A 57,671-nucleotide genomic window follows, 5' to 3' on the forward strand; every position below is an offset into this window, starting at 1 on the left:
TTTATTAAGCGTCAAAAAAGTCGAACATTTATAGAAAAATTAATTCAGTCTGATGAAAATGAATTTCAGGAATAGCTCAGTGGTAGAGTCCCGAACCGTGGGACCAACGAGAACGGACTATTTTTGATTTAAGTTGACAGTTTTAATTGTCATTTAGGCTTAATATAAATGCCAAACGCTTTCTTAAATCCATCATAAGGCTCATAATGCGTATCTTCAGATACCATAAATCCAAACAACTCCACATCATCCAACTCTAAATACGAATTGCAGTAAATTTGTCCTACCTCATTTTTTCCTCCGCCTGTAGCTTTGGGATTGGGGTGGATACGTTCAAAAGGTTCTAAAGGAATAACCGAAAGTTTCTTTTCTATGCGTAGATTATCCAGTCTTTGATTATCAGCTTTAAGAAATACAGGATAGATCGGGCCGGTGTTACGCCCATTCTTATAATCCACAAAACGTTCTCTTTCTTTCCAGAATATATTTGAAATAAGTTTCATTGAGCCATCTTTCTGAGGAATACCAAAAATATCATATATGTCATAAATAGAGTTACCTGAGTAATCAAATAGATCCATTGGATCAATAGTTTGCTCAAAATCAAAATCAGGTTCTATAGTATCTTCGCTCCACACATTTATACCACGCCTGTCAACACCATCAAAACTTCTATTTCGGCTATAGATATAATAGTGTTCTGTTTCTTCATGATAACTAATGTTTGTCATTCCATCTACTTCACCGTGAAAAGCCTGATCATGAAATTTAAAATTAATACCATCATCAGTTTTCAGAATCGCTATTCCACCCGACATCGCTTGCCACCCCCAAATTTCACCATTGAGCTTGCGAATTACGGGAGCATTACCATGCTTTAAGTCTTTGCCATCATAGTCCTCAACATTCACCTTTCCTTTCAGTTCCCATTTGTGAAGGTTGTCTTTTTCGGCTTCATAATAAAGCGTTTCATATCCCTCAATATTTCTTTGGCTTCGATCTTCAATGTAAAACCGAACACGATCATCCAGTTCAATCAAACCCTTTGTATAGCCTGGGTTAACTCTTTCGTATAGATCAATCATAACAATTTCCAGATCTTCATCTGCAGTCGTTCTAGCCGAAGGAAATTCTATTCCCGAAAACACCACTAAGGTTCCAGTTTTCCCTGCAATTTGGGTGTCAGTTGTGGCATGATTCTTAAGGGTCGATTTTCTATCTAAATAGTACCCGGTAAATAGAACACACCCCAGTAGAATCCCCAATAAATGTTGTACTTTCACGCAGTCTTTGATTTGCTTAATCTCCTCATATCAATTTAGTGGAGCCGACCCATTTTCCAAAAACTATAAACTTCATTAAAAGTGTAATGGTGCAATTCTAAATAACTTTTTCAACTTGTGTTATAATTATTAAAGCAAATGTTCTCGATGACAATTTCATCACCTGACCTAACACATCAGAAAGACCTATACAGTACTCACCCGGACAAAGGTTTGAAAAGTTGAAAAAATCATATCAATTATCATTCAGTCTTACTTTAAAACTGCAGGTTGATCACCGAGAGAATCAAATCGATCTCTGCCTGGCGCAGATTTTAGTAGCATTTCAAGAGAATGTCGGATTTATCTATTTCGATTAATGTTAAATAATCGATCTTAAAATGTTTCCAAATGGGAAAACTCCGATAAACCTACCCGTGGGTTCCCTTTCGCATTGATAATAATCAGTGAGTCTTCCGAAATGTCTCCTCTTGAATCAAAAATCCAGGTACGATTCCCGTCAGTATCCGTGAAAGTGCAGTTATCAAATACAAATTTATCCACAAACTGATCTCCATCCTCCTCTGACCATACGAACGCCTCTCCCGTCTCATGAACCATAAACCCTGTGTTTTCAGCCCAGAACACTCTCCAGGCATGTCCGCCCCTGTACCACTCATTTTTTACACACTCCAACTCGGAATCAAAGAAATAGATTGAGGTTACTCTATCGTTTTTTTGATAAGCTGCGAGATCTTCCCTGTTATCAAATTCATTGCAAACAATGGGAAATGTCTTACCGGCCAAAGAAGAATTATATGGATATTGCCCGTCATTGTAATCAATACATCTAAATTTTGAACGAAAGCTAAGAATCGATGTTCCAACTTGGCGGACTGTGTTCTCCTTAGTTTGTGCAAAATAGATTTTTGATGGTGCCCCTTGATCCCAACCCAATCCATAATTTGTCAGATCGCAATGATCAAAAATCATCCATTTCAATTGGGCACTTTTAATCAGGTAATATTGAACCCACTCCTTGATATTACAGTTTTTCATGATCACTGTATGCAGCATTGCAGTGATTTGATGCCCTTCAGAGATATTGGAGTCCGTTTCCCACAGAAACAGAGAATCCGCCCGGATCTCTTCGTAAGGAGCCGGGTATCCACCGCAATCATCTACAATAATCCAACCGTTCGTTCCGCCGGTACCAAAACCTTTCTCCTCATAATTGTTTGAGCGGCATTTGTAAAAGTAAACTCCTTTAAATTCTGAAATAGTCCCATCGTTGTCTTCCTTATACATAGTGTTTGACGGCTGTACATTAAACCCTCGAACGGCACGCTCTGAAACGCAATTTTCAAGATATGCTTGGTCTTCTATCCTAAAACCCGACCACCGAAATCTTCTGTGATCTGTTCGTCTTATGGAATTTAACCCCGTTACATTTTTGATAATACACTGGGCTTTCACCTGAATTGAATAGTGTCGCCCCGTAAACCCATGACTCATCCAGCTTTCACGGTTTCCATCCATAATACCGCCATCCCAAACACACGGTGCCTCCAATTTTATGATTTGGGTTGAAGTTGTTTGTCCGTTTTCACCGAAATTCATTCGTTTAAGTGTTCCCCTGCAGTCAACAATAAGCGACTTGCTGATGGTATAATCATTCAAATAGTATGTTCCATCTGGAATGATTAGCCTGCCGCCGGGAGGCAGTGAATCAATAGCTGAATCAAAAGCATCTTTAGCGATCTCTCCATCCCTTGCTCCGTGATCCGCAATATTCTCAACGACTGAGGATGTTGGAATCAAGGCGAGAATATCTTCCTGTATTCTCTTTCTGAATCCATCCTCATAAATCGGGATCGGGAGTTCATCTTTCCATTTTTTAACAACGGGATGGTTAAACTGATTTCTTGATAACCCTTGATTATGAAGCTTTGATGCTTGTCCTGATTTCAAAGAAGAAGGCTTTGTTTTTATAGCATAGGAGGCACCATTGGTAAGCCCGTCGAGGATGGGAGAGCCTGTGGGTGAGGGATCCCCGGATACGATCCACTTTTTGTTTGATTGGGTATTTTTTTGTGTCAAATTCAACTCCAACTACATTGGCGTCTGCTTATTCGATGACAAGATAATGGAATGGAGAATTAAATTGATATTCTTTCAATACCAGTAAATACTCGTCCTAAATACAGCTAAGTAATCCTTATTGAGGAGAATCAATCAACCAACCACTGAAAAGTTGGATATCCTGTTGATGTAGTTACCCAGATTTCTTCCCAATCAAAATTGGTCATATTTGTTTCTGCCGAAGGTCCAGTCATTTGAGCTGTAGTAAGCCCTGTCATACCGGTTGTACTTCCTGAACCGGAACCGCTCGCTTGTCCTGAGTTTAGAGTGTCCCAGTAACTTGTATTGGTAGAGCCAGAATTTACCCCAATGAGTCCACCAACCACAGAAGTAATTGACGATCCTGTCACTTCCCCGGCGGCATATGTTTCAAAAACCGTACCTTCTTCGTCTACATTCAGACCTACAAGTCCACCAACTCTGTCGTTACCGTCGACATTACCCAATGCATAGGCACTCAGGATCGTATCTGAGTTGTTCCCAACTAATCCACCAACATTGTTTGAACCGCTGGTCGCCGCTAAAGAAAATGATTGCTGTATCAGGCCATTGTTTCGTCCAACGAGCCCACCCACATCATCAGTGCCATTTACTGTACCGGTTGTGTAAGAATTCAATATATCTCCATCGTTCGAGCCTGCAAGAATGCCCACTTCATTTCCACCAATGATATCAGCAGATTCTACATATACGTTTTGAATGGTAGCTCCATCTCCAATCACACCGAAGAGCCCTACATACTGCTCATCCGGACGATTTATGGTAAGATTGGTGATCTCAAATCCATCTCCATCTAAACTTCCGGTAAATGGTATTGCATTCACTCCAACAGGATTAAAGCCTTCCCCTGTTCCTGTTTCACTTGCATCAATATTATCCACTAATATGTAATGAGCTTCGGGGTCTTGCACCATCGCCTGCAGTTGATCTATCCTGGATATCTGGTAGGGATTCTCCACGGTTCCATCACCACCATCGAAAAATCTGAATACCGCCGTGATCGATTTATTTCCATCAATCGTAATGGTATTGGGATTGGCAGTACCACTTAAATCCCCCTGCCATTCAGCAAACTCCCAGCCTTCAGCGGCAACGGCAGTAACTTCTACAACAGAGTCAAATTCGTAACCGGTTTCGGTCTCTTGACCGTCCAGTACATCAAGCAAGATTTCACCCATTCCAACAGTCGTTGTATCAAGGGTAAAATCAGCGCGATCAAAATGGGCTTCGAGTGTTTTATTTCCGTTCATTGTAAGATTAAACGGATTCGTTGTACCACTAAAATCTCCTCTCCACTCTACAAATCTCCATCCTTCATTGGCTATCGCTTCTACTTCAAACGAGGTATCGCGAATAAATTCACCTTCCGACGGCTCGATAGTTCCACCATCTTCCGGAATGGCAACAGTTGTCAATCCGAAGGTTCGATCAAAAACGACTGTAACTGTTTTTGGTTCATCAATCGTTATTTCAACTGTACTCTCTGTGCTTTCAATATCATCCTCCCACTCAACAAATGCCCAGGCTGAGTCGGGAATGGCAGTCAGTTCAACAGTAGTTCCAAATGGATAATCCGTTGATTTTGCCTGAATCACATTTTCTTCAACCGTACCCTCACCATCAATATTTATCGTCAAAGGATAAGAAACAGGTTCAAATACAGCCGTAACCTCCACCTCCTCCTCAATGGTGATATTTTCTGGATTTTCTGATCCCTGGAGATCTCCCTGCCACTCTACAAATTGCCAGTTATTAGCAGGTTCAGCCGTCAATTCCACAACAGTTCCACTCGGGTAATCGGTTGATTTTTGCTGAACAACACGTTCAGATACGGTTCCTTCCCCTTCCGTATTTACGGTAAGCGTATAATTCCGTTCTGTAAAAATCGCAGCTATGTCTTTGTCGGAATCCATCTCAATCACAACGGGGTTCTGGGTTCCCGTATGATCTCCCTCCCATCGATCAAAAACCCAATCCTCATTCGGAATAGCTGAAATCTCAAGCTCCCGGTTGACGGCAAACTCCCCGTCTTCCGGAGTCACACTTCCAGCTTCAGAAGGCACGACGGATGTTGTTAACCGGTGGGTATCCGGATCTGAAGAACACGAGCTGATTAAAAGCGCAGTCAACAGGAAAAGAGTGAGGTATACTCTCATTTATATCGGTTTAGATGATATTTTAAAATACTCTTTAATTCGATTAAATAGCAACGGGGTTAATGTTTGGTTTGCTACAAATAAATCATTTAAAAATACTAAGAATGTATCTCTCGCGCTAAATCAATTAATTCTTAAGTAAAATTAATTTGCAGCAATAGCCGGGCAAAGTTATAATAGTTGCATTCTTACAAATCTCTCCGGTTATGAATTCACAGCAGTGGGACGACATACAAGATCTTTTTCATCAATGCATCGAGCTATCCCTGGATGAACAAAAAATCTTTCTTGATAATCTTAAAGAAAAAAAACCTCAAATTTCTGCTGAGCTAAAGAAACTCCTGGATGCTCACCATATGTCGGGTACATTTCTTGAAGATGAAATATTGGAAGAGGAGTTTATTTCTGAAGGTGATCGGGTCGGCCCCTGGCGTATCATTCGCGAAATAGGCCGCGGTGGGATGAGTTCTGTCTTTCTTGCTACAAGAGCAGACGGGCAGTTCGAGAGAGAGGTGGCTATCAAATTTTTGCATGGATTAATTCCGGGACAATCGATGCACAAACGGCTTCAGCAGGAGCAGAAGATATTAGCCAGACTTCAGCACAAGAACATTGCACAGCTATTTGATGCAGGTTTAACTGATGAGGGGCGTCCATATTTCATCCTGGAGTATATACAGGGCAAACCTATAACAGAATGGTGCAACGAAAAGCATCTTTCATTTGAAGAGCGCCTGCAGCTGTTTGTACAGGTTTGTAGAGCGGTTCAATTTGCTCATCAGCTATTGATTGTCCATCGTGACCTGAAACCAAATAATATTCTTGTTGACAATCACGGAACTGTAAAGCTTCTTGATTTTGGTATTGCCAAGATTCTTGAAGATGAACCGCAGGAAGGTGCCCCGGTTACAAAAACAGGCCTCTTTCTTATGACTCCTGAATATGCAAGTCCGGAACAAGTGCATGGAGGTGCCATCACAACCGCCACCGATGTGCATGCACTCGGTTTAATCTTGTATGAACTCCTGACAGGCCGTCTTCCCTATGACATCAGCGACAAAACACCGATTGAAATTGGTAGTATCATTTCTGAGACGACTCCTGCAAAACCCAGCTCCGTTGTTATTAAAATCTCATCTGAAACCATAAAGCTCGGAAGTATCAATAAAGCTCAGCATAAGAGGCAATTGCGGGGAGATTTGGATACCATTGTTTTAAAATCTATTCGAAAAGAACCGGAACGACGGTATGGATCGGCTGACCAGTTACTTCAGGATATTCGGTGCTATCAAAAAAATGAACCTATTTCTGCACGGCCCGAAAGCGCAGGTTATCTCACTAAAAAGTTTATTCAACGAAATCGCACGGTTGTCTTTGCACTCTCGGTGATAGGAATCATCTTAGTTGGAACAGCAATTTTTTCGCTTAACCAAGCAAGAATCACAGAAATTGAGCGGCAGAAAACTGAGCAGGTCAACGCTTTCCTGCAAGAGATGCTCGCTTCACCAAATCCTTACCAGGATGGCCTGGAGGTGAAAGTTATTGATATACTGGACCGCACTGCCGACAGGATTGATATTGAACTAAGCAACCAGCCGGCAGTTGAGGCTTCCGTTCGCCATACACTCGGAGTTACATACCGGGAGCTGGGTGATATTGATAAGGCAGATTTTCAGCTCAGTCAATCACTGGCTCTGATGAATACACTTTTTAGTCCGCCCAATGCCGAGATGTCTGAGGTACAAGTGGAGATGGCAAAAACAGAACAGATGCAGGGCAATTATCAAACGGCCGATTCTTTATTAAACCTTGCATTAACAGCTGACCTTGAACTATTTGGCAGAGAGAGCACCACCATTGCTGCACGATTGGGGGAACTGGGAAGCCTGCAATGGGAGATGGGAAATTTTGATGAGGCTGAAGCGCTGTTGCGTGAGTCTCTTGAACTTGAACAAAAACTGCGATCACCAGACCATGAACAGATCGCCTCATCAATGGGAAATTTAGCAACACTGCTATCTGACCAGGGTTATGATGAAGAAGCACTTGAGTTATACCGGGAAGAGCTAAAGATTTACCGAGCGAATTATGAGGATGATCGACATCCCGCAATTCCACAAGTAATCAGCCATATCGGGATCATTTTGGATGACCAGGAAAAGTATGAAGAGGCATTGGCAGATCATCAAAAAGCACTTGAACTTTTCCGTGAATTGAAGGGAGAAGATCATCCCGATGTGGTATATGCCATGAATAACCTTGCTTCGGTTATGACAAAAATGGGCAATGTGGAAGAAGCTCTTGCTATGCAGGTAGATGCGGCTGCACTATACCGAGATATCTTTGGTCCCGATCATCCCAATTTGGGGATACAATACAACAACATTGCATTTACAAAGCGAAATATGGGCGATCTTGAAGGCGCAAAAGAGAGCTACAGCCAGGCTATAGAAACCTGGCAAGCCGGACTCCCACCCGGGCATCCCTTTTTAGCCTACGGTTATCATAATCTTGCATCTGTTCTCCAGTCACAAAACCGGCCCGGAGAGGCTCTTCCTTATTTCCGGGATGCTTACGAAATAAGAACAGAGCATCTTTCACCTGAGAATCCAGAACGGGCTATGACCACAAGTATGCTGGGGGAATGCCTTGCTTCTTTGGGTAAAATAGCCGAGGCTGAGCCTTTGCTTATAGAAGGATATCAATCGTTGTTGGTATCCAGAGGTGAAGATCATTCAACTACTATGGAAGCCGCCAATCGATTAAAAGATTTTCTGCAAAACCAGGATCGTGTAGAAGAATTTGCACAGATCAAACAGGAAACAGAATAGAAAAAGCCCTTGGTTTATCCGACCTCAGGCTTATTTTTTCTATTCGCTTTGAGTTAATCAATTGTTTCCAAAAAAATATCGGAATCCCATGGCTCCTGAGAAATAAAAATAGAATTCAGGATCTACGTCTATGGTTGGAACGACTTCCATAAATACTTCCACGGGAGCGTCGATGGCATTTACGTCAATTCCTACAGGTGCGCGAAGTGCAATATAATCCTGGAAGTCTCCTGAGACAATACGAACACCGCCGCCATAATGTGTTTGAAGTAAGGCTTCCTCCCAAGTAACTACAGTATTTTGCTTCAAAAAGTCAGCATGGACAGATAACCATGAATAGTTTTCTCCCAAATCCACGGAAATGGCCCCTGCAATGGCTGTTGATTCCGAAATCCAGGCTTTTACCGAAATCCCATCCGGATCTCCAATAATTCCTCCAATACCAAAGGTTCTTTCCTGGGCTTGAGCACTGTTTAGCAAAATAAGACTGTAAATTATTGCAATTGATAGTATTACTATTTTTTTCATTGATGTCCTTTTAGTTTTATTGTTTCATTAATGTCCTAATTCATTCTTTAGCGATGAATGCAATATTTATTTGGAACAAAGCTCATTTTAAAACTTTTTTATCAAAAATATATAGAAATCTCAAAGGTAATCGATTATAAGATTATGCCTGATTCAATGCACCAAGTTCCATTTTGTCTCAAACTCAGCGCAGAATGGTTTGAAGTAGGACTGCCTCAATATGTAATTTTTGATAAACCATGCATTGAAATTATCGATAAGAAAAGAAACACAGAGTATCAGTCTGTATTCTTTGCAGAAGGATATTCGATAATCAAAAAATCGATGAAAATATACTATTTTTAGTATTTCAGAATTCAACCACGAAAGAGTTGGACTCTTCAGCCAATTAAAAAATTGTCTGCAATCTTCATTTATAATCGAGTCCTTCTCATCAATTATTGTATTTTAGGAACAGTTGTACTCACATAATTCTGAATATTATCCATGGATACAAAATCCAAACAAATGATTGAGGAAGGATCTGAACTTCGTCTCCAATTCGAAAAACGTGATGGCTTACTTCCGGTTGTTGTTCAGGAATCATCTTCAGGTGATATCTTGATGATTGCATCCGTTAATGGTGAGGCGTTGAATCAAACTATTAAGTCAGGTAAAGCAACTTTTTGGAGCACAAGCAGACAAAAAATTTGGGTGAAGGGTGAAACCTCAGAAAATGCACTTTTAATCGAAGAAATTTTAGTTGATTGCGACCAAGATGCCCTTATCTATAAAGTTACATTGGATGGCAAAGGAGCGTGCCATACAACTAATAAAAAGGGCTCACCCCGAAAATCTTGTTTTTACAGGAAATTAAATACAGACTCACTGAAATTAGAATTCTTGGAAAAATGAAATTTAAATCCAGAAATGTTTTCGGCGAACCACTTGTAAATTGCAGTTCAAATCCATTAACAGGTTTCTATAGAAACGGCTGTTGTGAATCTGGTGATGAGGATTATGGCGATCACATGGTTTGTGCCGTAATGACAGCAGATTTTCTTAATTTTTCTAAATCCAAAGGTAATGATCTGTCTACGCCCCTCCCTCAATATAATTTCCCCGGGTTAAATCCCGGTGATCGGTGGTGCCTTTGCGCTCCCAGGTGGAAAGAAGCATACGAGGCCGGCATGGCACCTAAAGTAGTTCTTGAAGCCACAAATGAATTGACTCTGAATATAGTTTCAATGGAGATGCTTTTAGAGCATGCTTATAAGGAAAAACAAAAAAACGGGTGAAAATAGATTTTTGATGAGAGATGTTTGATCATTGTTTTAGTAAGGCTCCCCTTACGTTGTAGCAAATGGATGCGGAAAATAGATATTGAACTGCAAATCCTTTAATGATCGTTTGAGAACTGTCTTTAAATCTTTAGACCCCTTAAAGTAGGTGTTCAATTCTTCTCAGCAGTGTTCTTTTCTCTTGCCCAATGGCGGAATATGGATATTGAAAATCCGGCCATAAGCATAAAGGTTCCCAGCCAAACCACAGAAACAAATGGTTTTTGCTCCGCCACAACCAGAACCCAATCTTCTTCGAAATTTTCATCAAGACCGTATACTGTAAGCTCGATGGAATCCGATTCCGGCCGAACTTTACTAAAAAGTACGTTCATATCCCACTCCTTTATTTCGATAGGTGGAGAGTAGGTATAACTTCTGTCATCTTCAGTGTAAACGGCAAAAAGAGGTTCAGCTTCAAAAGCACGGCCTGACGACTCATGTTCGATGTGGATTAAAGATCGAATTCCTATCTGGGTATTCTCGGGCAAAGCTTCCTCACTTGCCGGAACAAAGTTTCTGAAAGTAAATGCAAAAGGACCGACAGATTTAGTCTCGCCCCGGCTTAACTCTATTATTTGTGAGTCTTCCTGCTCTTCTGTTTGCTCCTCATCTTGATTACCAACCGGCATCATCGATTCATTCTGCGCATTCCTTTCGAACTCTTCATTACGCTGCTCGACATACTTACTTCCTGCCACATAGAGGTAGATGTCTTTAACCATTCCTGTACGAACATGCGGATCTACAGACCAGTCAACTCCGTTTGGTCCTGAAGAGGTCAGCATCGGATAGACTTCCGGAGACATATAAAATACTTCTCCACCATCAATCGGTTCAAATCTGAGACGATAATTTTGTTGTCCCGGACGAGGGGAATTTGTGAGTTCATACCCTTCGTAGGTCACCATATATTTTTCGTTGACCAATTTTGGCTGATTAACTTTCAGCTCAAACATCTCCACTTTTTGCGTAATTGGAAATCCTTCGTCATCAAAAACTTCCCCCTGTTCAATCCGTGTGTTGTAATTCGTTGTTTGGGGGTCAAGCATTGGCACTGTGTACACAGACGAAGCGATAATTCCCAGCAGGAGTAATCCAAACCCAATATGGGTAATCGTACCGCCAACCAGCTTTGGATTTTTTCTCAAGAGTCTCACCAAAACCGTTCCATTTCCAATGACCGTAAACCAACCGGCGAAAATGTAAATCATGTAATAAATTGAGGTTACATTTCCTAATACAATAGAAACCACAGATACAGTTGAGGTAATCAGCAGGGGTGTTATTAGCTCACCCGCAAGACTCTCCCAACTATGTCTCTCCCAAAAAAGATATTGCCCAACCACCGTAGCTAAAGCCATAATAATGGCAATCGGCATGCTCCAGTTATTGTAAAACTGAATCTCCGGTGGTGTGGGATTATCAACAAAAAGTTTTCCTAAAATTGGGGAACTCGTACCAAGAATAATCACTAATCCAAGAATAAACAGAAGCATTGCACCGGTGAACGTCATGAATTCACGGCTCAAAAATTTGGACTCTTTATCAGGTGTTGGCAACTCTTTATAACGATAAAGGTAGAAACCGATTCCCATAATAGTAACAGCCAGAATAAATGCCAACAATTGGTTATACAGCCCTAAATCCACAAAACTGTGAACCGATTGATCGGCAAGTACACCTGACCTGGTCAAAAATGTTTGGTAGATGATAGATACATAAGCCAGTATTGCAAAAAAGAGTGAAGCTTTGTGTGCGCGACGGCTTTTACGCTGAATGATCATCGCGTGTATTCCGGCTGTTCCGATTAGCCAGGGAACAAGTGATGCATTTTCAACCGGGTCCCACGCCCAGTATCCACCGAATGAGAGAGTTTCATACGCCCAGTATCCTCCCAGGAAAATTGCTGTTAAAAGTGAGAGATTTGCTGCAAGTGTCCATGGCAGAGCCGGCCTGATCCATTCATGATATGTTTTTGTCCACAGGGATGCGATTGCGAAGGCAAATGGCACTGTCATCATTGAAAATCCAACAAAGATGATCGGGGGATGAATCATCATCCATGGGCTTTTCAGCAAATCATTCAGCCCGGTTCCGTCTTGGGGTACAAAATCGGGATTGGCCTGCAGAAATGGGGCATTTGGCATCTCTTGTGCGATAGTTCGGAACGGTGATGCTCCAATTTTGGTGAATCCAAAATCCCATCCGATAATCATCGAAAGGAGAAAAAATTGGGTCATTGCCATTACAAACATCACGGGAGCACGATAGGGCTTTCGAGTCCACACTATCAACCCAAGACCTACAAAAAAAGCAAAGAAGATCCAGAGCATGAAGCTTCCCTCCTGCCCACCATAGAAAGCTGAAAACAGGTATTTGGTTTCTAGGTCAAGGCTGGTATAGTTCCAAACATAATAGTATTGGAATTGATGAGTCATTATCAAATAGATGAGCGCAATAGATGCTCCTAAGACAAAAACTCCCTTAAATCCCCAAAACCAATTCGAAATTCGTTCAACTTTTTTGTTGTTCCGCACGGAGGCAAATGCATATAACCCCATCGAACAGACTGAAAAGAGAAAAGCGAAGTTTAAAAACCAACGTCCAGCTTCGGCAATCATAAATTAACTCTCTATAGTGCTTGCCTTTTCAAAATCGGGCGAATCATTGTATTTAGAGGGGCATTTCATGAGCATTTCATTTGCATAAAAGACATTATTTCTCATTTCTCCTATTACTACCAGCTGAGTCGCCTGCTCAAAGTTATTGGGCTTTGGTCGTGGATAGATCACTTTTCTCACATTTCCTGCCCGGTCTTTCATGTGAAAACTAAATTGCATGGTATCTCTTGAGAATCCATACTCCCCAGTTGAATCCCACGTACCCACAACATGTGATGAAGTCCGCGCTTCAGCTTCTTCAAAATTTACATAAGTGCTTATGCTGTTTCCAAAATTGTACATCAGGAGTGATGTAAAAACAATAATTGAAACAATTCCGATGATTAATTTAGGTTTCATCTGAGGATTCTTCTTTAAGTGATTCTTCAAGTTTACTCACGTTTCTGTCTACCCGAATCAGGTAAAAGAGTAAAACAAACCAGATAATTAGGCTGACTCCTAAAACAACAAAAATAAGGTCATTCGAAGCCATTAGTTGTATAAATGCGGATGTTTGTTCAATGCCCTCTACCCCTTCCCACTTTCCGGAATAGCTGCTGCTCAGGGTATCAACGGCGGTGTTGCCAGAATCTTGTATGTTTAATTTCATGATCCGCTCAAGGTTGTCCTTTCTTTGAGAACTTTATACCGGTTCACAACATTCATAATCCAAAACGAAAGACCAATAAATCCAATTACAGCGGGATAAAAGATATACCGAAGTTCAGGTGCGGTAATCTCACTAAATGCCGGATTTCCTTCAGCTCCCGGGTGCAAACTCGGAAGTTGCCGAGGAATGATATACAACAAAAATGGGATCGTTGTGACTCCAAAAATATTATAAATCGCTGATATTTTCGCGCTCTTCTCACGATCATTAAATGCCGACCTTAAAATAAAATATGCTACAAAAATCAGCATTGCGAGGGCTGCCAAATTCATCCGGGGTTCAGCAAAAGTCCACCAGGTACCCCAGGTAAACCGTGCCCACAATGATCCGGTTAACAAACCGCATATTCCAAAAAGCAAACCAACAGATGTTGCTGTTTCGGCCTTTCGATCCCACTTCAAATGTTCGTCATTTAAATATCGAACACTAAAGTAGAAAGCCATTGAAAAAGCTATCATCATGGTAAACCACATTGGTACATGTAGAAATAAATTGCGAGCAGATTGCTCCAAAATTGCTATTTCCGGGATTTGTATCAAAAATCCCGCAGATATGACAATCGTCATCCAAACTGCCACTAAAATTTTCCAAACCTTCAAAATGATGATGCTTTTTTGGCTCTAATACAGTTAACAAAGATACGAAAAGGAACCATTTTTTTATAAATTGATTATGAAGATGTTGATGAATTTTTGTGATATGAATTGAACGATTCCTCTCTTACAAAACTATCATTCTCGGCTCATTTGAGCCTCCTGCCCCTACTCATTGACAAAGTAAAACAAATATTTCTCATCGTATTGAATCTCAAATTTTCTCAACAAAGAGATCTACTCCTGTTTAAATGTTCTATTTTTATGATGATCTTCCTGATTCAAAACATATTTACAAACCCGGTCTCTATGAGAATGTGAATATGAAAAACCACCATATCCCTGTTGCCATTTGAATTTGTCCCTTAACCATTTTTAATGATTGATGAATTCATTGCTTTCAACTTTGATCTCTTTGACAAAATCAGAAATCAACATGCTTCCGGATTTAAATCCAACAAATAGATGTGAATGATCAGGCATTCAATGAACGGCCAGCATCTTTGCTTCCCGATTCCGAACTAAGCCTGTCATATATCTGTGCACTTCTTCTTTGTATCTTTCGGGATGAGACTTCTCCGGTTTCGAACAGAAAATACGAATTGCAGGTATATTTGTGAAAATGTGTTGGGTATTTCCTTGTCTTCTTTTTAGGAGGCTCCTAAGGAGCTATCAAGAAAATTTCATTTCTATAAACAGGAAGCTCCATCGGAGCTTTTTAATATTTAAAACATGTCTATATATGTTGGAGCCAAAAAATTCAAAATCCTTACAAAAGATTCGAACTTATGCTATTTTGAGTGCCTCCAAGCCTATAATTATTTAGTTGAAAAGCAATAATCAAACAGACTTCGTAGGAGTTGCCTATTTATAAAAACTCTGTTAGGCAGAAACCCGAACGGCTCCATAGGAGCCTCCTGCGATTCTTCTATCGTTGAAACCTAAAAGTGAACCTCTATTGAATGAGAGTTCCAAATCATTTGTTATTTTGTTTCTATGAAAGAGAAAAAGATCGAATTACAACCCCAAAAGAGCCACAATTTTTGGTGGTATGTTGTTGGGGTTCTTCTGATCCCCCTCCTTGCCGGAATCTATCTACTATACAAAAAGGTCAAAGAACTTTCGGAAATACACTATAAAATAACTGATAAAACTATTACATCAGTCTCCTCTTCTTTCACTGAATCCGTTGATATTGCAAATATTAACGATGTGAAAATAGATCAAAGATGGATTGACAAACAGTTTGGCATCGGGAACTTACAGCTCATCACAAATACACGAAAGGTAGATCTGATTGGGCTGGAAAACCCCAAAAACATGGCCGATTTGATCATGAAAGCGGCTGAGGCTGAACGTTATAAAATAGAGCAACAACAGAAAAAAGAGAGAGTTGAAACAAAATCATCACCCGGCAGCCTTGATAAATTGGACTACCTCACCGGTCTTTGGCAACAAGGTTTGATTTCTAATGATGATTATTTGCGGGAAAAGAAGCATTTTGAGGAGTAGCTGAAGTCTCATCAGTGTAATCCTAAAATAACCTTCAATTTCCATGAATTTCGTACACCTCACCAGTTGTGCATTATTATTCGTCATCTTTTCTTTATTCATTTTTGATTCATCTCTTGCTCAAACCGACGCGAATCAACCCGTAAAAAGCACACAAATTCTTCAAACCCAATCCACCTGGAACGGAGCAGATCTATCTTATTCGGTTTCAGGAGAAGAAGAAATAACGGCTTTGAAAATTGAATTTGCTCCCGGAGCTGAAACAGCGTGGCATCGTCACCCGGTTGCATCATTGGCCTACATCATAAGTGGAGAGTTGGAAGTCATTTTAAAGGATAGTAAGGAATCAAAAATTTTCAGAAAGGGAGATGCATTTTCCGAGGTGATCAATACCTGGCACTATGGGAAAAATATTGGAGATGAGCCGGTCGAGCTTATTGTTTTTTATGTTGGTGAGAAAGGCATCCAGTTAACAGAACTCCTCTCAGAGCCTGAAATAAAATAAAAGAGAAAAGGGTGAGTTCGTTGAATCTCACCCTTTCAAAAATCAACACATTTAACGATTGGCAATTTTATGGTCTACCGAATAATTGCCATTTCCAATAAAGAAAAGTGCAAGACTTGCCAGTAAAAGCATAAGTTCCAATCTCAATCCACTAAATCCATCCGGTAGTTTAACCATAAATATTGCTACCAACATTGTAAACGCGAGCAGCAGGTAAGGAATTTTAGTATATGCCCCGAAGAGGACCATAATTCCACCAAAAAATTCAACGAGTGCAACTACCCATGCCATTATTCCGGGCAGTGGAATCCCTACATTTCCAAAGAACCCCTGTACACCTTCGATTCCTGTTAATTTTCCCCAACCGGCTACAATAAAAATTACACCAACTCCTATCCGAAGAAGAAGGATTGCTAAGTCTCCATATTTGTTATCTAAATTTGCCATGGTTTTCCGTTTTTTGAGTTAGATAGACGAACTGTATCACTGCTTGATCTGCTTAGAATTTAATCTCTACAGCTTTAATTACAAATTAAATTCGATATTCCATTGATTATTATTGCAATTCGGGTAGTACTCGTAATTATTTTAACCAATCAACCATTTTAAATCTTCTTTGAATTTGGATTTGTTGAATGCAGAATACTCATTAGATTTATGCTTCTTTATCTAATAAATTGTATGAATTAATTAATCAAATAGATTTGCAAATGAAGACTCTTAAACTCGGGATTGTTGGATCTGGATTTATCGCCAAATTTTTAGCTGTAGCCATGAAGCAGGTTCGGCAGATCGAAATTTCTGCCATCTATAAACGTGGTGGATCTGAGGATCTAGCCAAATACGCTAAAGAGAATGGATTGGGCGACCCAAAGCTATATGATTCAGTATCCGAAATGTGTAATCATTGCGATGCGATTGCCATCTACTCACCTAATTATACGAGAGTGGCCATCATGGAGGAGATTAATAAAGCTGTTAAAAAGGGAGCTGAGTTAAAAGGTGTAATTTGTGAAAAGCCTCTCGGACGAACGATAGCTGAAGCACAAAAAATGGTGGACCTCGCAAGGGATGCAAACCTGAAAACGGCCTATTTTGAAAATCAGTTGCATATGAATGCGGTTAATAAAGCACTCGATCAGCTGGAGCCTCAGCGAAATGCTATGGGTTCTTTTACTCTTGCACGAAGTACCGAAGAGCACGCCGGGCCTCACAACGGATGGTTTTGGGATCCTACCCAGCAGGGTGGCGGAGTATTGTCTGATATGGGATGCCATAGTATTGCTGTATCTCGCCACATTTTAACACCTCCCGGAAAAGATCCGCTGTTCCTCGAACCGGTTGCGGTTCAGTGTGACACTTCCCTTTTGAAATGGGGACAGCCAAAATATCGTGAACAGCTCAAGAAAAAATTCGGGGTTGATTACAGCGAAACTCCGGCAGAAGATTTTGCAACAGGAATTATCACATTCAAAAATCCTGAAACCGGACAACTTGTTAAAGGCCAGTTTACCAACTCATGGATGTACGATAAACAGGGGCTCCGCCTGTGGATGGATGCCATTGGACCCGGCTACGCCATGGAAGTGAATTCCCTCATCTCCCCACTTGAAATTTTTGTTGGAGATGAAGCCGCAGAAGGCGTTGCAGATGCTGAAACCGCTATCGAAAAATCAACCACAACTCGTGGGCTTTTACCCGTTCATCCTGATGAAGCCGGACTTTACGGGTATGACACGGAACAAGAAGATGCCGTGAAAGCATTTATTAATGGCGAAGATGCTTTCCTTGATTGGGAGTTCGGTTTAGAAGTGACAAAACTTGTTCAAGCTGCTTACATGGCCGCTGAAAAGAAACAGACCATCGACCTGACTGAACCGGGTGTTCAAGAAGAGTTGAAAAACTATAAGTCTCTTATTTCACAAGGTAAAGGTTCGGATCTACTCTTTTCTTAAAAATAATTATCAACATTCGTAGTCGGTCTATTGCGAGTGACTCTAACGACCGCGGCAATCTCCTGATTTAATCATGAGTGGAGATTGCCGGTCTCACTCCATTCGCTTGCAATGACTTTTCAAAGCCTTACCTCAAACCTTCAAGAATAGAATTCAGCTCAGCACGATCAAGATAATTACCTCGATATATGACTCCCTGGATATGATCCTGGAATGGGATTGAGTTGAGCGGGTTGGAATCCAGCAGGATTAAATCAGCACGATATCCTTCAGCTACTTTCCCCACGGTATCTTCTTCACCGAGATATCTGCCCACATTAATCGTTCCGGTTTGAAGGGCTTCAAATGGAGTCAATCCGGACTCCTGCATTAATTCAAGTTCCCGGTGAGCAGCAAAACCCGGAGGATTGAATATTTGTGGTGCATCTGCTCCAAGCAGTAACCTGTTACCGTGTTCATACAAAGCAAGAGTCAGTTGCTTACGGATATCCAGATACTCTCTTGCTTGTTCCTCGTTATAGTCAGGTGAATTGCGGGTGGATCGTACAAAATTCGACCAGCCGTTGACAAGGTCATCCGGCAGGTACTCCATACCCGGCCAATCTTGCATCTCCCCTACTGTAAGATCGGGGTTGAACACATTTTCCAACAAAGTATTTGTTGGCACAACCCAGGCATCGGCTTCATTCGTTATTCTTGCCGCTTCATCAATGAATGACAAGTCAACTCGGGGAGTTTCTTCGTATCCAAAGTAGATGACGGATGCACTCTCCTTTTCAGCATCACCGGTTAGAAATTCCATGTATTTATCAAAATGCTCGATGGTTTTCTGTCCGGCTTCCAAAGAATGTTCGAGGCCAATCCCTTCCGAAATGTGTCCGGAAAATTCAATTCCTTGTTCATTTGCTTCATCAGCAAGTCCATTAAAGTTTTCGAGGGTGATACCGGGATGAAGCTTCAGCAAATCATATCCGGCTTCGGCCTGATCTCGAACCATTTGTCGAGTTGTTTCCGGGTCAGTAGCTGAATTGCCATTAAACGACGGACCTGATGTAAAAATCCGTGGACTTAAAAAATCACTATTTTCTGCTTCCTCCCTCAATTCAAGATGAGCCCGATCTCCCAGCATTCCCCGGATTGTGGTCAAACCCTGCGTTAAATAGAGAGCAAGCGTGTTTTCCATGGCTTCTCTTCCCTGTCCGGATGATGGAATATGTGCATGCATCTCTGCAAGTCCCGGCAGCACATAATAATCTCCTTCTATAATCATCGAGTTACTTGCATAATCGGCTTCACTATCCGGTCCGATCCATTGAATCTCTCCATTTTCAATAATGATGGTTTGATTTCCCTGAATTTGATCGTTCTCCATCGTTAAAACCTGGACATCTTTGATCACAAGAGGTTGAGACATTAAGGCCGGCACCACCAAAAAGAAAATGATACCGGCAATCATAAATATTTTTGATTTATTACTCATTGTTTTAGCATTAATTGGAAATTTAGAATATTTAATCAGGAGTTTTCTTCTACTGATTTTGCTTTTTTCGAGAGCTCTCTGACTTTTTTTGCTAGAATACTGCGCTCTTCACTTTTATCATCGGTGGTTCGACCCATTACATATCCATAATGATTGAGCTGATCGATTTCATCACAAATTACTTTTACGATCGCGCCTATCGGGATAAAAAGAATCATTCCGGAAAGCCCCCAAATTTGTGCTCCAACTACAAGCAATAGCAACGTTACGAGTGCATTCATACTCACCTGGCTTCCCACAATTACGGGAGTAATCAGGTTTCCTTCAAACAACTGAATCACATAAAACCCAAGCAGAATAATAAGCGGATAGAACAAGGAATCCATTGTAATCAAGGCATATAAAATGGGTAATATCGACCCGAAAAGCGGACCTATAAACGGTATGATGTTCATCATCCCGGCAAATACCCCGAAAAATATGGCGTGATCAACTCCAATTACTGACAACAAAATTGAATAGAGAACTGACAGAATACCAATTACGATCAACACACCGGTGATGTAATTTTGAACCGTCGATTTTACATTGGCTATAATCGTGGTCACTTTTTTCTCCTGGTTAGAATCACCTTGCCCAAACGCTTTCAGAAGAAATTTTTTCAGAATATCTCTCAGGAGAAGAATCAGGAATACAAAAATCGGAACCAACAATATTGATGTAAGTGTGGATGCCGCACCTCCAATCTGCTGGGTGATTGATCCTACATTTTCCCTCACAAAATTGATCAAAGTTTGAGTTACCTGGTCCAAGCGAATACTCTCAATAGCAAAATAATCTCCCAGAAACTGGTTCACTGTTCCCGTCATTTCGTTCAAACGTTCAACAAACATATCGGCATCTTGAGCAAAATCCGTCATCTGTGAATAGAAAAAGAACAAAATGGTTGAAAAGAAGATAATCCCAAAAAGAATCGCACCGAAGGATGACAAGACTCTTGGTATTTTAAACCGCTCAAGCAATTGGCTCACAGGATGCAACAGAATCGCAAAGAAGATGGAAAACAGTATCGGTACAATAACCGATTTTGCATTAACCATGACATAAACAGTTAAAACAGCTGCCGCTAAACCATAAACATATTTCACATACCAGGTAGTCTCAGAACTCATATCTCTTTTATTCATATTCCCTAAGAAGAAATAACTCTTTGTAAACTGATGGTTAATCTACATTAATTCCTTTTATTGATCTCCACAATATGTAGAAAAAAGTTTACAGTGTGAAAAAGGAACTTGCCAAAATATCCAAACTGAAACCTCATTTTACCAAACCATGAGACAATAAAAAAGCCGGTTCAATTTTTAAAATCGAACCGGCTCATAATTTGTATAACTTTGAAGAGTGTTTAAATATCAGCTCAACGAGATATATTTGACGTTACTCACACCATCTAATTTGTAGATACTGTCGAGTTCTTCATTGTTAAGCTGCCTGTCTACAATTACGGCAGTGATGGCATTTGAACCCTTTCCTTCACGTCCGAGGCTCAACGCACCTATGTTGATATCCTGCTTGGCAAGTGTGCTTGATACTGCTGCCAACATACCAGGCTTATCCAGGTTTTGGTACATCAGGATATCACCTTCAAGACGCAATTCAATTCCAAATCCGTCAATCTCAACGATTCGATAATCACCGGGACCGAATACGGCGGCAGAGATCTGCTTGTATTCAGAGCTGTCACCAAGTTTGATGGTGATCAGATCGTTGTAGTTTTTGTCGTCGCTTTTATTTGTCTCGCTGAGTTTAAAGCCGCGCTCAAGCGCATAATGACGAGCATTAATTAAGTTCACTGATTCACTCACGTATTGGGAAAGCATCCCTTTAAGAATTGCATCGGTCAACACTTCAGAATACTTGGTGCAAATTCCGGTATATTCAAACGAAAAGTTATTGGCATTATCCGGCATGATTTGCCCGGAAACCTTGCCAAGTTTTTCAGCGAGCTCCACATATGGCTGAACTTCATCGTTGGTAAGAAGTGAAATAGACTTACTGTTCAAGCTGCCTTTATAATTTTTATTTTCAAGCGCATCAGAAATTTGCGACGCAATTTGAACGGCCACTTTCTCCTGCGCTTCCTCGGTAGATGCACCCAAGTGTGGCGTACAAATAATGGAGGGATTCTTAAGCGTTTCATATAACTCTTTGGTAGGTGGCTCAGTTGTGTAAACATCCAAAGCAGCGCCGGCTACTATTCCTTTTTCAATCAAAGGAACCAGGTCTTCCTCTTTATAAATTCCACCACGTGCACAGTTTACAAGTCGGATCCCGGGCTTCAATTTATCGGCTACATCAAGAGAGATCATGTTCTTGGTTTTCTCCGTCAGAGGAGTGTGGACGGTCAAAAAGTCCGATCGCCCCAGAAGGTCATCCAATTCAACCAGTTCAACACCAATCTCTTTCGCATGATCTTGAGTGGTAAATGGGTCATAAGCAAGCAGATCCATTCCAAATTGCTTCATTCGAAGAGCTACTTCCGTTCCGATTTTCCCAAGACCTACAATTCCGAGGGTCTTGCTGTGAACTTCAGTTCCCATAAATTTCTTCCGATCCCATCCACCGCTTTTCACGCGATCCACAGATTGGGGGATATTTCGTGCAAGAGCAATGATCATTCCACACGTGTGCTCTGCTGTAGAAATTGTATTTCCATCGGGTGTATTCATCACCAACACACCTTTCGATGTGGCAGCAGGTATGTCAATATTGTCTACGCCCACACCGGCACGGCCAATAATCCTAAGGTTTTCGGCATGACTCAAGAGCTCTTCATCAACAGTGGTGCCACTCCGTAAAACGATGGCTTCGTATTTGCCAATAATTTTTTTTAGTTCATCCAGCTCTATTTTTGGCCGCTGGTCAGCATGAATATTTCGTTCTTTAAAAACCTCGGCGCAAACGGGATCTACGTTATCAAGAAGTAAAACGTTTAGTGACATATTATCTGTTTCGAATATATTTATTTATAGTTGATAAATTCTAAAATGAGTGATTGAAGATCTTTTATCCCCCTGCCTGAATCAGATGAGGTAACAATAATTGGTGCCTCAATATTCATTTTTTCAAGAATTTTTTTTACGGTTTGTTTAGATGCAGCCAATTTATTGCCTGATAGTTTATCTGACTTGGTTAATACCACGCTAAATGGTTTCCGGTTCGAAGCCATCCAGTAAAAAAAATCTTCGTCAAGCCGGGTGGGATCATGTCTGGCGTCCACCAAATGAAGTATCAGGTTTAGTGTTTTTCGCTGATACAGATACTGTTTGATATCCTTCCCCCAACGCTTGCGCTCCTTCTCGGGTACTTTGGCAAATCCAAACCCAGGAAGATCCACAATATAAAACTTTTGATCGATGTTATAGTAATTCATTTGCTGGGTTTTTCCCGGAGTATTACTGGTTCGGGCAAGCCGTTTTCTATTCACCAGTGAATTAATCAGGGAAGATTTTCCAACGTTTGACCGCCCCGCAAAACAGACTTCGGGAAGATCTTCGGGGGGACAATCAGCCAGGGAAGGGGCACTCGTTACGAATGTAGACGTATTAAATGCCATCAAACAATTTCGTTTTCTTCTTTTTCAACACCGAAATTAACCGGAACCGGGTAATCTCCCGTAAAACAGGCCGTACAGTACGAATGATGAGAATCGTTGGCCTCTTTCACAGCACTGACCAAACCTTCAGGTGAGAGGTATCGAAGGCTGTCAACACCAATCTCTTTGGCAATCGCCTCTGTATTCCCATTGAATTTATTGGCAATCAGTTCATCAGGGTCGGGAAAATCCATTCCGTAAAAACAGGGGTGCGTAATGGGCGGAGAGCTCACCAAAAAATGTACTTCTTTTGGGTTTGCTTCCCGAATCATATCCACAAGGTACCTTGAAGTGGTTCCACGTACGATAGAATCGTCTACAATAATAACGGATCTGCCTTCCAATACACCCCGAACCGGGTTAAATTTTGTTCGAACTTTTTGATCTCTTTGTTTTTGTCCCGGTGATATAAAAGTTCTGCCTACATAATGATTTCGGATCAGGCCGATATCGTACTTACAATCGTAGCCGTTTTTTTGGCTTTCATGGGCGTATCCTATAGCAGCGGTGTTACTCGAGTCGGGTACGGAAATAACAATGGGTCGATTCTCTCCACTAACATAGTTGATCACCTGATCCATTGGATGCTCTTTTGCAAGTTGCTTTCCAAGATTGCGGCGAATTTTGTCAACATTCTCCCCAAAAATTTTACTATCCGGGCGAGAAAAATACACATATTCAAAAATACACTGGCTTGAACCGGTTCCGGGTTTGGGTTCTAAATAGAACGATTTAGGCTCGTGGTTTACATCCGCCTCCCGATCGATAATTAAAATCTCACCGGGTTCAATATCACGAATGTACTCAGCTCCAATGATATCGAATGCACAAGTTTCACTGGCTACGGTATATGAGTCATCAATCATTCCAAGAGCAAGTGGACGAAACCCGTTTGGGTCGCGTACAGCTATCAACTGTTCGTCTGTCAAAATCATCAAGCAATATGCCCCCTCAATTTGATTGAGAGCATCAAGCACCTGGTCTACAACGGTTTCTTTTTGGCTGTGTGAGATTAGGTGAAGGATCAACTCAGTATCTGATGTACTTTGAAAAAGAACTCCTTCATCTCTGAAGCGCTCCCTGAGTTCTCTTGCATTCGTCAAGTTTCCATTGTGACCAATAGCGAGATTGCCATTCCTGTAATGAACCCGGAATGGTTGAATATTTGCCGGATTTTTAGAGGATCCGGATGTTGAATATCGATTGTGCCCGATTGCAGAACGGCCAATCAGCTCTTTTTTGAAAACTTTGGAATCGTCAAATACAGATAAGACAAGACCAAAATCTTTGTGCATGGGCATTACATACCGCCCTTTGTTAATATCATAGTAGGATGTAACAATTCCGGCTGATTCTTGCCCGCGGTGTTGCAAAGCATGCAACCCGTAATAGGTGAGGATTGCGGCTTCGGGGTGGTTATAAACTCCAAATATCCCGCAATAGTCGTGGGGTTTATCGGTCATTTTTGGATAGCGATAATCAAAGATTAAATCGTAAAGAGGAAGATATGGAAAAGTGTTTTAAATTACAGACTCTAATTCCTTCTTTTACAAATGGAATTGAACGATTGGCAAGAATCATTAATCTATTTCGTTTATTTTAAACCGTAGCGAATTTTGGTGTCTTATGAATGGTTTAAATAAGCGTGATTATCTGTCTTCAGTAATGTCAGTGTAGCGGTGATTTAAATCATAAAAAATATACCATTAAAATATTCGTAATTTAATTTTATGAATAAAAAAAGAATTATCACCTACACTCAATACCTGTTCCGCTTTATCCTCGGCGGTTTATTGGTATTTGCCGGAATCCTCAAAATGCAGGACAATTCAGCCCTGTTTGAATCAGTAGCCTACATAACTTGGCTGCCACTCGGTTTAAAATCTCTTGTGATTGATCTTCTGCCCTATATTGAAGTAATCATTGGTGGGTTGCTGGCATTCAGCTTGTTTTCAAAATATGTAGATCCGATTGCCACAAGTATCTATCTCGTTTTCTTTATTTTTGCAGTTTATGGGCTCGGTCAGGGCTTGGAAGGGGATTGTGGCTGCTTTGGTGATTTGGGTGAATCTTCGCTCATTGGAAGTTTGCTTAGCAGCCAGTTCGGCTGGAAAATGGTAATCCGCAATGGATTTTTTGTACTGATGGCTGGTCTTCTATTTTGGAGGCCTTCGTATAATAATGGTTAAAAACCATAGTGATACTCCGCGCCCCAGCGGTTCATTATTACCGCCAAGAACACTGAGATCTATTCTAAATTTTATTAGTTATTTCCGGACCTGTCTTCGTATGCCGGACGCTCAGGTTTAGTATATGAATCCGGGTTTTCCTCCATCAATCGAAGTGTCTCTTCAATAGCTCGTTCCAACTGAGGATCCGTACCGTTGGCGAGTTGAGTTGGATCGTCAACCACCTGGATATCCGGTTGAACGCCACCTCCTTCAGGGAACCACTCACCATCAGGATAATACATTCTGAATGTCGGCACTGTCACCTGTCCTCCATCTACTAAAGAGGGTGAACCTGAAATTCCAATTAAGCCGCCCCAGGTCGTTGTACCGATCAGTGGCCCTAAACCGGTTTCCTTGAAATATGCCGGAAACGCATCCCCACCGGAACCGCTCCATCCGTTAATCAGCATCACTTTAGGCCCAAAGTGAGCAACGGGCGACCATTTCCAGTCTTTGCCGTCACGAACAGCCCAATATGCCAATTCGGGACGATTCAATAATTCAATAAACCTGTCGGGAATCTGTCCTCCGCTGTTGAAACGCTCATCAATAATAAGGGCATCTTTTTCGTGCTGTGCCATGAACTGTCGTACTAATTCATTTTGAGCATCAATGCCTGTACTTCTAACATAGATATATCCAACTCGTCCGTCTGTGGCTTCCTCTACCCTTTTTCGATTCGATTCCATCCACGCAAGATGTCGAAGTCTTGTTTCATTGCTCATTGTCTCCACGACAACTTTTCTGGCACCGTCTATGTCAGGCGAATCATTCACAGTTAATTCAACTGTTTTACCGGCCAGTCCCTGGAATGCCGCATAAGGATCTCCATTTGGATCCAACCGCTCTCCGTTCACAGCTAATATGTAGTCACCTTCTGATACCTCTACACCGGGCATATCGAGAGGTGACCGAACTTCATTATCCCATTGGGCACCCTCTATGATATTTTCAACGCGATACGCACCATTTTCAAGTGACCAATCTATTCCAAGTAATCCCACACCGCGCGTTTCGGCACTTTCAACATCTCCACCTCCACGATATGTGTGAGATGCATCCAGCTCTGCAATCATCTCACCGAGCACATAATTAACATCTGTTCGAGTTACGGCATCATCCAGCATTGCTTGATACCTGTCTTTAATTTCATCCCAATCAACCCCGTGCAGGTTTGGATCGTAAAAGAAATCGCGGACAAATCGCCAGGAGTCATCAAAAATTTGCTGCCACTCTATTTGTGGATCAACTGTCATAGAAAGTTCATTGGTTCGAAGCGGTGTTTCCACGGATTGTCCGGGCGCCAGGTCAATAATTCCAAACCGATTACCCGGCTGTGCAACTAGTACCTTGGTATCATCAGCTGATAATTGATATCCAAAAATTCCATCCATTACAGACTGCTCTTCCCGCTCTTCCATATCGAAATAAGCGAGACTGGGTGCCTGGTCACCGGCACCTGTTCGTGGAAGTTTTAAATAAACAACTTTCCCCGAAACTGCGCTTAGGGTTCCATAATTTCCGGCATCCACGGGAAGTTCAACCAAGCGATCTTCAAATCCGTCCAGGTCAATTACTACTTCCTCTGATTCTTCAGATTCTTGCTCGTCATTTTCTCCGTTTGATTCTTCATCCGACTCCTCTTCATCTTCTTCGATTGGAACTTCATCGTTTTTTGGAGCAAGCGGCGAATCAACATCTTCACGAAGCGGGATGGCTGCCACATTGGTTGAATTCGCATAGATCCAGGTGTTGTCCATATTACTGTACTGCGGACTAAATGTCCGGCTCGTCAACAGGTAGAGATAATTGTCATCAGGATCAAAAACCGGATTTCTATCATGATAGTACCCGGAAGTTACCTGGTGACGTTCGCTGTTTTCAGCATCAAACAGGAAAATAGCGTTTTGCCTGTGATCGAGTCCCCTTGAATATGTAACCCATTTACTGTCGGATGACCAATCAGCGCTAAACGTTCGAAGTCCACCTTCGTACATCCAAAGACCTTGATCAATATCCGTAATCTCATCCGTCTCCATGTTGTACATGCGAATTCTCATTGAATTGTCAACAAATACCAGCTTTTCGCTGTCGGGTGACCAGTGCAGGTAGTATTTAAATTTCTCATCCGTTGATGTGAGTGTTTGTTCCTCTCCGCTGCCTGCCTCATCCCGAATTGTTAGCTCATATTCTCCGGATTGATCACTCCAGTAAGCCACATACTTACCATCGGGAGACCAGGCAGGATATCGTTCTGCTACACCCGATGTTTTCGTTAGGTTTAGAATGGGCCCATTTTCTGCCGGGACTGAAAAAATATCACCCCGAGCCTGGAATAGTACTCGTTCTCCTCCAGGGGAGATATAGGCATCCTGGATCATACTGCTTACATCTTCTGTTTGGGACTGAACCGTCAACTGATCCGTAATTACATCCACATTAATTTCTTCATATTCTTCTGATGCAAGATCCATCAAATAGAGCCTGCCGCCGGCTTCGAACGTCATGCTATTTGGTCCGATTGCGGGGAAATGGATATCAAAGTCGGTGAAATTCGTAACTTGTCGTGTGTCGCCAGTCTCATTGTTATAAGCCCAAATATTGTATCTTTGATTTTCTCCCTGATCAGACAAAAAGTAAACAGTTTCACCATTCCACATCGGAAGTTCATCATTCGCAGGATTATCAGTTATGTTTTCCGATTCATACGATTCCAGATCGAATAACCAAATATCCGGTGCCATACCGCCCCGGTACCGTTTCCATGTTCTGTTAGACCTGGTTTTAGGCGTATAAGCGATGGTATTTCCATCAGGCGAAATTGTACCAAATTCACCATACGGAACCGGCAATTTTTCGGCCATACCTCCCTCAGCTGATACTTTGTAGAACTGGCTAAATCGTTGACGTCCGCTTTCTCTTGATGATGCAAAGAGTACAGATTCTCCATCAGGAAACCAATCCAAGACGCGCTCACCCATTGGGTGATGAGTTAGTCTTTTTGGAATTCCGCCTGTGGTTGGCACCACGTAAATATCGGTGTTGCCATCATAATTAGCGTTGAATGCAATCATAGAACCATCCGGAGAAAATCGCGGGAAAGATTCCGGTCCTTCAGCTGAGGTCAGCCGATTTGCAACACCCCCCTGTTTCGAAACGATCCAGATATCATCAGCGTAAGAAAAGGTGACATGAGTTTCGGATACATCCGGTTGCCGAAGCATGCGAGCATCGATTTGTGCCACGGCTTCTTGAATACTAAAAATTGTTGCTGCTGCAAGTAAACATAGAGAGAGAATTATATTCTTCATACGTTCGCGTCTTTTGATTAATCTGATTTCTTAATATTTAATAATTTTATAATGTTGTTATGAATTTTCGCTGGATTCTTGTTGGTTTTGGAGCAAGACATCCACAGGCTTTAACTCAACTGTTGTAGAGACGTTAGAGCTCACTGTAAAGTTCTGATCGATTAACATTTTCCTGCAACTATTCATTGCATGTGTTCTAACTACCGACAGATCAGCCTCTTGATTTTTAGCTTTAATCCAGAAAAACACCTGGATATTCACAAAACTGGAATCAAAACCCTGGATTTGAACAGAGGCTTCCGGTGTTGACAAAACACCCTTTGTGGCCTTTGTAGTTTCAAGAAGAAGGTCAGCTGCTTTTTGCGAATCATCTGCATAGTCTATCCCAACAACAAAATTACCACGCCTTAGTCCGTCAAGGGTATAGTTATGCAGAGGCCGGGTAAAAAGTTGTGCACTCGGCACAAAAACATCACAGCCTTCCGAAGTTCTTATATGTGTATGGCGCAATTGAATGCCTTTCACCTGGCCCCTGATCCCTTCCGTTTCAATTACATCATCGGTCGTAAATGGCCTGCTGAATGCCAGGAAAAAACCGGCCAGAAAATTCTCTCCAATATCTTTAAAGGCAAACCCGAGCATTACAGCCGTGAGACCCCCACCGGCTAAAAGACTTGCGGCCAGCGTCTGGTATCCAATCAGGTTCAGAAAAACCACAAAAGCTACAAAAACCCCAATAATCCGAATCAGTTTTCCAAAATAGTCGTGGTAGGTGTCTGGAATGGAACTTTTCTTTAGGAAACTCACTGTACCCTTAGCAACCCATTTACCAATCGTGTAAACAATAATCGCTATAATTATGGCTATAATAAGTCTTGGCAGAAAAACAATGAGGCGTTCATACTCATAAAGAAGAGCTTCTTGTATTGATTCAAACATTACATATCTATTTATTATAACAATATTGAGATTATAAACAGTATCTTCTGCTTTAGTGTTTTAAGAAAACTTCTCTCGCTATCAAAAATAGCTATTATTAAAAAACTTTTACTATTTAAAATAGTGTAGACTGATACTGATAATAGAAATCTACGCAAAATTTCAATCTACTTTAGATACATAAGATAGATGACCTGGGACGAAATTTTTAGCTACATCAATGATATTATAAACTTGACTCTTTTCCAGATTAAGGAAACGCCGGTCACTGTAATGTCCATTTTTATATTTCTCATTCTCATCACCGGTTTTATTGTCCTTGGTGTAATAGTCCGAAGAACAATAAATCGCAAAATTCTTAGACGATTTAAGATTGATGAGGGTACTACCTATACACTTTCACGAATTTCTCAATACACAATAATTACGATTGGTGCCCTGATCTCTTTTCAATTTGTAGGAATCGATCTGAGTGGATTGGCTGTGATATTTGGCTTGTTATCCGTTGGTATTGGGTTTGGTCTTCAAAATGTAACTTCAAACTTTATTTCCGGGTTGATTATACTATTTGAACGCCCTATTACCGTTGGCGACCGTGTAACGGTCAATAATATTGAAGGAGATGTAACCGAGATAAATATCCGATCTACTAAAGTTCGAACAGTAAATAACATCTCCATTATTGTTCCCAATTCAGAATTTGTATCTAAAGATGTGATCAACTATTCACATGGAGACCCAACCTATCGGCTGGATATCGATGTGGGGGTGTCATACGGTTCTGATCTCGATACAGTTTTAAAATCACTTCAGGAGGTAGCAGATGAAAACAAATATGTTCTTTCCGAACCAAAATCTGAGGTACATCTCATTGAATTCGGTGAATCATCCTGGAATATGCAACTTCGGGCATGGATAGGAAACGTAAAAGATTATCCCCGTGTGCGGAATGAGTTAAACAAGGCCGTTGTCCGTAAGTTCAGAAAATACGGTGTTGAGATTCCATTTCCACAGCGTGATCTGCATGTGAAGAGTTCCGTCTCCTTGCCCCATCATGAGGAGGAAAAGACTACAAAAGAATAGGTTTAAAGTCATTTACCAATTTACGGTCCAAAAGGGATCTCCCATTGAGGGGAGACAGAGATTCTCAAACGTTCTTGAGAATCTCAGAGGGGTGTTTATGGTCATGAATGTGATTAACGGAACATCCCCCGAGTTCATTCGCTAAACGCTCATTTCACTTTCCCCCTTCGAAGGGGGATTAATTACTCCCTCATCAACTTCTTGTAATGAATTCTCTCGGGGTGATATCTAGACCCGAGACGTTCCTCTCTATTGTCCTCGTATTCGGAATAGTTTCCTTCAAACCAGTAGGTTTGGCTTTCGCCCTCGAACGCTAAAATGTGGGTAGCAATTCTGTCGAGGAACCACCTGTCGTGAGAAATCACAACCACGCACCCGGCAAAATCGAGCAGGGCTTCTTCAAGTGCTCGAAGTGTGTGCACATCCAGGTCGTTGGTCGGCTCATCAAGCAGTAGAACATTTGCTCCCTCTTTCAACATTTTTGCAAGATGTACACGATTTCGCTCACCACCGGATATTTCGCTGCATTTTTTCTGCTGATCGCTTCCACTGAAATTAAAACGAGCAACGTAGGCTCTGGAGTTCACTTCCCGATTACCCAGCTTAATCAAATCCTGTCCACCTGAGATCTCCTGCCAAATAGATTTATTCGGATCAAGCGGTCGCTTTTGATCGATATATCCCAACTCCACCGTGCTTCCGGTTTCAAATGTTCCGCTGTCGGGCTCCTCTTCACCGGTTATCATTTTGAAAAGCGTTGTTTTACCGGCACCATTCGGGCCAATCACACCCACAATTCCGCCGGGCGGTAGTTTAAAATTCATATCCTCAATCAGCAGCCGGTCTTCATATCCTTTGGATACGTGTTCTGCTTCAATCACTTTATCGCCCAAACGCGGACCGGCGGGGATAAAGATCTCCATATCTTCACGCTTTTTACTTCGTTCTTCAGAAAGTAATTCCTCGTACTTGTTAATACGGGCTTTGCTTTTGGTGCGTCGACCCTTTGGATTCTGACGAATCCATTCCAACTCCTGCTGCAATGTTTTTTGTCGTTTGGATTCCTGCTTCTCTTCTGTTTTCAACCGCTGTTGTTTCTGCTCCAGCCATGAACTGTAATTTCCTTCAAACGGGATGCCTTCACCTCGATCCAGTTCCAAAATCCACCCGGCAACATTGTCTAGGAAATAACGATCGTGGGTTACGGCGATCACGGTTCCTTCATATCGCGCGAGATGTTGTTCCAGCCAGGCCACGGATTCGGCATCCAGGTGGTTGGTCGGCTCATCTAATAGCAATACATCCGGCTTTTTGAGAAGCAAGCGGCATAACGCCACGCGCCGGGCTTCCCCACCTGAAAGAACATCGACTGACGTATCTCCCGGTGGTGTTCGAAGAGCGTCCATCGCCTGTTCCAGTTTGCTGTCGATATCCCATGCGTCGAGGTGATCAATACGGCTTTGAAGTTTCTCCTGTTTTTCTATCAGCTTGTCAAAATCGGCATCGGGATCGCTAAAGGCAGCATTTACTTTTTCATATTCATTGATCAGGTCGATCGTCTCTTGCACACCTTCCTGGACAATCTCTTTCACCGTTTTGGCAGGATCCAGCTTTGGCTCCTGTGGTAACAATCCAAACGTCACACCTTTCTGACGTGAGATATTACCAAGATAATCTTCATCTTCTCCGGCGATGATGTGCAACAGCGTACTTTTACCCGAACCGTTGGCCCCAAGCACACCGATTTTTGCTCCATAGAAAAAGGAAAGGTAGATATCGTTTAATACTTTTTTGTTGGGCTTGTAAACTTTGCTCACCCCAACCATCGAAAAAATTACTTTTTTGTCGCTCACTGATTTATTGATTTTAGAATATTGAACAGATCAAATTTGATAAGGCAGAAAGGTACGGAATGGATTGATTAATTTTGAATGATGAGTTATGAAAATGTTGGATGGATGCATCAAATATTCTGTCATTGCGAACGTAATGAACAGAGTGAATGAAGTGCGGGAATCTCAAATCATAGTTAACGTATGGAGCCGGGCCATCCCCTAGCTGGCGCAAGTTTTCAGCGAAGCGTAACTTGTGCCTTCATAACTTCGCTAAAGACTCGGAAGACAGGGCAAAGAGGGAATTTTTCAAACCTCAATCGGTTCCAATCTCTGTTCAATCATGTCTCGTTTTGATTCAAGAAAATCTGGCAAGAAGAGTTCTTTACCCATTTTTTCATCCCTGGAAGCGACCGATTGATATCCCGGTCCGTCTGTTGCCATTTCGAAGAGAACGCCGCCGGGAGTTTGGAAATAGACCGATTTGAACACGTGGCGATCGATCACATTCGTGGGCGATAATCCTTTGGCAATCACTTGCTGTCTGAACTCTTTCAATTCCTCTTCATCTTTTGTCCGAAAGGCTATATGATGAACGGTTCCGCGGCCTGTTTTGCCGTACTGGGCATCATCCGCTTTTTCGAGAATTACCGAATGCCCTAATTTACTTCCTGTTTCAAATAATGTTTGATTTCCTTCTTCCGAAGTTTTCTCAAATCCTAAAATATCCGTCAGAATCTCAGCTGTTTCTTCTGTTTGAGAAAGCAATAGATTCGCTCCCCAGAATCCACGAATTGCTTTGTCGAGTGGAACATCGGAATCTTTCCAACCCGGCAGATCATTTGATCGATCATCTTCAATAATTTCCAGTTTCAATCCGTCTGGAACTTCAAATGGTAGAACATTTTTACCAAATCGCTCGAATGGGCCACTTGCAGAAATATTGAGAGACTCAAACCGATCTTGCCAGTAGGAAATAGAATCCATCGGTACAGAGAATGAGATCCTTTCTACCTCCCCCGTCCCGGTGTTTGATTTCACAGCTCTTTTCCATGGAAAAAATGTGATACTCGATCCCGGTTCTCCTTCGGCATTTGCATAAAACAGATGATAAGTTCCCGGATCATCCTGGTTCACAGATTTCAATACCATCCTCAGGCCAAGCTTTTTCACATAAAAGTCAGCGTTGATTTGTGCATCACCGGAGATGATAGAGATATGATGAATACCTTTGTTATCGCGTTTCATAATATTGAAGATTTCGAAGTTACTAATTGTTTAACATTAAACTATTTTTGATTTCAGTTCGTTCCTTTCAAGGCAACTCTAAATCTTCTCATAAAAAAAATTCAGGACAGGCAAGAGGGCGTTTTTACTCTGCAATCCTATTCTCGAACTCAAATCAAATAATATTATATTTAGTTTGTTAGAGTATTTGCATTAAAATAAATCTCATTCGTTAACCTGATTACCTTTTGTATGTATTTAAATCGCGCGCTTTTCCTTTTCATACTCTCCTTTTTCCTTTTTGTTTTCAAACCGGCTATTGCCCAACAGGACACATTACAAGTATCGGATTGGTTGATTTTAGGGCCCGCTGAAACCCAACTTCCTTTATATCACGACCAACAAAATATTCAGAATAGTACATTCACAATCTCTGATCTTTTGGATTTTGAGCCCATTGATGTCACCCACTGGCAACCGGAAGAGGGAAACACAGTGTATTGGTCTCAAAACAAAGAATTTGAATGGAAATCTCATCAAACCGAGACTCTTGAATTTGATATAAATGGCGAAAATCCGCATAACTACTGGTCCTCTTTTTACTTATCAGCCGACCAATTTTCGGAAGCAACACTTATCTTGAAAAGCCATCATCCGTTTAAGTTGTTCGTAAATGGATCCGAAAAGGCTAGCAAAACAACGAGCGAAAAGAAAGATGCAGACACCGGTTCACACTCCGAGAAATTGACACTAACGCAAGGCAAACACCAAATTTTGGTTCGTTCTTTATATGATCCCGAAAACAACTCTGATTTTACTCTTTCTGCTTCCATTACTTCCGAGGTACCGCTATCTGTTTCTCTGACTCCCAAACATCCGTTAGATTTAGAGACCTTATCAAACCGGCCTTCTGTGAGTAACCTTGGCATTTCGGCGGATGGGGCTCTTGCAGCGATCCAAATTCACAAACCGGCTCCACCCGACGGCACCGGCGATTCATGGCTCGAAATTCTTGAAACCGAAACGGGTGATCTATATCGCGAGTTCAAAGGAGTTGAGAATTTCGGGAGCCTCGAGTGGGCACCTGGGGGGCTTACGTTTACATATACAGAAACTGATGAAGGGAAAACCACTCTTTGGCTTTCTGACCTGGAGAGCGGATCTCAACAAAAGATTTTAGATGAAGTTGAAAATTTTGGCAGTTACGAATGGTCACCGGATGGTACGTTTATCATCTATTCTGTTTCTGAGCAAGCGGAATCAGATGACTCCGGAGTAGAACTGTTGGGAGATATGGAAGCACGCCGACCCGGTTTTGATACCCGAAATTTTCTGTTCAAACTGAATGTACCTGAGGGAACCTCACAAAGATTAACGGCTGGAAATCTCACAACATCTCTTCTTGATATCAGTCCGGATGGTTCAAAACTTCTTTACTCGCGAAATCATATCGATTATTCGCAAAGGCCTTATAATATCACTGAATATCAACTACTTGATCTCGAAACCCTGGAAACGGATTCGCTTTTCTCTGCGGGATTTGGAGGTAGTGGTCAGTTTTCTCCCGATGGCGAAAGTATTCTCTTTATTGGTGGCCCCTCAATGTTTGGGGATATCGGAATCAACATACCTGAGGAAACCATCCCGAATGATTATGATAACCAGGCATTCTTATATGACATTAATTCTGCCGATGTGAACCCGATCACGCGAGAATTTACACCTTCAATAGACAGCGCGATTTGGGGAGAAAACGATAATACGATCTACTTTCTAACGACGGATCGCTCGTTTAATACCCTCTACAAATACAATCTGAGAAGATCCCAATTCACCAAACTATCTACGAAACCGGATGTTGTTTCTGATGTGGATATATCTTCTGATGAACGCATTGCCGTATATTCCGGTACGGGGGTTTCACAGCCGGTTCAAGTCTTTACACACGATCTGGATCAGGATCAATCGACGTTATTGCGATATCCCGGCGAAGAGCACTTTTCAAATGTAGAGTTTGGTAATCACGAAACGTGGACGTTTACGAACGAACGCGGTGCTGAAATTGATGGTGTGATCTACTATCCGCCGAATTTTGATCCCGACCAAAAATATCCCGTGATCTCGTATTACTATGGCGGGACAGTTCCGGTCAACCGAGCGTTTGGAGGGCGATATCCAAAAGAGCTTTATGCTGCGATGGGATATGTTGTATATGTGATGCAACCGAGCGGTGCCATTGGGTACGGACAGGAGTTCTCCGCACTTCATGTGAATGACTGGGGCAAAATTGTGGCTGGTGAAATTATCTATGGTGTAAACGAATTCCTGAATGAACACGATTTCGCTGACCGGGTTAATGTTGGAGCTATCGGGGCTTCCTATGGCGGATTTATGACCATGCTTCTGATGACCGAAACCGATCTGTTTGCCGCCGCCATAAGTCATGCAGGAATCAGTAATCTTTCAAGTTACTGGGGAGTCGGATATTGGGGATTCCAGTACAATGCTGTTGCTGCCGCGAACTCATTTCCATGGAATCGGGAAGATATCTATGTAGACCAGAGTCCGCTCTATTCGGCTGATCAGGTCACAACTCCTCTCCTGTTCGTAACCGGTGCCGTTGATACAAATGTACCACCCGGGGAAAGTTACCAGATGTACACCGCCCTTAAGCTGCTTGGGAAAGAGACGGCACTTGTTGAAGTAGCCGGACAGGACCACCATATATTGGATTACAACAAATACAAGCTCTGGAAATCAAGTATCATTTCCTGGTTCGATAAATATCTGAAAGATCAGCCCGAATGGTGGAATCACAAATACTCTGAGTAGGCTGAAAAATGAGGGCCACCAATGGTGCAAGTGACGCTGCGCTAAACTCTTGCACCAGGCTGTGTGACTGCACCTATTTCAGAATGAGTGGCTTCAATTATTTATCGACATTTTTGTAGAGGTCAGAACAACGGATGAAAATTCAGACATTGAGTTGTAATAACCTACAAACCGATTTGTCTCGGCTGCCTCGTATGTATCAAGGTTTTGAGCCCACCGATAAGCAATGGGCTGATAGTACAACTCAGCTGTTACTTGAAGTGGACCACCTGAATCCTGTACGTTCACCCGATATCGAATTCGATCACCTCCTCCGATAAAATTGTCGTCCTGATCTGCAGACCCGTACGTTGCGATATCTTCATCAGCTGTAGTTTTGTCGAACCCTTTCGGCAAGATTCGGTTGTCTTTGATGTACGTGATAGCTGTCAAAAGCCCGGTTGTGACCTCGCCTTCAGGGTCGGCAAGTATTGCCTCATAAATTTGAACCTGATCCTCATCGGTGATTTCTGAATAGTGCTGCTCGTAACTGCTTGCATCACGATCATTATCATTACCGGCAATGGATCCATTTGGTTGAACAGCACCCGATTCAAATACTACATTTTCATTCTGATCTGTTACTGTAAAATGTATCCAGGTCCGCCTTGAAGGATATGCCGTTGGAAGTTTATGCCCGGCAAGGTTTTCGACATCCACATCAACAACCAATTCATCACCAGCCACTCCTGTATTACTAATTGAAATATAGGCTGACTTCGTTTGAAGGTGATTGATCGTTCGGTTGATAGCAGCGTCCATCTCCTGCGGTAACGCCTGCACTCCAAGTTCATCCCGATAGCGATTGAGCATACTCTGCATGAAGAAATTACCGCCTCTGAATGAGTGTTTTGAGACATTTTCACGTGGTTGCCCCCAAACGGATGAGATCGCGGTGCTCCCCTCCACTTCGGGCATATGGCAGGATTGACAACTCTGATCGTCTACAAAACTACTGTGTTTCCACTCGAGGTATGGAACCTGTTCAGGAAGTTCGCCAATCACTTCTCCTTCGGGTCCCAAAGTATGAGTGTAAAGTGTATGACAAGTTGCACACATTTCCGATTCTATCAGATGCTTCGATTCTACCTGCATAAAACCGGAAGAAGAGTGCATAATTCTTGATCGCCCTTGATCCACTGTATAAGGACCGTAAATTTCTCGCTGACCCATCGGTTTTTCAGTGTCAATGATGAAACCACCGACAAAGCTTTCCCGCTCTCCAAAATTATCAGGTTGTATTTGATGGCATGTGGTACATGATACCCCATCAACGGCCAGTATATTTTGTTGGGATATGGCTTGATTCGCCGGAAGATTTGCAAAAACCCGGCTCATCTCGCCCATGGCCTGAGCCTGTGTATGGGCCATTGGCATATGGCAGGTTGAACATTCATTTTCAATAGCAGCCTGGGATTCGGGGTGATCCATCACTTCTCGCCGAACTGCTGCATGCCAATAGGGATCGCGTGCAGAATTCGCCATCATGCTGGCCCGCCAATTGCTCCCAAAAGAGATATCCTCGCCCGACGGAGATACTAAATTGTTATGACAGTTCATACAGTTATCACCCGTTGAGAAAAGAAGCATCTGTTGTGCAGTTGCGAGTTCCATCCCGTGAATTTGTGGTCCAGGTTCAGGATTCTCAGTTCGAAAATTATTAATACTGATGCCTAAAGCCATCGTCAAAATTGGAAGTGAAATTATGATCATCAGGTTTTTATACATCTCTTTCTCCCATTGATTAAACTGTTATTCTACTTGATAATTCATCTCTTCCGTTCACCATCCTTCAAAAAAACCTCCATCGAACCAATCCCAAAGAATGTATACCATCACTTGTGAATCTCTGCTGGTATCATCCACCGGAATCCTATAACCAATATTCAGCATTACATGTTGGCGTTTATTGAGTGTGATCTGCATTTGAGGAACCAGGTCCCAATGAACTTCAGTACCGGACTCTAACGCTTTAGAGCCAAGCACTTCCACCATGGGTGACCACGTACGTCCCCACGGATTGGGATTAAAACTCTTGCCCAATGCTGCCCTCCAAAAAGCCTCATTTTCAGCTTTTTCTTGCAGAACAGGGTACTCAAGTCCTGATTGTACATGCAAAAAGCTACCCGCCGGCAAAAGCTGTCCGAAAGATGCAAAGGGTTCTAAAACCGTGGTTCCTTTCCCAAAGCCTGTTGCTCTATCACCCGTCGGTAAAATTGCTTCGCCAGTCAGGCTAAAGATTGTACCGCTATTGTAATTGTGATAAAATACACGTTTCACACCAACGGCCATATCCCCCAAATGGCCGCCACTCCAGCTGCCACCCGGCATTTGGCTGTAACCGAACGGAAGTACGATCTCTATTTGATTGCGTGCCCCAAACCGTTGTTCATAAACAATTTCGTTGGTTAATGCACCTTCATTTTCTATATCAATAAATGAAGAGATAACAGCTTCATCTTCCGGGTAGGCTTTTTCAGTCACCAATGCTCTTGGAAGGTTCAGCTCGCCTCTTGGCCAGTTATCATTTCTGCAAAATGTTCGAACATGATTCATTATTTTTTGAAGTTGCTCAACGGTCAGTGCTTCCCCAAATGACGGCATCTCCGTTGAAAAACCCCGGGTGGGTCCGCCTTGATGTGCTACGGCTACCCAATCCCCGTCCGGTTCACGATTCGCAAAATCACAATCCGTAAAATCGGGGGGCGGTGTTTGCAAACCGAGTTGTTTTACAGACCCTCCTTTACCATCCACACCATGACAATTCGCACAGGCCTGCATGTAAAGTTCTTTACCTGAAAGTGGTGATTGTGGAACAACCGAATTCATCTCATCAACTGAATCAGATATCTCTGTGGAATTGCTTGTTTTATTATGATCCGTGTAATCGAGTGCAGTAAATGCGAAAAACACGAAGGTTGAAGTGAGAATTACTAAAAAAAGGTAAGTTTTTTTATGAGGATAACATCTCTCCATGGTTCTATCCCTCTGTAATATTAAATCTCTTTTATTTAATGTAACCCAAATAATATTGAGATCAATTTTAAATTAAGCTTTTTTAATGGCTTAAAATAGAATGGCATCCTTCAAAACCTGCTATCGATTTTGAGCAAGCTGCGTCATGTATATTTTTTTCGGAAATTATTGATGGTTTCATCACTTCCAACGACAATGAGCTGATCTTCTTCAAGAAGTTGAAAGTCAGGTTGCAGCTCTGAAATGAGTTCTCCATTCCTCTCAACCGCTACAACTGTACAGCCTGTTTCGGCCCGAATATTTGCATCCTGGAGGGTTTCTCCACTCAATTTTGGAGCCTCGGTTCGTACAACTTCGTACATCGTATCCGTGGATAGGATTTCGTCATCTTCCATCAACATGGAAAAGAGCATTCTGCCGGTAACAGTTGGCAGAGAGAGTACATAGTCAGCCCCGGCTCGATAAACTTTACCGGTGTTATCCACGTCATTCACACGGGCAATAATCTCTACATCGGGATTCATTTGTTGCAAAACAAGCGTGGTAAAAATAGCAGTTCTGTCATCATTCACCGCCAGGATAATTGTAGATGCTTTATCAATGCCGGCCCTTTTCAAAACCTCTTCTTCTGTGATATCGCCAACAAGATCTACTCCCTCCTTTTCTGATTTGTCGACCACTAAAAAATCAATCTTCCTTTTTCTGAAAAGTTCGGAAATAGTCCCTCCCACTACACCTAGTCCGGCTACAATTACCGGGCCTTCTGCCTGGTGAAGTTTTGAAACTGTTTTTGCCCGAAACTCGGTGAGTTGATCATGAGATCCCGCCAGCAGCAAAATTGTATGATCGGTAATCACCTGGTCGGGTTTAGGATTAGAAACAAAATTTCCTGAAAACCATGCACCGATTATATTCACTCCATATCGTTCACGAATCTCAGATTTCTCGATCGTTTTCCCGACAATATCGCTATTCGGCTCGATGAGAATTTCGGTCAGCTCAAGTTCATCACTCAATTGAGTAACTCCCTGCAAATCTTCTGTAATAGAAACCACTACCCTCTCAGCCAGGCTTTTTCCCAAGATTCGGCGTGGCAGGATTACATGAGTGGCTCCAGCATATCGATGATATGGAATCATATTCTCTTCAGTAGCTACACTCAAGATTTTCAGGTCTTTATCCAGTGCTCGTCCCGCAAGGCAAATTAATGCATTATTTTCATCATCCATGTCGGCAACTAAGGCCCGGGCTTTGTGAATATTTGCAGCTTTCAGGACATCTTCATCCGATGGATTGCCAAGCAAAACGGGAACACCATCTTCATGCAGATCTAAAACAGCTTCCTCGTCAATATCAACAATCACATAGGGTATCGATTTCGATTGGAGTTCTTCCCGCAAGATAGAAGCTCTTCGGGATATGGAACAGATAATCACATGATCTTCAAGGTTCAACTCTTCGGGAGGGCGCGGCTGTATGGCTTCTCGGATCATAGGTAATACAAAAAGAGGAAACGCCAGGAATACAAGTATCACACCGGTCATATTCATCCATATCACAAAAATATTCATAAAGTCGCTGGTCCATGGAGAATCTCCACCATAACCCGCCGTTGTAACGGATTCTATGACGACCTGGAGCGAGTGGATGTAACTTTTTTCAAATCCCTCAAAAACGGCCATCCCCCACTGGTAGATCAATCCGTAAATTAAAATGAGGCCAACAACAAAGAGTCCGGATCGATATACCTTTCTCCACCAATCATTCAATCCATAAAAAAAGTAAACATACACCCCGGCTGAGACGACTCCTGCTAAGAACACATAGTACATCAGCGAACTTCCATCCAGCATACTTTTAACGTGAATTTTAAATTGACGTATACTGCAAACTACATCAGCAGTGGAACTTATGAAAGAAGAACTGTTAAATGATTTTTTAAAAGATCTTCATCCCGACTGGCGTTAGGCTTCAGCCCCTTTACCGGCACAAGTTTTAGCCAAAACGTAACTTATATCCCATCATTTTTGGCATCTATTCACTACTTTTCCCGTTTTGGTCTCTTAGAATTCCAAGCAATTACTGTATTGTAAAATCAGACTGCAGCAAGGCCTCCCAATTCGATGAACCTCCAATAAACACCGAATACTGCATATTTTCGACCTCCCAGGCTTTAACATCAGGATTGTACCATGCAAGGTCTTTTGCAGCAACAGGAATACTAACTGTTTTTGTCTGTCTTGGATTGAGTCTTTCTTTTTCAAATCCACGGAGGAGTTTAACAGGACGTTCAACCATTGAATTTTCAAAACCGATATAAAGTTGAACGACCTCTTCTCCCGTCATCTCACCTGTATTTGTAACATCCACCGAAACTAACAGGGTGTCGCTCTCTGCAAGCCGGGTTTTATCTAACTGAAGATTCGAGTATTCAAAATTCGAGTAACTCAATCCAAACCCAAATGGATATGCAGGTTCATTATTTTCCTTATCCAGCAAGGTATATCCGTGATAATATCCATAATGAATAGAATCGATATCTGCCTGGAAAAAAGAAAGGTGTTCTTCATCTTTTGGAATACTCAATGGTAACTTTCCACTTGGATTTACCTTTCCAAACAGAATATTCGCCAGAGCTTCACCACCCATCATACCAGGGTACCAAGCCATTAAGATTGATGGTGTCAATTGATCCCAGGTATTCGTCATAATTCCGCTTCCTCCAATCAGAGTAACAACAGAATTTTGATTTACAGGTAGTGATTCCATCAACAGGTTTTGATCATGCGGTTTCAAAAATAGATTTGGTCGGTCACCACCTTCTCCCCATTGATTTTCAGGAGCAACTTCAGGATCACCGGATGTAATATATTCACCTTCATCCTCAGATTTATATCCAACTACATACACCACTGCATCTGCTCGTTCCGCCGCTTGCCTGGCTGATTCAATATCTGTACCGTCGTCAAAAATAACCTCAAAACTACCGTTGCTGTAGTCCTGTAGTCCTTTCAACATGGTAATGATATATGGCGGATGCGTACCACTGCTTCCGCGATCTCCCGTGTGATCTGAATCAGCAATCTCCCCGATTACTGCAAGAGATTCAATCTCACCGGCGGATAACGGAAGAAAATCATCATCGTTTTTCAACAATACCATGCTTTTTTCAGCCACTTCCAGTGCAAGTTGCTGGTGCTCTTCAGATGCCAGGATTTCATCAGTGTACTCCTGGGTATCGGTATTTGTGATGTAAAGTAGTTTTGTTCGAACCACACGGCGAACCATCTCATCAATTTGATCTATGGAAATTTCACCCGACTCAATAGCCGGTTTTAATTCTTCAGGTGTGTAATGTTGATCAAGCGGCATCTCTATATCCAATCCTGCATTCACACCTTTTACCCCGTCGCGTAAACCAAATAGCCAATCTGAGGTTACAAAACCCTCAAAATTCCACTCATTACGCAAAATATCGGTCAGCAGGTACCGGTTTTGCCCCGCAAACTCGCCGCGAACCTTGTTATAGGCACTCATGATGGATGCAACATCTGCATCAACAGCCATTTTAAAATGTGGAAGATAAACTTCCCGAAGCGTTCGCTCATCCACAGATACATCTACCTTGAACCGTGATTCTTCGATACTGTTTAACGCATAGTGCTTGGCGCATGCCATCACGTTGTGCTGTTGAACTCCATTGATCAGCGACACACCCATCTTCCCAAGGTGCCATGGATCTTCTCCAAAGGTTTCCTGTGCTCGTCCCCACGCCGGATGCCTTAACAAATTGATACAAACACCCCCAAAATAGTTCGCACCGGCGGCTCGTGCTTCCTTCCCGATCGCATCTCCGACTTGAAATTCAAGATCCCGATCCCAGGTAGCCCCGCGTGCCATTGCGACGGGAAATGCCGTTGCCTCCGTCACTACAACTCCCCTGGGGCCATCGGTAAATGTGAACGGAGGAATGTTCAATCGCTCGTTTTCGCCCGACGCAACGATGGGAATCTTCTCAAACACCAAAACTGATGTGAGTCCGCTTGCAATATCAAGAAAAGACATATCCCCGGTCATTTGACCGAGCTTTTCTTCAAATGTCATCTGAGATACAAGGTCAACGGCGATCTCATCTGCTTCCGCGTACGTGAGGTTTTCAGGCCAGTATTCATTATAGGATTTGGGATCCGGTGAGGGAGCTACAGATGTATATAAGATTAAACCACCGGCGAGGAACAGAACAATGAGAATCAAAACGCCGATGATTATCGCAATAATTTTAAAAATTTTTCTCATGTCATCTATCCTTTTTTATTTGATACGACTTGATCTCCTCAAAAAGGTTCTAATTGAACTCTTCTCTCTAATTACAAAAGAAACATTAAATTTACGTGAAGGTGTTTTTCGTGACAATCTTTAAAACCCCATTCAGATATACCTGTCTATTTGCTTATGGATTATCAGAGTGCTTTCAGGCAGCGAATTTATTTTCAATATTCATTGCAGATTGCGCATCCGGATAGGTAATACTAAACAGGATAACATGGCCCCTGATTTATGAAACTCATTCAAATCAAATAATGAGAGCTCTAACTCTTTCTCGCCGGCAATCTTTTCCATAAATGCTCTCTTTTTCTTTTCAACTTCAAAATATTGATCGCCCTTTTTTAGATTCTCAACACGGGATTCTGTCAAGATTGTTGATCCGCAGCGAACACTGTTTGTAGCACCCCGGTATGCAAGATCAATCGGCACGTCAATAATCCGGCAGTGCTTTTCAATGGAACGAATGGTTTCTTTATCACAAATCGATGTACACAGAAGAACTGTTTCCTCATCAAGTACAAACATAGCGCAATCAAGGTGAAAAAGATGAGGGTCGTCCAGTTTGATGGAGATCACTTCAGCTTGAAATTGGTCGATCATCCATTGATGCGACTCTTTGGAGGACCGTAAACCATACCCACCAAAATAGACATTACCGGACAGGTGTTTAAAATCCGCCTCGCCCTCAAAATAAGAACCCGGCATATGGACTTCGTACCCAAGTTCACTAAAAAAACTATTGCCTACAGCTGATTCTCCCTGTCGTCCCTCTGCCCTGAAATTAGATACAATTGCAACCGGGTTTTCAAGGTGGTTGAGAATCACGCCGATGTTTGATACAAACGTCAGATCCTGAAGTTGTTTTGATGAAGGGAGCAGGTAAACCAGCGCATTATTACTCAAACTTCGATACAATGTGAGCCATTGATCCATCGCCCGGTTGAAATCAATTTTCCGCTCTTCATCCGAAAGCAGAGACATAGTGCGGTTGTTGGGAATATTGGTCTCCAGTGTTAATGGAGGATTCATCAAAAACACCGGTTCTTTCGTTCGTGACAGTACTTGTCCCACCATCTATGAACACACCTCATTTTCAGTGACGAGGTAACTGTGGATTCCCTCTGCAAGAATGATTGCAGTGTCACGACCAAAATCCCCTCCTCCAATCGTTTTGCCGATATCCAATAAAACCGGTTCCTCGTTGTTCATTACAAAATCAATTTTGCCATAGTCTAGCCCAAATTTATTTCTTAAATGAATGATTTTTTTGGGCATTTTTATTTTCTTAGACCTCAAATGTTTATCCTCTTTTACAATAGGATCTGAACCAACCGTTTTGAAACAGATCATCTTGTCGCCCAGAAAATAAGCGTTGCGAATCACAAATCGAGAGTCTTCAATTTCAGGCAGAAATTGTTCAACTATCCAGTCTTCGTCATTCCAGATGTATTCAGGTACCTGATCTTTATGCTCAAAGACACTGAACGATTCCCTGTATTCCGTTTTAACGTATCGCCTGGAATCGGTATTAATCAAGTTTAATTTTATCCCGGCATTTCTTGTTTTACGGACAACTTTTCTTGCAAATCTCATTACCGAACGCCGCTTTGGCAAAGCTTGATTATAGATCTTTGCCTCGGGTATCCCTCCACAATTTTTATCGGTCTTCACAATTACGTCCCCGTCATAGTCATCATTCGGTTCAACCAGGTATTGACTGATTGTTCGTTTCCGAATATCTGTGACACTTAGGTTGAGAGTAACCGGGAATTGCATTGCATATCGTACATATTCATCCGGTACGACAGAAAGATTTACATGCATAATAGCCAGGTCAGCCTCTATATTTTTTTGCAAGCCATTTATAAAAACGACTTCATGCCCGGCTTCACGCCAGCACCTGGCAATCACTTCTATAAAGTAAACACGCTGTTCCCCTTGGAAATCCTTCTCGTGCTGAATGACTACAATTTTCATTATTGATGAGTAAAAACTCTTACAGAATCCATCAAGCTAACAAGACTGCCCAATCAATGTTTTATCAAAGAATGGTAAAGGTTTTATGACCGACAGATTCTAGCCAATGCAGTTTTATTAATTGAAGCATCAAACATAGTTCAAATTGATTCGGCATTCAAATATTTTGAATATTTCAATGAGTGCCTACTTGCAAATAAGAGTTCTACATCAACATCCGGCTCATCTCTCAGTGCAGCGTCACTTGTATCTGTCACCGCTGCCTAAAAAACCCCATCCATGTAAGAGCTTTATAGGTAGGATAATAAAGTATAGCTGTGATCGTAATCATCGGCAGGCTACCAAAGGTGATTTGCCACCCTTGTGCAACTTCCATAATTCCTGAAATTACAGCTCCAAAAAATATCGCCCCAAAAAATGCGAGAATCCCTCTTAAGAGTTTGTCAATGATATCTTCTTTGGGAGTCTCAGATTCCTGACTGACCGGCTTTGCTTCGTTCTCCCGTAATTTAACATTCCCCTTGTTTTCTGCTGACGTTTTATCCCTGAGTGCGTTTTTCAGTGAACGATCTTTTTCCATGGGTTCCTGATTTTATCAATTTGATTCCTCGATCATCATACGGGTAATCAATGGTTTAGGTTTGATCGTTCAGATTTGTGATTCAATATAACTTACTGTGGTTTATTTTTTGACCGAACGGGCTCAGTTGTTCAGTGTGCGTCACCTGCGCCTACCCATTATTAATCACTCAATTTCCCACCGATATGTCCGATGGGTTTTGTGATGATAACACCCCAATGCTTCTAAACTTCGCTGCATCAGCCAGTTTTTTTCGCTGACCCACGTTCCCTCCAAATATTCAAGCGTGGGTGCGGCAGCTTTAGTCATCTGAATTCCGCGGACAAACGTCAACGCCTCGAGCCCCATCTTCCGGTATTTGGGAAGTGTTCCGTAAACAGTTGTTCGGAGATGTTTAGCCCGTTTCTTGAAACGCATAATTTTTGGATAATGCCACCAGCTCAGGCGGCCTTTCGTCTCGGCAGAGATCTCATTCAGATCGGGTACGCAGACGACAAAGGAGGCCGGTTCATCCCCCACAAACGTAATGATCACACTGTCGGGAATCATAATTTTTTTTAGCTTTTGAACCATCTCCTGTACTTCATCCCGGCCCAGTTCATTAAACTGTTGTTCTCTTTCGGCAATATCCTGGTCGCGCCATGCTTCGTTATAGATTTCTCGAATATATTCAGCATCCCGCTCCAGGTTATTCATATCGATAGATCGCAAACGTACCCTGGGCCGGCTCTCAATCCTGTCGGTTATTCGCACTAATCGACTTGGCAGCGGTTTATCGAACTCACGTTTATAGCTCCAATGATCGTCCAGTTTTTCGGCACCTGTATTTTCAAGGAGTTGTTTGTAGTAAGGCGCATGGTAAAACATTCCATAGATGGGCGGCTCCTCAAAATTCTCAACCAACAGCCCCCAGTAATTAATGTTCTCGCCAAAGTTAATCGGACCCCGAAACGCTTTATAACCGCGGTCGGCATGCCATTGTTTGACAAAGTCAATCATGCCATGGGCTACAGACTGATCATTAATCAGCTCTACAAATCCAAGTCCGCCCATTTTTGGGTCGAATACGGCATCCCGTTCGGAGTGGTTCATTACGGCGAAGCGTGCCACAAGCCGATCTCCTTCGAACATCAGGTATCGCTCACACTCTCCCTTTTCAAAAAAGGAGTTTTTGTCCGGATCAAAAATATTCTCGATCTCAAAACGAAGGGGCGGAATCCAGTTTGGTTCATTCTTATAAATTTCAAACGGAAAGGAGTGAAAAAGATCGATCTCCTTTTTCCCGGTAATCTTCTCAAAGCGGTATCCCATCAGAGTAAATCTATTGTTAACTTGTGGTCAAACGAGAACCTTCAAGCGTCCGCAGGTCCTTGAAGCATTCGGTGTAATGTGTCAATGCTGTCAGCCCCGAGAAGTCGAGGGCATGATAACAGGTCGTTTCATTTACAGCGGGAGAAAAAAACCCACCCTCCGTCTGCTGACGGAGTACTCCCCTCAGGGGGAGAAAAATAAAGTACAAGCCCCAAACGGATTGTACAAACACTGAAATCAGAAGGAATCAAAATATTGGGAATATTAAGTAACATAACATCTTTGAGAAAACGTGGTATGATTGTTCTCCTGTTATTGATCTCCTGTACGCTATCCATCTACCTGTTATATATTTCTGACCCCACACCGGTTTATCACTTGGAATCTCCACGACAGATCGATTCACTCATCACTGAATCCTTTCGTGAGTTTGACATCCCAAACGGGCAGGTCAGAACCCAAAATATTCGCATTGACAGCACTTTTACCCGGAAACGGTTCACTGTTGAAGTTCCTCCCACTTTTTCAAAAACCTCCTTTCACTACAGGCTTCATCAACGGCTTTGGCCTTACAGCGCTGAAACGATTGGCAGAGTTGAGTTCCCTGATAAAGATCTGCACCTCCACGTTCAGTACAACCAGACCATCCTCCGAACGATCTACTTGTACTCCGAGTCGAGTGATTAAAAAACGAATTTGTGAAGATTGGGAATTGTAGATTTGACCGAATTCGCATAGATTATACCTTTTTAAGCCTAACCTGCCGAATTATCAATGAGCAATCAGAACCAGGATATCACATTGTTACTCAACAGATTACAAGATGAGGATTCCAATCTTGTTGAAGAGATTTATCCCCTGGTTTACGATCATCTCCGGAACGAGGCTCATTATCAACTGCGGCGAGAGCGTGCCGGGCATACTCTCCAAACAACTGCTTTGGTAAACGAAGCATATCTTAAAATGGTGGATCAGGAAAAAGCAGATTTTAATAATCGGACCCATTTTTTAGCTGTTGCCGCTCTTGCAATGCGCCGAATTTTAGTCAGTTATGCTCGAAAAAAGAATGCCCAAAAACGAGGAGGAAAAGAGCAGGCAGTGACTTTTAACGATGGAATGACACCGTATGAAGCGCCACTAACTGAATTGCTGGACCTTGAAGAACTTCTTCAAAAAATGGAGGAAATGAATGAACGTCAGGCCAAAATTGTGCAATATCGTTTTTTTGGCGGACTCACGTACAAAGAGATAGCAAATGTGGTTGGCGGTACCGAGCATTCAGTGAGATATGACTGGCGTGTTGCACGAGCATGGTTGAAACGGGAGTTGGGTTGATCCCAACAAATCGGAATTCGTTACGTCGCTAAATCTTTAAATCGTTAGATCAGATGTTTTACAGACATTAATTGGGTGGATTTTTATTGATTTATCGATTTTTGAGATTTCTGTTTTCGGATTTAATGATTGTATTTGATTTCGCCATTTAAGATCATTTTCGCGCGTGTAGTATAAGAACGGAAATCTCCCCTCTTGGGAGGGGACAGATGGTGAAACGTTCTGTGAAACCATCAGTGGTGGGTTCACGCTTATGCCGGTACCCAGGAAACACACCCCGAGTTCATTCGCTAAACACTCATTTCATTTTCCCCTCTCAAGAGTGGAGAATATATTTTTGCCATCTAAAAAATCAAACATTTAAACCATGAACCCAGACCAATGGCATCGTGTCCAGTCACTCTTCAAAGAGCTTGTTGATTTAGATCAGGACACCCGAATTGAGCGCCTTGAATCTGTTAAAACGGAAGACCCTCTTCTTTTTGAAGAGTTGATGTCACTTTTGGCCGCGGACTCTGACGATACCTCTCTGATAGATGGATTTGCCATCGACCAGCTTGATATCTCACAACTTATCGATCATGAAGGTGAACAGATCGGTCCCTTTCTAATTGCAAAGACGATTGGCTCCGGTGGAATGGGTAGTGTGTATTTAGCTCATCGTGTGGAGGGCGGTTTTGATCAAACTGTTGCTTTGAAACTGATAAAAATTGGAATGGGTTCTGAACAGGCGATTCGCCGGTTCGAATCAGAGCGAAAAATTTTAGCACGTTTACAACATCCACATATCGCGAGGCTGGTGGATGGCGGAATGACCGGCAAAGATCACCCATGGTTTGCTATGGAGTATGTGGAGGGCGAAAATCTTCTCACCTACTGCGACCGGCTCAACCTTTCTATAGAAAAACGACTTGAGCTTTTTCTCGATGTAACTGAGGCCGTTCAATACGCTCACAAAAATTTAGTCGTGCATCGGGATTTGAAACCCGGCAACATCATGGTGACCGGCGACGATAGTAAACCGTTGGTGAAACTTCTGGATTTTGGAATTTCACAGATCATGGATGAATCAGAAGCGGATCAAGCCGGTATTAAAGCGATGACACGAGCCTATGCCTCACCTGAACAGCTCAACGGCGAATCCACCTCTACGGCCACAGATATCTACAGCCTGGGTGTGATTTTGCATCAATTGATATCCGGTTCTCATCCAAAAGAGGAGTTCAGATCAAGAAATTCTCACCCAAAACCATTTGATAAAGAACTGGCAGCTATCTGTGAGAAGGCGATGCAAAACGATTCCTCCGGTCGTTTTCAAAATGCCTCTGACTTTGGAGAAGAGATCGACGCGTGGCTGAAGAACCGCCCTGTTTCCTCTTACTCTGTAAAACCAATGTATCGGTTCAATAAATGGATGAAACGAAATCGCGCGGCATCTCTTATTGGAATATTTGCTTTTATTGCCTTGGCGGCAGTGGTCTTGCTGTATACAAATGAGCTCCAAAAAGAAACTGAACGAGCTCAACAGGAGGCCGAAACATCAGAACAGATTGCCGGATTTTTACAGGGATTGTTTGAACTGACCGATCCCGCTCTCTCTCGTGGTGATACACTCACAGCATTCACCATGTTGGATCGAGGAGCTGAACAGATCGAAGAAGATCTTCAAAACGATCCCGAAATCCTGGCTCGAATGTACGATGTTTTGGCCGAGGCTTATCTGAACCTTTGGAATACAGAAAAAGCGGAGGAAATCTATAAAAAATCGTTAGCGATTAAACAGGATATCTATGAAAATGATCATAATGAAATCGCTAATAGCTTCCATAATATCGGCCATATTTATGTTCAGGATGGCCATTTTGAGCAAGGTGACTCTTTGCTTACTGCCGCATTACAAATTCGCCGATCTACCCTTGATCCGAATGATCCGGCCATAGGATTAACACTCCAGCGGCTCGGATTTTTGAAACTCCGAACCGGTCAAATAGACCAGGCAGAAGAACTTTATACTGAAGCTCTCAGGATTTTTGAAACCGGCACGGACAATCAGTCTGTGATGGAAGCGGCGTCACTTGTCAACAGTCTCGGCATGATTCATGAAAACAGGGGTGAATATGAAAAAGCCGTTTCCAATTATCGGGAAGCGGTCGAAACCTTACGCGCTATTGAGGGAGATGATCATCCACGTGTCATTAATTACCTATCCAATCTTGGATATTCGCTGAATCTTTTGGGGAAATCCGAAGAAGCAGAACCCTATATAGCGGAAGCTATAGAAGTTGCAAAACAAGTTCGCGGGGAACGGCATCCACACACGGCTTTGGCAATGAATGAGTATGCAAACTTCTATTTTTCTCAGGGAGAATATGAAAATGCTGAAATAATGTTTAGGGAGATTCTCGATATATACATTGAGACTTTTGGTGAAGAGCATCCCGCCATTCCGGTGATCTACAATAACCTGGGCAATACCCGTAATAATCTCGGTGATTTTGAAGCAGCCCTCGAATACCACCAATATGCACTGGACCGCCGGATTGAACTCTATGGAGATATTCACAGCGAAACGGCTCAATCATTCGCAAACCTGGCCACCACTTTTAGCGACATGGAGCGATATGAAGAGGCGTTGGAATACTACAACAAAGCGCTGGATATTGAAGTGCAAGTATACGGCGAACTCCACCCCGAAACAGCTTACAGCTACGAAGCAATCGGCAATGTGTACAAATATATGGGCCAAATGAACGAAGCCGAACAGAACTACCTGAAAGGATATGAGATTCTATTGGAAGTGCTGGGTGAAGAACATATTGAAACTGAGAATGCCCGAGAGCGGTTGGTGGAATTATATGAGGAGACTGGGCAGGATGAGAAAAGAGATGCTTTTTTGGGAAACTAAGTATTAAAGATCAGACTCTATACGAAAAACAATATAAAGACTCCTTTTTAATAATGGATTCTGATGGAAAAACAGTGATGGTGCTGATTTTCGATGAACTGTCGGTCCATGAGACAGATGTCTGATGAATGGTTTTATGTCAGTTTGAACCTGCTGTTGTTGATAAACAAACGCAATGAATGAATGTGCCTCAAATAGCCGGTGAAACTGAAAAGTTGTCTATACAATTCATTGCTTTTCAACTTTAACCACTCCGTTCCATCGCGCTTAATATATCGGTTCGCATTTCTTTTGATTTAACAATTTTTGAGATATTCGATTTCCGACGTAGCGATTTGAGAAAACAGATTGAGAATCGCTACGTCGCTACATCTTTAGATCGATAAATCAATCACTACTCATACATCACCTTCAACTGCTCCACAAATACTCCCCGGTTATCCGATTCGGCATTACAATCCACGAGAGAGAAGGAAACAATATCAACTTGCAATTTACACTGCAGTGATACCTCAACTCTGTAAAGTTCATCCTTGGTAAGATTCAACTCATAGGATTCACGAATACTGCTCTCTACATCTAACTTTTGGAGAGCTTTAAGCCCACTGCCAATTCCATCACGTTCAAGTTGACGTGAAAAAATTTCTGAACCGGTACTGCCATTTGGATTCATATGACGAACTCGGAGATGTACGATCATTTCTGTGCTTGATGAAAGATTGATCGCCGATAGCAATGTCCCCTTCCAGTTGATATCTACCAGTAAGGAGGCTTCATCTGCCTTTGCATAAAATCTTGCATAGCCGACTGCGGTTGCACTTTTTGTATCGCCGGGTCCTGCTACATTTACAGTCGTTCGCGATAACATTCGCTGATTTCCAATATCTGTAGCCGCGTATTCTGTCCACCGGGCATTACCCTCATTTTTCCCTGCTGAAGAGGAGGTAATACTCAGTTCCTGGTCCTCAATAATCTCCGGTTCCTCCTCTTCGGGACCGACTCCGTTATCGCTGCAAGCAGTACTGATGACGAATAATAAACTGAATAAGAAAAATAAATCTCGGACCTTCTTTGATAATGGTTGGTTTAAAGCTTTCATGACATTGAATATTTAGTTTAAAAAATGGGTTACCTCTATACGCGCAAAGCGATGAGATACCGGTGAATATTTTGACCCGATCTTATGATGAGATATCACTTTTAAGAAAAACCCATCTACTTTTGAGCGTTTTTTAATGGAAATAATGCGGGACTTAGGGTGGGTCCAAAAAGGTTTTTATAAAAGTGTAAAACGCAAACCAACTGTAATTCCCATCACATCTATTGCAGAGCTTTCTTCACTTCCCTTAAACCCGTGCATATATCGAAAGGCTCCATAAATTGACGTTCCGGGATTTAGGATGTAATGTGGTGCAATGGTAAGGCCAACTTGAGGACTGACATCCTTATAGGTACTGAAAGCTTGATACTCAATAATGGATGCCCCCCCTGTTGCCATAAGTGGAATGTGAACTTTTTCAGCTGCAATATATTTGTAACCCAGTGAGCCAAAAAAACCCATACCACTTGAAAAGTTTTCACTGCCTACTGTTTCAGATACCACGTAGATAAAATCAAGCTGGCCAATAAAATTTTGATATTGGAGATCGCCAAAAATACCTACCGTGGTACCGGAATCATCATAATCACCAAAACTTAAAACAGGTGCATAACCGACTGAAGCTCCTACTGAAAGTGAAAGTTGATCGCTATAATTCAAGTGTTGGGCATAGCCGTTCGGCACATAGATTAAAAATGTCATAGCCAGTATCATCATGTATTGCATAATTCGTGAGTTCATAATCAGGATATTTATTTTTTTTGGATGGTATTCACTTTCTATTCGCGCAAAAGAATTGAAAAGCGGCGAATTTATTTCTCAGTCGATTTATGAGATTGGCAATTCCTGATTATCGACTCTGTAAGAATATTACATGATTTGTCACCGATCATAACTCAACATCAATAAATATCAATTAGATCTGCGTTCAGCCCTGCAAATCTTGATGCCCTCGTTAGCGGAATGATTTCTGAAAATCCATCTTCAGTTTTTAATAAAAATTTCATTCACTTTTTTGTGATATCAAATAAAATTCTCATACTAAAAATAGATCAATACATTTAAGTACAACAATTTTATACTCAGAGTGGAGCGAATTATGGTAATCAAAAAAGTTCTCGAACAACTCGAATCATCCAACAGACCTGTAGCTAAAGCATTTCATACCGGTGATCATTTTAAAGTATTGGTTTTTGGTTTTAAGAAGGGAATGAAACTACAAGACCACAAAACGCATCAACCCACCAAATTGTTAGTTTTGAGTGGTGATTTGATGTATCATCATAACAAAAAAGAGACCCGACTTAAACAATACGACGAAATAGATATACACCCGGAAGTAGATCATTCCCTCACCGCTCTGGATGAGAGTATTGTGCTTCTTACCCAGGGGAAACACTTCTGAAACTTGCCAAAATTCGTTGGAACTAAACAAGTACTTCCTCAACTTCTTCAGGAAGCTGAGTTCGGATATGGTCCATCTGGCCTTCTGAGAAGTATCTCTCCAGCGAATCTAAAACAATGGAAATGATCTCCTCGGTAGACTTATTCCAGCTGAACTCTGTCTCACCATATTGTTCCTGAAGGGTCTTAACCCTCGATTTCATCTCTTCCATTGTGGTGTAATCATAAGGCGGAGTTTCATGATATTTCCACCCCATTGTATATATACCCTTCAGAATCATGGGCAGCGGTGAAATCAAATCCAAAGATTCTGACATTTGAATTCGATCACGGATCGCACGCATCACAGCACGCCAAATAATCATTACACGCTGCTGTTCTTTAGGATGTCCGAGATCTTCGGACAGTTCCGTGATGTACTCCTGGGTTTCGTGAAGATATTTTTCTAACTCAAGGCTTGAATATTTCATAATCGTGACGATTTTATGATTTATTCTCTCTCTCTAAATTCACTCTCAAAAAAACAGGAAACTTATGAGCATTTCTTTAAAATGTTGAGATCCAATATCCTAAAGCTCCCCTGAGTCTATTTAAAGGTCGGTTTTCCAAATAATTTGTCGATGTTTAGCCACCGACCTGATTGAAATATTTCATAAAGTGTGATTGATCAAAATATCATAACCCCGGACCAACGGTGCCTCATTTTTTTACTCCCGATCAATGTGACTCGCATGAATTTTTTTGGGCTAATTATCAATAGGATTAGTTTTTCAAAAATACTGTTGATATTGCATTCAATAGCAATAGAATATTTAACGGAGATTTTTCTTGCGTTACGTCAGCCGATTGATTTGATTTAGCGAAATAACTTTCAAATCTAAATACCTAACAAAAATGTGCGGCATAGCGGGTTACATCCAGTCATCAGGCAGAGTATCTAAGACAGAGATTGTTTCAAATATGCTCGCCAAATTAACACATCGAGGTCCCGATGATCAAGGTTTGTGGAGGCACAAGAATGTTTCACTGGGTTACACGCGGCTAAGTATTCTGGATACGACTGAGAATGGTAATCAGCCATTTATAACGAACGATGGCAAAGGAGTTCTCTGCTATAATGGCGAAGTTTATAACTTTCAGGAAATTCGTAAAAAATTAATAAAAGAAGGAGTTCAGTTTAAAAGCAGATGTGACACTGAAGTTGTACTCTATGCTCTTCATATATGGGGACCCAAAAAAGCTGTGAGTATGTTTAACGGCATGTTTGCTTTTGCATACCATAACTTAAAAACAGATACACTCTGGCTGGGCCGTGACAGTGCCGGGATTAAACCTCTATACTTATCCACGCAGAATGGAAATACTATTTTTGCATCCGAGATAAAGGCTCTTTTTGAACATCCATCCATTGAGTGCAGGCCGGATATGCACACTGTCGGGAATTATCTAAAAAATTCAAAACTAGCCCGGAGTACACCTTTTGAAAAAGTTACTGAGATGCAACCCGGTACTCTTTTACAAATTCAAGCTGGTGAGGTGTCTGAATACACTTTTTTTGACGTTGAGCAGAATATAGACGTAGAAAGAATTCTGGATAAACAACACAGTTCAGCAGAGAGTCTCATGTCTGAATTAGAGCATATTGTTCGTGCAAGTGTCAACTCGCACATGATTAGTGATGTACCTATTGCTGCTATGTGCAGCGGTGGGGTTGATTCCAGTTTAATGGCTGCATTTGCATCTCAACATAAACAGGATCTGGTTGGCTATGTTGCTGATGTCGAAGGTGTAGAAATCAGTGAAAAAGAACGGGCAGAACAAATTTCTAATCATTTAAACATTGAGTTACGAACTGTTCCTGTAAAACGCAGAGATTTTCTGAGGCTGTGGCCCTATGCCGCTTACCACAATGATGAACCAATCTACTTCAAACAAAATATGTTACATCTTGCTGTAGCTGAAAGAGTTCAAAAAGATGGCTTTAAAATTTTGCTTTGTGGTGAAGGTGCCGATGAACTTTTTGGCGGTTATCATTGGCAAGCATCTGTATATGATATGTGGAAAATTCGAAGAAAAAGGAGCAAATTATTTCCGGATAATCGATTAACCAGATTCTTGATGAGGTTCTTGCCATCTCATCCCCCATTAGACCTGGATCAACTTCAGAAGGAACCATTCAGGTACCTTTCGCCGGATCCGCCGTATGGAGAAATTCCTCCCCAACACATCATATTCATTGAAGAGGCAAAAAAACAACTCCTGCGAAAGTCTTTTATGAACAAGTTGGAACCTCTAAAAAATATTGAAGACAGAGCTTACCTGGCCCGAACTTTTGAAGATTTCATCATTCACCTGGGAATCTCTTTGAAATGTAATGACCGGATGAACATGGCCAAATCCATAGAGTCCAGAGTTCCATTTTTGGATACGAGATTAATAGATTTTGCAATGCATCTCCCGGCTCATGCCAAATATCGCGACGGTATCACAAAGTTTCTGTTGAAGAAATTAGCCGCCCGTTATTTACCTCCGGAGTTGATGTACAGGAAAAAAGTCGGATTTGGTTTTTCTAGTGATCATTGGATCGGAACCATCGATTTTTTAAATGATGGTTGGGTTGAACAGCAGTTGAAATGGAGTAAAAAAGATATGCCGTATATCAGTGAGAAAATTATGAAAGATTCTAACCTCCTGTTTAAACTTGTGACAACTGAGATCTGGGCTAAGATATATTTTGGCAATGAAAAAATTGAAAATCTTTCTGAAAAGATGCAGTCTTTTGCCTGAGACAGCTATTTTTTCACTAATTATCCGCTGCGGTCAAGCGTATTGTGCTACTAACCCAGTGCAAACACTTCTGAACTTATTACTTACCTGATATTTCAAGTTATATATGAGACCTAAAGATTGTCTAAATAATCTTTCGGGGTCCGGCCCACGATCTTTCTGAAATCTTTAATGAAATGTGACTGATCAAAGTACCCCAAATC

44 protein-coding genes and 1 pseudogene (1 of these 45 running past the window's edge) are annotated in these 57,671 nt (G+C 41.9%); 14 read left to right on the forward strand and 31 right to left on the reverse strand.

Going from position 1 to position 57,671, the window contains the following annotated elements; genetic code table 11:
- Window positions 1-149 precede the first annotated feature (149 nt).
- The 3 genes from L6773_RS13690 to L6773_RS13700 form a co-directional block, all read right to left on the reverse strand.
- Entirely contained in the window at window positions 150-1,283 is a 1,134-nt protein-coding gene (locus L6773_RS13690) for a hypothetical protein (protein WP_237854999.1), read from the reverse strand.
- Window positions 1,284-1,658: 375 nt separating this feature from the next.
- Window positions 1,659-3,362, reverse strand: a complete 1,704-nt coding sequence (locus L6773_RS13695; protein WP_237855000.1) for a hypothetical protein — start codon at window positions 3,360-3,362, stop codon at window positions 1,659-1,661.
- Window positions 3,363-3,493: 131 nt separating this feature from the next.
- Window positions 3,494-5,560 (reverse strand): InlB B-repeat-containing protein, encoded by a 2,067-nt coding sequence (locus L6773_RS13700; RefSeq protein WP_237855001.1) that lies wholly within the window; start codon window positions 5,558-5,560, stop codon window positions 3,494-3,496.
- Window positions 5,561-5,766: 206 nt separating this feature from the next.
- Between L6773_RS13700 and L6773_RS13705 the strand changes: the two genes are divergently transcribed.
- Complete coding sequence (locus L6773_RS13705; RefSeq protein WP_237855002.1) at window positions 5,767-8,391, forward strand: serine/threonine-protein kinase; 2,625 nt, start codon at window positions 5,767-5,769, stop codon at window positions 8,389-8,391.
- A 57-nt stretch (window positions 8,392-8,448) separates the two neighbouring features.
- Here L6773_RS13705 and L6773_RS13710 read toward each other — a convergent pair whose 3' ends face one another.
- Entirely contained in the window at window positions 8,449-8,919 is a 471-nt protein-coding gene (locus L6773_RS13710) for a hypothetical protein (protein ID WP_237855003.1), read from the reverse strand.
- 486 nt (window positions 8,920-9,405) lie between these two features.
- Between L6773_RS13710 and L6773_RS13715 the strand changes: the two genes are divergently transcribed.
- Entirely contained in the window at window positions 9,406-9,813 is a 408-nt protein-coding gene (locus tag L6773_RS13715; protein ID WP_237855004.1) for a phosphoribosyl-AMP cyclohydrolase, read from the forward strand.
- On the forward strand, window positions 9,810-10,196 hold the full coding sequence (locus L6773_RS13720; RefSeq protein ID WP_237855005.1) for a DUF2237 family protein: 387 nt from the start codon (window positions 9,810-9,812) through the stop codon (window positions 10,194-10,196). The genes L6773_RS13715 and L6773_RS13720 overlap by 4 nt, the downstream gene beginning before the upstream one ends.
- Window positions 10,197-10,351: 155 nt before the next feature.
- Here the strand turns inward: L6773_RS13720 and L6773_RS13725 are convergent, their stop codons facing one another.
- From L6773_RS13725 to L6773_RS21930, 5 genes and pseudogenes are all read right to left on the reverse strand, one after another.
- Entirely contained in the window at window positions 10,352-12,862 is a 2,511-nt protein-coding gene (locus L6773_RS13725) for a heme lyase CcmF/NrfE family subunit (RefSeq protein ID WP_237855006.1), read from the reverse strand.
- Window positions 12,863-12,865: 3 nt separating this feature from the next.
- A complete protein-coding gene (locus L6773_RS13730) occupies window positions 12,866-13,261 on the reverse strand; it encodes a cytochrome c maturation protein CcmE domain-containing protein (protein ID WP_237855007.1) in 396 nt (131 codons plus the stop codon).
- The gene (locus L6773_RS13735) at window positions 13,251-13,511 is read right to left on the reverse strand and encodes a CcmD family protein (protein WP_237855008.1); all 261 of its coding nucleotides are present in this window, start codon (window positions 13,509-13,511) and stop codon (window positions 13,251-13,253) included. The genes L6773_RS13730 and L6773_RS13735 overlap by 11 nt, the downstream gene beginning before the upstream one ends.
- Window positions 13,508-14,170, reverse strand: coding sequence for a cytochrome c biogenesis protein CcsA (gene ccsA / locus L6773_RS13740; RefSeq protein WP_237855009.1), 663 nt, complete (start codon window positions 14,168-14,170; stop codon window positions 13,508-13,510). The genes L6773_RS13735 and ccsA overlap by 4 nt, the downstream gene beginning before the upstream one ends.
- A gap of 162 nt (window positions 14,171-14,332) precedes the next feature.
- Window positions 14,333-14,799, reverse strand: a pseudogene (locus L6773_RS21930) (IS200/IS605 family transposase).
- A gap of 361 nt (window positions 14,800-15,160) precedes the next feature.
- Here L6773_RS21930 and L6773_RS13745 point away from each other — a divergent pair.
- Together L6773_RS13745 and L6773_RS13750 are read left to right on the forward strand one after the other, a co-directional pair.
- Window positions 15,161-15,676, forward strand: coding sequence for a PH domain-containing protein (locus tag L6773_RS13745; protein WP_237855010.1), 516 nt, complete (start codon window positions 15,161-15,163; stop codon window positions 15,674-15,676).
- A gap of 43 nt (window positions 15,677-15,719) precedes the next feature.
- Window positions 15,720-16,181, forward strand: a complete 462-nt coding sequence (locus L6773_RS13750; protein WP_237855011.1) for a cupin domain-containing protein — start codon at window positions 15,720-15,722, stop codon at window positions 16,179-16,181.
- 51 nt (window positions 16,182-16,232) lie between these two features.
- On the opposite strand, the gene L6773_RS13755 is transcribed toward L6773_RS13750, so the two are convergent.
- Complete coding sequence (locus tag L6773_RS13755) at window positions 16,233-16,628, reverse strand: DoxX family protein (protein WP_237855012.1); 396 nt, start codon at window positions 16,626-16,628, stop codon at window positions 16,233-16,235.
- Window positions 16,629-16,891: 263 nt separating this feature from the next.
- On the opposite strand from L6773_RS13755, the gene L6773_RS13760 reads away from it, so the two are divergent.
- The gene (locus L6773_RS13760; protein WP_237855013.1) at window positions 16,892-18,136 is read left to right on the forward strand and encodes a Gfo/Idh/MocA family protein; all 1,245 of its coding nucleotides are present in this window, start codon (window positions 16,892-16,894) and stop codon (window positions 18,134-18,136) included.
- 127 nt (window positions 18,137-18,263) lie between these two features.
- On the opposite strand, the gene L6773_RS13765 is transcribed toward L6773_RS13760, so the two are convergent.
- From L6773_RS13765 to purF, 5 genes are all read right to left on the reverse strand, one after another.
- Window positions 18,264-19,616: an amidohydrolase family protein gene (locus L6773_RS13765; protein WP_237855014.1), complete on the reverse strand. Its 1,353-nt coding sequence runs from the start codon at window positions 19,614-19,616 to the stop codon at window positions 18,264-18,266.
- Window positions 19,617-19,651: 35 nt separating this feature from the next.
- Complete coding sequence (locus L6773_RS13770; RefSeq protein ID WP_237855015.1) at window positions 19,652-20,788, reverse strand: AI-2E family transporter; 1,137 nt, start codon at window positions 20,786-20,788, stop codon at window positions 19,652-19,654.
- A 243-nt stretch (window positions 20,789-21,031) separates the two neighbouring features.
- Window positions 21,032-22,621 (reverse strand): phosphoglycerate dehydrogenase, encoded by a 1,590-nt coding sequence (gene serA, locus L6773_RS13775; RefSeq protein WP_237855016.1) that lies wholly within the window; start codon window positions 22,619-22,621, stop codon window positions 21,032-21,034.
- A 20-nt stretch (window positions 22,622-22,641) separates the two neighbouring features.
- Window positions 22,642-23,235 carry a ribosome biogenesis GTP-binding protein YihA/YsxC gene (gene yihA, locus L6773_RS13780; protein WP_237855017.1) on the reverse strand — a complete coding sequence of 198 codons (594 nt, stop codon included), beginning with the start codon at window positions 23,233-23,235 and terminating at the stop codon, window positions 22,642-22,644.
- Window positions 23,235-24,737 carry an amidophosphoribosyltransferase gene (purF, locus tag L6773_RS13785; protein WP_237855018.1) on the reverse strand — a complete coding sequence of 501 codons (1,503 nt, stop codon included), beginning with the start codon at window positions 24,735-24,737 and terminating at the stop codon, window positions 23,235-23,237. The genes yihA and purF overlap by 1 nt, the downstream gene beginning before the upstream one ends.
- Window positions 24,738-25,004: 267 nt before the next feature.
- Between purF and L6773_RS13790 the strand changes: the two genes are divergently transcribed.
- The gene (locus L6773_RS13790) at window positions 25,005-25,463 is read left to right on the forward strand and encodes a MauE/DoxX family redox-associated membrane protein (RefSeq protein ID WP_237855019.1); all 459 of its coding nucleotides are present in this window, start codon (window positions 25,005-25,007) and stop codon (window positions 25,461-25,463) included.
- Window positions 25,464-25,537: 74 nt separating this feature from the next.
- Here the strand turns inward: L6773_RS13790 and L6773_RS13795 are convergent, their stop codons facing one another.
- The gene (locus L6773_RS13795) at window positions 25,538-28,816 is read right to left on the reverse strand and encodes a S41 family peptidase (protein ID WP_237855020.1); all 3,279 of its coding nucleotides are present in this window, start codon (window positions 28,814-28,816) and stop codon (window positions 25,538-25,540) included.
- A 57-nt stretch (window positions 28,817-28,873) separates the two neighbouring features.
- The gene (locus tag L6773_RS13800; RefSeq protein ID WP_237855021.1) at window positions 28,874-29,755 is read right to left on the reverse strand and encodes a mechanosensitive ion channel family protein; all 882 of its coding nucleotides are present in this window, start codon (window positions 29,753-29,755) and stop codon (window positions 28,874-28,876) included.
- Between the two features lie 189 nt (window positions 29,756-29,944).
- On the opposite strand from L6773_RS13800, the gene L6773_RS13805 reads away from it, so the two are divergent.
- The gene (locus tag L6773_RS13805; RefSeq protein WP_237855022.1) at window positions 29,945-30,838 is read left to right on the forward strand and encodes a mechanosensitive ion channel family protein; all 894 of its coding nucleotides are present in this window, start codon (window positions 29,945-29,947) and stop codon (window positions 30,836-30,838) included.
- 182 nt (window positions 30,839-31,020) lie between these two features.
- Here the strand turns inward: L6773_RS13805 and ettA are convergent, their stop codons facing one another.
- Window positions 31,021-32,691, reverse strand: a complete 1,671-nt coding sequence (gene ettA / locus L6773_RS13810; RefSeq protein ID WP_237855023.1) for an energy-dependent translational throttle protein EttA — start codon at window positions 32,689-32,691, stop codon at window positions 31,021-31,023.
- A gap of 288 nt (window positions 32,692-32,979) precedes the next feature.
- The gene (locus L6773_RS13815; RefSeq protein WP_237855024.1) at window positions 32,980-33,918 is read right to left on the reverse strand and encodes a VOC family protein; all 939 of its coding nucleotides are present in this window, start codon (window positions 33,916-33,918) and stop codon (window positions 32,980-32,982) included.
- Window positions 33,919-34,149: 231 nt separating this feature from the next.
- On the opposite strand from L6773_RS13815, the gene L6773_RS13820 reads away from it, so the two are divergent.
- Window positions 34,150-36,729, forward strand: a complete 2,580-nt coding sequence (locus L6773_RS13820; protein WP_237855025.1) for a S9 family peptidase — start codon at window positions 34,150-34,152, stop codon at window positions 36,727-36,729.
- 93 nt (window positions 36,730-36,822) lie between these two features.
- On the opposite strand, the gene L6773_RS13825 is transcribed toward L6773_RS13820, so the two are convergent.
- From L6773_RS13825 to L6773_RS13860, 8 genes are all read right to left on the reverse strand, one after another.
- On the reverse strand, window positions 36,823-38,496 hold the full coding sequence (locus L6773_RS13825) for a cytochrome c family protein (protein ID WP_237855026.1): 1,674 nt from the start codon (window positions 38,494-38,496) through the stop codon (window positions 36,823-36,825).
- Between the two features lie 54 nt (window positions 38,497-38,550).
- Complete coding sequence (locus L6773_RS13830) at window positions 38,551-39,681, reverse strand: c-type cytochrome (protein ID WP_237855027.1); 1,131 nt, start codon at window positions 39,679-39,681, stop codon at window positions 38,551-38,553.
- Window positions 39,682-39,887: 206 nt separating this feature from the next.
- The gene (locus L6773_RS13835) at window positions 39,888-41,597 is read right to left on the reverse strand and encodes a potassium channel family protein (RefSeq protein ID WP_237855028.1); all 1,710 of its coding nucleotides are present in this window, start codon (window positions 41,595-41,597) and stop codon (window positions 39,888-39,890) included.
- Window positions 41,598-41,823: 226 nt separating this feature from the next.
- A complete protein-coding gene (locus tag L6773_RS13840) occupies window positions 41,824-44,040 on the reverse strand; it encodes a beta-glucosidase family protein (RefSeq protein ID WP_237855029.1) in 2,217 nt (738 codons plus the stop codon).
- 201 nt (window positions 44,041-44,241) lie between these two features.
- Window positions 44,242-45,099, reverse strand: a complete 858-nt coding sequence (locus L6773_RS13845) for a dimethylarginine dimethylaminohydrolase family protein (RefSeq protein WP_237855030.1) — start codon at window positions 45,097-45,099, stop codon at window positions 44,242-44,244.
- A 45-nt stretch (window positions 45,100-45,144) separates the two neighbouring features.
- Window positions 45,145-46,047: a hypothetical protein gene (locus L6773_RS13850; RefSeq protein ID WP_237855031.1), complete on the reverse strand. Its 903-nt coding sequence runs from the start codon at window positions 46,045-46,047 to the stop codon at window positions 45,145-45,147.
- A 253-nt stretch (window positions 46,048-46,300) separates the two neighbouring features.
- The gene (locus tag L6773_RS13855; RefSeq protein WP_237855032.1) at window positions 46,301-46,627 is read right to left on the reverse strand and encodes a hypothetical protein; all 327 of its coding nucleotides are present in this window, start codon (window positions 46,625-46,627) and stop codon (window positions 46,301-46,303) included.
- 165 nt (window positions 46,628-46,792) lie between these two features.
- Window positions 46,793-47,938, reverse strand: a complete 1,146-nt coding sequence (locus L6773_RS13860) for a hypothetical protein (RefSeq protein ID WP_237855033.1) — start codon at window positions 47,936-47,938, stop codon at window positions 46,793-46,795.
- Window positions 47,939-48,220: 282 nt separating this feature from the next.
- On the opposite strand from L6773_RS13860, the gene L6773_RS13865 reads away from it, so the two are divergent.
- From L6773_RS13865 to L6773_RS13875, 3 genes are all read left to right on the forward strand, one after another.
- Entirely contained in the window at window positions 48,221-48,625 is a 405-nt protein-coding gene (locus tag L6773_RS13865; protein WP_237855034.1) for a hypothetical protein, read from the forward strand.
- 87 nt (window positions 48,626-48,712) lie between these two features.
- Window positions 48,713-49,273, forward strand: coding sequence for an ECF-type sigma factor (locus tag L6773_RS13870; RefSeq protein WP_237855035.1), 561 nt, complete (start codon window positions 48,713-48,715; stop codon window positions 49,271-49,273).
- Window positions 49,274-49,640: 367 nt separating this feature from the next.
- Window positions 49,641-52,178 (forward strand): serine/threonine-protein kinase, encoded by a 2,538-nt coding sequence (locus tag L6773_RS13875; protein WP_237855036.1) that lies wholly within the window; start codon window positions 49,641-49,643, stop codon window positions 52,176-52,178.
- A 394-nt stretch (window positions 52,179-52,572) separates the two neighbouring features.
- Here the strand turns inward: L6773_RS13875 and L6773_RS13880 are convergent, their stop codons facing one another.
- A complete protein-coding gene (locus tag L6773_RS13880) occupies window positions 52,573-53,277 on the reverse strand; it encodes a hypothetical protein (RefSeq protein ID WP_237855037.1) in 705 nt (234 codons plus the stop codon).
- A gap of 177 nt (window positions 53,278-53,454) precedes the next feature.
- Window positions 53,455-54,018 (reverse strand): hypothetical protein, encoded by a 564-nt coding sequence (locus tag L6773_RS13885; RefSeq protein ID WP_237855038.1) that lies wholly within the window; start codon window positions 54,016-54,018, stop codon window positions 53,455-53,457.
- Between the two features lie 358 nt (window positions 54,019-54,376).
- On the opposite strand from L6773_RS13885, the gene L6773_RS13890 reads away from it, so the two are divergent.
- Complete coding sequence (locus L6773_RS13890; RefSeq protein WP_237855039.1) at window positions 54,377-54,682, forward strand: cupin domain-containing protein; 306 nt, start codon at window positions 54,377-54,379, stop codon at window positions 54,680-54,682.
- A gap of 22 nt (window positions 54,683-54,704) precedes the next feature.
- Here L6773_RS13890 and L6773_RS13895 read toward each other — a convergent pair whose 3' ends face one another.
- Entirely contained in the window at window positions 54,705-55,151 is a 447-nt protein-coding gene (locus L6773_RS13895; RefSeq protein ID WP_237855040.1) for a DUF2267 domain-containing protein, read from the reverse strand.
- A gap of 424 nt (window positions 55,152-55,575) precedes the next feature.
- On the opposite strand from L6773_RS13895, the gene asnB reads away from it, so the two are divergent.
- Window positions 55,576-57,468, forward strand: a complete 1,893-nt coding sequence (gene asnB, locus L6773_RS13900; RefSeq protein ID WP_237855041.1) for an asparagine synthase (glutamine-hydrolyzing) — start codon at window positions 55,576-55,578, stop codon at window positions 57,466-57,468.
- A gap of 113 nt (window positions 57,469-57,581) precedes the next feature.
- On the opposite strand, the gene L6773_RS13905 is transcribed toward asnB, so the two are convergent.
- Window positions 57,582-57,671 carry the final stretch of a helix-turn-helix transcriptional regulator gene (locus tag L6773_RS13905; protein WP_237855042.1) on the reverse strand. The gene runs 711 nt beyond the window's last position, so the window shows 90 of its 801 coding nt (coding positions 712-801); its start codon lies beyond the right edge, outside the window; it ends in the stop codon at window positions 57,582-57,584.

The organism is Rhodohalobacter sulfatireducens, assembly GCF_022012475.1.
Lineage (GTDB): Bacteria > Bacteroidota > Rhodothermia > Balneolales > Balneolaceae > Rhodohalobacter > Rhodohalobacter sulfatireducens.

What these genes read in the sequence shown, in the direction of transcription:
- L6773_RS13880 (WP_237855037.1), bottom strand. Translation starts at nt 53,277, where the DNA reads ATGAAAGCTTTAAACCAACCATTATCAAAGAAGGTCCGAGATTTATTT.
- L6773_RS13745 (WP_237855010.1), top strand. Translation starts at nt 15,161, where the DNA reads ATGAAAGAGAAAAAGATCGAATTACAACCCCAAAAGAGCCACAATTTT.
- L6773_RS13815 (WP_237855024.1), bottom strand. Translation starts at nt 33,918, where the DNA reads ATGAAACGCGATAACAAAGGTATTCATCATATCTCTATCATCTCCGGT.
- L6773_RS13890 (WP_237855039.1), top strand. Translation starts at nt 54,377, where the DNA reads ATGGTAATCAAAAAAGTTCTCGAACAACTCGAATCATCCAACAGACCT.
- serA (WP_237855016.1), bottom strand. Translation starts at nt 22,621, where the DNA reads ATGTCACTAAACGTTTTACTTCTTGATAACGTAGATCCCGTTTGCGCC.
- L6773_RS13715 (WP_237855004.1), top strand. Translation starts at nt 9,406, where the DNA reads ATGGATACAAAATCCAAACAAATGATTGAGGAAGGATCTGAACTTCGT.
- L6773_RS13850 (WP_237855031.1), bottom strand. Translation starts at nt 46,047, where the DNA reads ATGAAAATTGTAGTCATTCAGCACGAGAAGGATTTCCAAGGGGAACAG.
- L6773_RS13800 (WP_237855021.1), bottom strand. Translation starts at nt 29,755, where the DNA reads ATGTTTGAATCAATACAAGAAGCTCTTCTTTATGAGTATGAACGCCTC.
- L6773_RS13875 (WP_237855036.1), top strand. Translation starts at nt 49,641, where the DNA reads ATGAACCCAGACCAATGGCATCGTGTCCAGTCACTCTTCAAAGAGCTT.
- L6773_RS13825 (WP_237855026.1), bottom strand. Translation starts at nt 38,496, where the DNA reads ATGTATAAAAACCTGATGATCATAATTTCACTTCCAATTTTGACGATG.
- L6773_RS13820 (WP_237855025.1), top strand. Translation starts at nt 34,150, where the DNA reads ATGTATTTAAATCGCGCGCTTTTCCTTTTCATACTCTCCTTTTTCCTT.
- L6773_RS13855 (WP_237855032.1), bottom strand. Translation starts at nt 46,627, where the DNA reads ATGGAAAAAGATCGTTCACTGAAAAACGCACTCAGGGATAAAACGTCA.
- L6773_RS13700 (WP_237855001.1), bottom strand. Translation starts at nt 5,560, where the DNA reads ATGAGAGTATACCTCACTCTTTTCCTGTTGACTGCGCTTTTAATCAGC.
- asnB (WP_237855041.1), top strand. Translation starts at nt 55,576, where the DNA reads ATGTGCGGCATAGCGGGTTACATCCAGTCATCAGGCAGAGTATCTAAG.
- L6773_RS13835 (WP_237855028.1), bottom strand. Translation starts at nt 41,597, where the DNA reads ATGCTGGATGGAAGTTCGCTGATGTACTATGTGTTCTTAGCAGGAGTC.
- L6773_RS13845 (WP_237855030.1), bottom strand. Translation starts at nt 45,099, where the DNA reads ATGAATCCTCCATTAACACTGGAGACCAATATTCCCAACAACCGCACT.
- L6773_RS13895 (WP_237855040.1), bottom strand. Translation starts at nt 55,151, where the DNA reads ATGAAATATTCAAGCCTTGAGTTAGAAAAATATCTTCACGAAACCCAG.
- L6773_RS13885 (WP_237855038.1), bottom strand. Translation starts at nt 54,018, where the DNA reads ATGAACTCACGAATTATGCAATACATGATGATACTGGCTATGACATTT.
- L6773_RS13840 (WP_237855029.1), bottom strand. Translation starts at nt 44,040, where the DNA reads ATGAGAAAAATTTTTAAAATTATTGCGATAATCATCGGCGTTTTGATT.
- yihA (WP_237855017.1), bottom strand. Translation starts at nt 23,235, where the DNA reads ATGGCATTTAATACGTCTACATTCGTAACGAGTGCCCCTTCCCTGGCT.
- L6773_RS13730 (WP_237855007.1), bottom strand. Translation starts at nt 13,261, where the DNA reads ATGAAACCTAAATTAATCATCGGAATTGTTTCAATTATTGTTTTTACA.
- L6773_RS13710 (WP_237855003.1), bottom strand. Translation starts at nt 8,919, where the DNA reads ATGAAAAAAATAGTAATACTATCAATTGCAATAATTTACAGTCTTATT.
- L6773_RS13705 (WP_237855002.1), top strand. Translation starts at nt 5,767, where the DNA reads ATGAATTCACAGCAGTGGGACGACATACAAGATCTTTTTCATCAATGC.
- L6773_RS13735 (WP_237855008.1), bottom strand. Translation starts at nt 13,511, where the DNA reads ATGAAATTAAACATACAAGATTCTGGCAACACCGCCGTTGATACCCTG.
- L6773_RS13760 (WP_237855013.1), top strand. Translation starts at nt 16,892, where the DNA reads ATGAAGACTCTTAAACTCGGGATTGTTGGATCTGGATTTATCGCCAAA.
- L6773_RS13770 (WP_237855015.1), bottom strand. Translation starts at nt 20,788, where the DNA reads ATGAGTTCTGAGACTACCTGGTATGTGAAATATGTTTATGGTTTAGCG.
- L6773_RS13750 (WP_237855011.1), top strand. Translation starts at nt 15,720, where the DNA reads ATGAATTTCGTACACCTCACCAGTTGTGCATTATTATTCGTCATCTTT.
- L6773_RS13870 (WP_237855035.1), top strand. Translation starts at nt 48,713, where the DNA reads ATGAGCAATCAGAACCAGGATATCACATTGTTACTCAACAGATTACAA.
- L6773_RS13790 (WP_237855019.1), top strand. Translation starts at nt 25,005, where the DNA reads ATGAATAAAAAAAGAATTATCACCTACACTCAATACCTGTTCCGCTTT.
- L6773_RS13795 (WP_237855020.1), bottom strand. Translation starts at nt 28,816, where the DNA reads ATGAAGAATATAATTCTCTCTCTATGTTTACTTGCAGCAGCAACAATT.
- L6773_RS13725 (WP_237855006.1), bottom strand. Translation starts at nt 12,862, where the DNA reads ATGATTGCCGAAGCTGGACGTTGGTTTTTAAACTTCGCTTTTCTCTTT.
- L6773_RS13765 (WP_237855014.1), bottom strand. Translation starts at nt 19,616, where the DNA reads ATGAGTAATAAATCAAAAATATTTATGATTGCCGGTATCATTTTCTTT.
- L6773_RS13805 (WP_237855022.1), top strand. Translation starts at nt 29,945, where the DNA reads ATGACCTGGGACGAAATTTTTAGCTACATCAATGATATTATAAACTTG.
- L6773_RS13720 (WP_237855005.1), top strand. Translation starts at nt 9,810, where the DNA reads ATGAAATTTAAATCCAGAAATGTTTTCGGCGAACCACTTGTAAATTGC.
- L6773_RS13860 (WP_237855033.1), bottom strand. Translation starts at nt 47,938, where the DNA reads ATGGGATACCGCTTTGAGAAGATTACCGGGAAAAAGGAGATCGATCTT.
- purF (WP_237855018.1), bottom strand. Translation starts at nt 24,737, where the DNA reads ATGACCGATAAACCCCACGACTATTGCGGGATATTTGGAGTTTATAAC.
- L6773_RS13755 (WP_237855012.1), bottom strand. Translation starts at nt 16,628, where the DNA reads ATGGCAAATTTAGATAACAAATATGGAGACTTAGCAATCCTTCTTCTT.